This window comes from Paraburkholderia terricola (assembly GCF_900142195.1).
In the GTDB taxonomy this organism is placed as follows: Bacteria; Pseudomonadota; Gammaproteobacteria; order Burkholderiales; family Burkholderiaceae; genus Paraburkholderia; species Paraburkholderia terricola.
The window spans coordinates 1-40693 of sequence record NZ_FRAB01000052.1 but is presented as its reverse complement, the minus strand read 5'-3'; the positions used below and the strand labels follow the sequence as shown (position 1 = coordinate 40693).

Annotated in this window: 40 protein-coding genes; 13 read left to right on the top strand and 27 right to left on the bottom strand. The window is 63.7% G+C overall.

The annotated features are described in order from the left end of the window. A partial coding sequence (locus tag BUE39_RS29320; RefSeq protein ID WP_200799526.1) for a transposase occupies nt 1–296 on the top strand: 296 nt, incomplete at its 5' end. A 63-nt stretch (nt 297–359) separates the two neighbouring features. On the opposite strand, the gene BUE39_RS29315 is transcribed toward BUE39_RS29320, so the two are convergent. Both BUE39_RS29315 and BUE39_RS29310 read right to left on the bottom strand, forming a co-directional pair. Beyond that, nucleotides 360–983 (bottom strand): hypothetical protein, encoded by a 624-nt coding sequence (locus BUE39_RS29315; protein ID WP_143032015.1) that lies wholly within the window; start codon nt 981–983, stop codon nt 360–362. A gap of 573 nt (nt 984–1556) precedes the next feature. Then, nucleotides 1557–1949 carry a VOC family protein gene (locus tag BUE39_RS29310; protein ID WP_073432163.1) on the bottom strand — a complete coding sequence of 131 codons (393 nt, stop codon included), beginning with the start codon at nt 1947–1949 and terminating at the stop codon, nt 1557–1559. Nucleotides 1950–2127: 178 nt separating this feature from the next. Here BUE39_RS29310 and BUE39_RS29305 point away from each other — a divergent pair, with 178 nt between their 5' ends. Continuing rightward, on the top strand, nt 2128–3174 hold the full coding sequence (locus BUE39_RS29305; RefSeq protein ID WP_073432162.1) for a S1C family serine protease: 1047 nt from the start codon (nt 2128–2130) through the stop codon (nt 3172–3174). 136 nt (nt 3175–3310) lie between these two features. Here the strand turns inward: BUE39_RS29305 and ggt are convergent, their stop codons facing one another. From ggt to ehuR, 9 genes are all read right to left on the bottom strand, one after another. Continuing rightward, entirely contained in the window at nt 3311–5044 is a 1734-nt protein-coding gene (gene ggt / locus BUE39_RS29300) for a gamma-glutamyltransferase (protein ID WP_073432161.1), read from the bottom strand. A 192-nt stretch (nt 5045–5236) separates the two neighbouring features. After that, nucleotides 5237–6634, bottom strand: coding sequence for an aspartate aminotransferase family protein (locus tag BUE39_RS29295; RefSeq protein ID WP_073432160.1), 1398 nt, complete (start codon nt 6632–6634; stop codon nt 5237–5239). A gap of 41 nt (nt 6635–6675) precedes the next feature. Then, nucleotides 6676–8196: an NAD-dependent succinate-semialdehyde dehydrogenase gene (locus BUE39_RS29290; protein ID WP_073432159.1), complete on the bottom strand. Its 1521-nt coding sequence runs from the start codon at nt 8194–8196 to the stop codon at nt 6676–6678. Between the two features lie 144 nt (nt 8197–8340). Beyond that, on the bottom strand, nt 8341–8832 hold the full coding sequence (locus tag BUE39_RS29285; RefSeq protein WP_073432158.1) for an Lrp/AsnC family transcriptional regulator: 492 nt from the start codon (nt 8830–8832) through the stop codon (nt 8341–8343). Between the two features lie 7 nt (nt 8833–8839). Next, complete coding sequence (doeB, locus tag BUE39_RS29280) at nt 8840–9868, bottom strand: N(2)-acetyl-L-2,4-diaminobutanoate deacetylase DoeB (protein ID WP_073432157.1); 1029 nt, start codon at nt 9866–9868, stop codon at nt 8840–8842. Nucleotides 9869–9873: 5 nt separating this feature from the next. Then, nucleotides 9874–11106: an ectoine hydrolase DoeA gene (gene doeA, locus BUE39_RS29275; protein WP_073432156.1), complete on the bottom strand. Its 1233-nt coding sequence runs from the start codon at nt 11104–11106 to the stop codon at nt 9874–9876. A 9-nt stretch (nt 11107–11115) separates the two neighbouring features. After that, a complete protein-coding gene (locus BUE39_RS29270; protein ID WP_073432155.1) occupies nt 11116–12117 on the bottom strand; it encodes a cyclodeaminase in 1002 nt (333 codons plus the stop codon). Further along, nucleotides 12114–13118, bottom strand: coding sequence for a hydroxyectoine utilization dehydratase EutB (gene eutB, locus BUE39_RS29265; protein ID WP_073432168.1), 1005 nt, complete (start codon nt 13116–13118; stop codon nt 12114–12116). Before eutB ends, BUE39_RS29270 begins: the two co-directional genes overlap by 4 nt. 153 nt (nt 13119–13271) lie before the next feature. Further along, a complete protein-coding gene (ehuR, locus tag BUE39_RS29260) occupies nt 13272–14669 on the bottom strand; it encodes a MocR-like ectoine utilization transcription factor EhuR (RefSeq protein ID WP_073432167.1) in 1398 nt (465 codons plus the stop codon). A gap of 232 nt (nt 14670–14901) precedes the next feature. On the opposite strand from ehuR, the gene ehuB reads away from it, so the two are divergent. The 4 genes from ehuB (at nt 14902) to ehuA (ending at nt 18093) form a co-directional block, all read left to right on the top strand. Continuing rightward, the gene (gene ehuB / locus BUE39_RS29255; protein ID WP_073432154.1) at nt 14902–15756 is read left to right on the top strand and encodes an ectoine/hydroxyectoine ABC transporter substrate-binding protein EhuB; all 855 of its coding nucleotides are present in this window, start codon (nt 14902–14904) and stop codon (nt 15754–15756) included. A gap of 134 nt (nt 15757–15890) precedes the next feature. After that, nucleotides 15891–16550, top strand: coding sequence for an ectoine/hydroxyectoine ABC transporter permease subunit EhuC (gene ehuC, locus BUE39_RS29250; protein ID WP_073432153.1), 660 nt, complete (start codon nt 15891–15893; stop codon nt 16548–16550). Next, a complete protein-coding gene (gene ehuD, locus BUE39_RS29245) occupies nt 16547–17206 on the top strand; it encodes an ectoine/hydroxyectoine ABC transporter permease subunit EhuD (RefSeq protein WP_073432152.1) in 660 nt (219 codons plus the stop codon). The genes ehuC and ehuD overlap by 4 nt, the downstream gene beginning before the upstream one ends. Nucleotides 17207–17268: 62 nt before the next feature. Continuing rightward, entirely contained in the window at nt 17269–18093 is an 825-nt protein-coding gene (gene ehuA / locus BUE39_RS29240) for an ectoine/hydroxyectoine ABC transporter ATP-binding protein EhuA (protein WP_073432166.1), read from the top strand. Nucleotides 18094–18151: 58 nt separating this feature from the next. On the opposite strand, the gene BUE39_RS29235 is transcribed toward ehuA, so the two are convergent. The 5 genes from BUE39_RS29235 to BUE39_RS29215 form a co-directional block, all read right to left on the bottom strand. Then, a complete protein-coding gene (locus BUE39_RS29235; RefSeq protein WP_073432151.1) occupies nt 18152–19555 on the bottom strand; it encodes an MFS transporter in 1404 nt (467 codons plus the stop codon). A 218-nt stretch (nt 19556–19773) separates the two neighbouring features. Beyond that, nucleotides 19774–20538 (bottom strand): phosphocholine cytidylyltransferase family protein, encoded by a 765-nt coding sequence (locus tag BUE39_RS29230; RefSeq protein WP_073432150.1) that lies wholly within the window; start codon nt 20536–20538, stop codon nt 19774–19776. Between the two features lie 25 nt (nt 20539–20563). Then, nucleotides 20564–21583 (bottom strand): flippase-like domain-containing protein, encoded by a 1020-nt coding sequence (locus tag BUE39_RS29225; RefSeq protein ID WP_073432149.1) that lies wholly within the window; start codon nt 21581–21583, stop codon nt 20564–20566. Further along, a complete protein-coding gene (locus BUE39_RS29220) occupies nt 21580–22401 on the bottom strand; it encodes a HalD/BesD family halogenase (protein WP_073432148.1) in 822 nt (273 codons plus the stop codon). Before BUE39_RS29220 ends, BUE39_RS29225 begins: the two co-directional genes overlap by 4 nt. A gap of 4 nt (nt 22402–22405) precedes the next feature. Further along, on the bottom strand, nt 22406–23098 hold the full coding sequence (locus BUE39_RS29215; RefSeq protein WP_073432147.1) for a CDP-alcohol phosphatidyltransferase family protein: 693 nt from the start codon (nt 23096–23098) through the stop codon (nt 22406–22408). 240 nt (nt 23099–23338) lie between these two features. Here BUE39_RS29215 and BUE39_RS29210 point away from each other — a divergent pair, with 240 nt between their 5' ends. Continuing rightward, nucleotides 23339–23767 (top strand): hypothetical protein, encoded by a 429-nt coding sequence (locus tag BUE39_RS29210; RefSeq protein WP_073432146.1) that lies wholly within the window; start codon nt 23339–23341, stop codon nt 23765–23767. A 272-nt stretch (nt 23768–24039) separates the two neighbouring features. On the opposite strand, the gene BUE39_RS29205 is transcribed toward BUE39_RS29210, so the two are convergent. Beyond that, nucleotides 24040–25992, bottom strand: a complete 1953-nt coding sequence (locus BUE39_RS29205) for a PhoX family protein (RefSeq protein ID WP_073432145.1) — start codon at nt 25990–25992, stop codon at nt 24040–24042. A gap of 217 nt (nt 25993–26209) precedes the next feature. Next, the gene (locus BUE39_RS29200) at nt 26210–26740 is read right to left on the bottom strand and encodes a hypothetical protein (protein WP_073432144.1); all 531 of its coding nucleotides are present in this window, start codon (nt 26738–26740) and stop codon (nt 26210–26212) included. Between the two features lie 627 nt (nt 26741–27367). Here BUE39_RS29200 and BUE39_RS29195 point away from each other — a divergent pair. The 3 genes from BUE39_RS29195 (at nt 27368) to BUE39_RS29185 (ending at nt 29822) form a co-directional block, all read left to right on the top strand. Next, nucleotides 27368–28519 carry a porin gene (locus tag BUE39_RS29195; protein ID WP_073432143.1) on the top strand — a complete coding sequence of 384 codons (1152 nt, stop codon included), beginning with the start codon at nt 27368–27370 and terminating at the stop codon, nt 28517–28519. A 289-nt stretch (nt 28520–28808) separates the two neighbouring features. Further along, complete coding sequence (locus BUE39_RS29190) at nt 28809–29165, top strand: sugar ABC transporter ATPase (protein ID WP_084561516.1); 357 nt, start codon at nt 28809–28811, stop codon at nt 29163–29165. Between the two features lie 141 nt (nt 29166–29306). Then, nucleotides 29307–29822, top strand: a complete 516-nt coding sequence (locus BUE39_RS29185) for a metal-dependent hydrolase (RefSeq protein WP_073432141.1) — start codon at nt 29307–29309, stop codon at nt 29820–29822. A 3-nt stretch (nt 29823–29825) separates the two neighbouring features. On the opposite strand, the gene BUE39_RS29180 is transcribed toward BUE39_RS29185, so the two are convergent. The 3 genes from BUE39_RS29180 to BUE39_RS29170 all read right to left on the bottom strand — a co-directional run bounded on the left by BUE39_RS29180 (nt 29826) and on the right by BUE39_RS29170 (nt 31947). After that, nucleotides 29826–30626 carry an AraC family transcriptional regulator gene (locus tag BUE39_RS29180; protein ID WP_235004993.1) on the bottom strand — a complete coding sequence of 267 codons (801 nt, stop codon included), beginning with the start codon at nt 30624–30626 and terminating at the stop codon, nt 29826–29828. 29 nt (nt 30627–30655) lie between these two features. Then, a complete protein-coding gene (epsC, locus tag BUE39_RS29175) occupies nt 30656–31582 on the bottom strand; it encodes a serine O-acetyltransferase EpsC (protein WP_073432139.1) in 927 nt (308 codons plus the stop codon). A gap of 131 nt (nt 31583–31713) precedes the next feature. Further along, on the bottom strand, nt 31714–31947 hold the full coding sequence (locus BUE39_RS29170) for a hypothetical protein (RefSeq protein ID WP_073432138.1): 234 nt from the start codon (nt 31945–31947) through the stop codon (nt 31714–31716). A gap of 345 nt (nt 31948–32292) precedes the next feature. On the opposite strand from BUE39_RS29170, the gene BUE39_RS29165 reads away from it, so the two are divergent. Beyond that, entirely contained in the window at nt 32293–32742 is a 450-nt protein-coding gene (locus BUE39_RS29165; RefSeq protein WP_073432165.1) for a DUF3005 domain-containing protein, read from the top strand. 216 nt (nt 32743–32958) lie between these two features. Further along, a complete protein-coding gene (locus BUE39_RS29160) occupies nt 32959–33564 on the top strand; it encodes a short chain dehydrogenase (RefSeq protein WP_073432137.1) in 606 nt (201 codons plus the stop codon). Nucleotides 33565–33598: 34 nt separating this feature from the next. Here the strand turns inward: BUE39_RS29160 and BUE39_RS29155 are convergent, their stop codons facing one another. The 6 genes from BUE39_RS29155 to BUE39_RS29130 all read right to left on the bottom strand — a co-directional run bounded on the left by BUE39_RS29155 (nt 33599) and on the right by BUE39_RS29130 (nt 39992). Beyond that, on the bottom strand, nt 33599–34528 hold the full coding sequence (locus BUE39_RS29155; protein WP_073432136.1) for an ABC transporter permease: 930 nt from the start codon (nt 34526–34528) through the stop codon (nt 33599–33601). Next, on the bottom strand, nt 34528–35406 hold the full coding sequence (locus tag BUE39_RS29150; RefSeq protein WP_073432135.1) for an ABC transporter permease: 879 nt from the start codon (nt 35404–35406) through the stop codon (nt 34528–34530). Before BUE39_RS29150 ends, BUE39_RS29155 begins: the two co-directional genes overlap by 1 nt. Continuing rightward, nucleotides 35403–36482 (bottom strand): ABC transporter ATP-binding protein, encoded by a 1080-nt coding sequence (locus tag BUE39_RS29145; protein ID WP_073432134.1) that lies wholly within the window; start codon nt 36480–36482, stop codon nt 35403–35405. Before BUE39_RS29145 ends, BUE39_RS29150 begins: the two co-directional genes overlap by 4 nt. Nucleotides 36483–36608: 126 nt before the next feature. Next, nucleotides 36609–37778, bottom strand: coding sequence for an ABC transporter substrate-binding protein (locus BUE39_RS29140; RefSeq protein ID WP_073432133.1), 1170 nt, complete (start codon nt 37776–37778; stop codon nt 36609–36611). A gap of 276 nt (nt 37779–38054) precedes the next feature. After that, nucleotides 38055–38993, bottom strand: a complete 939-nt coding sequence (locus tag BUE39_RS29135; RefSeq protein WP_073432132.1) for an SMP-30/gluconolactonase/LRE family protein — start codon at nt 38991–38993, stop codon at nt 38055–38057. Nucleotides 38994–39056: 63 nt separating this feature from the next. After that, nucleotides 39057–39992, bottom strand: coding sequence for a dihydrodipicolinate synthase family protein (locus BUE39_RS29130; protein ID WP_073432131.1), 936 nt, complete (start codon nt 39990–39992; stop codon nt 39057–39059). A 247-nt stretch (nt 39993–40239) separates the two neighbouring features. Here BUE39_RS29130 and BUE39_RS34985 point away from each other — a divergent pair, with 247 nt between their 5' ends. Beyond that, nucleotides 40240–40407 (top strand): hypothetical protein, encoded by a 168-nt coding sequence (locus tag BUE39_RS34985; RefSeq protein ID WP_159442605.1) that lies wholly within the window; start codon nt 40240–40242, stop codon nt 40405–40407. Nucleotides 40408–40693: the final 286 nt, after the last annotated feature.

Genomic DNA, 40693 nt, shown 5'->3' with positions numbered 1-40693 from the left:
CACACAAGCATCCGAGGGTCAGGGCGTGGCTCGCCAGGCATACGCGCTACCACATGCATTTCACGCCGACCTACTCGAGCTGGCTGAATCAGGTTGAACGCTGGTTTGGCCTGATTACGCAACAGGCGATCCGTCGCGGGTCATTCAGAAACGTGCGCCAGCTCATTGCCAGCATCGAACGTTATACCGAGCAGTACAACCAGCACAAGCGGCCGTTCGTATGGACCGCGACAGCCGATTCCATTCTCCGGAAAGTGGCCCGGCTATGCAAAGTTATTTCTGGGACGGAACACTAGGTGCGCCGAGTGGCGAGTGACAGATTCAGCACGGGTCTACGGTTCGGTTCGAGAAATGAAATATTACTTGCACTTTGCCTTATTGCACTTGAAGAAGGATTTCACGGCGCCTGCAGTCTTATAGGGAAACAAGGTTTGCTCTCCCTCTTGATAGCCATCCATTCCGGTCATTGCGCTGTTGTCGACCACCCTCTTATTTTCGATCAGTCGGCCTTGTTCGTCCGTGGTATATGCATATATTTGGTAGTATTTTCCGTATGTACCGATTCCGCGAGAATTTACATCCCAATGAACAATGGTGAAAATATTTGGCTTGCCATCGAGATTCATGAAAAACAGGGAGTCGACATTCGGCGCTCCGCCTTCTATAGAGTATTTCGCGAAGACAGTCTTTTCGCAGTCGTTCGAATTCGGTCGGTAAATCGATAAGTTTATCGTGTGATCTGTATCGTTCTTTTCGATCCAAACGACCGAGTTTTTGTATATTTTCTCTGCGGAAAATACACCCATGGATGGCGATACAGCGGGGCAGACAGCACGTTCGTCTCCGTTGGCATTAGCCAACGAGGCGGACGAAAGCAAAAGGCAGCAAGCAAGGCATTCCAAAAAACGTTTAATTCGTTTCTTGCGGAAGCCCCAAAATCGGTGCAACTCTGTTGTACGCAATGAGTCTTTCGGCATGTCCATTTTGTCCTCCGTTGATCTGTTGAGTCACAGCTGCAACATCTCCCGTATCTGCTACCGGATTCACGCTGCGATTTATGGCCCAATGATTGCATACCCTTTCGCGTATTTGTTGGCAGGATCTGCCGGTGATATTCGACTGATCCGGCCGGATCCACGGCATTCAGCATCTCGAGCGTAATCAACTCCGCTGCCACCTTAAAATTTCCTACCAATCCAAGCGGATGAATGTGGGAAACAGTGGCGCTCGACGGGAAACCTTCAACCGGTGCGACTTCGTGCCAAAACCGCAGCCCGTCGATACGCGCCTTTTCCGCTTGCCAGACAGTCAGGCCCGCCAGAAAACCGTTTTGCAACTCGCTGCCCGAACCGAGACAACTGATAGTGGTGATAGTGGTGACGGCGGCTGAACATTTGCGTCCCCTCGGTTTGCTTGTGCCCGCCGTGATCCTGCTCGCCGCCGGTACCGCGCTTTCGGCCCCGGATAAGCGTGCATGGAATTGCGCCATGACATGCGCACCGACCCAAACGAGAGGTGTTCGTCCCCACGCACACCGGAATGCGAGTGCCCGAGCGCTAGCGCAGCGGTCTCGCGAAGCTGAGTTCGTGGCCGTCAGGATCGGTGATGTGGAAATAGCGCTCGCCCCACGACGCATCGGAGGGTTCGAGCGAGGGCTTCAATCCCGCCGCGAGCGCCTTGCGGTAGAGCGCGTCGACGTCCGACACGTGGACGATCACGCGGCCCCACCAGGCGACCGGCGCGCGTGTGTCGAGAATCAGGTTCAGATACGAACCGCCGAACGCGAACGATGTAAACGCCGCCTGCGGCCCACCGTAGTTCATCGGAAAGCCGAGCGCCTGATAAAACAGCACGGCGCGCGGCATGTCGGCGGTGGCGAGCGTGATCGCGCTGAGCGATTCGATCCGTGGTTCGGCCGGCGCGCTCGATGGCGTCGAAGGTGAGTTCATGGCGGCTTGTCTCCTTGGGTTCGCGGCGCGGCTCGTGACTGCGACCTGCGGGCAGGGTGTCCGGCGTGTGCCTTGGGGAAAGTGTCTCATAGCCACGCCGGCACGCGCCGCCTCGCGCCGCACTTGAAAACCCTGGCCCCGCCCCGCATCTGCATGCCTGTTTATCCGGAGCATCGCCATGGGAAGCCGTCCACGCTTCATCGATGACCTGTCGCGCGCCGCATCCGACGCCCCCGGGCCGAATCCACTCAACCCCTTATCCGACGACGCGCTGCTCGACGCCTATTCCCGCACCGTGATCGGCGCGCTGGAACGCGTGCAGCAGGCGGTCGCCTTCATTGCCGTCGAACGCCGGCTGCCCGGCGAGCCGTCCGCGCGCGACAGACGCGGCGCGCGCGGCGGCACCGGCTCGGGCTTTCTGTTCACGCCCGACGGCTATCTGCTCACCAACAGCCACGTCGTGCACGGCGCGACGCACATTCAGGTGACGCTCGCGGACGGCGCGAAATTCGACGCCGATCTGGTCGGCGACGACCCCGGCAGCGATCTGGCCGTGTTGCGCATCGGCTCGCCGGAACCGTTGCCGCACGTCGAACTGGGCGAATCGTCGAAGCTGCGCGTGGGGCAAATAGCGATCGCCGTCGGCAATCCGCTCGGCCTCGCGCAAACGGTGACGACCGGCGTGGTCTCGGCGCTCGGGCGCTCGCTGCGCTCGAACTCGGGCCGCATGATCTATGACGTGATCCAGACCGACGCGGCGCTCAATCCCGGCAATTCGGGGGGTCCGCTGATCAATTCGGCGGGGCAAGTGATCGGCGTGAATACCGCGATCATTCCGGGCGCGCAGGCGATCTGCTTCGCCACCGCGATCGATACCGCCAAGTGGGTCATCATGCAGATCTTCGCGCACGGCCGCGTGCGGCGCGCCTATATCGGCGTGGCCGGCACCACGACGCCGCTGTCGCGCCGCGTGCAGCGCTATTTCGGCTTGAGCCTGGAAAGCGGCGTACACGTCATGGAGATCGTCAAGGGCAGTCCGGCCGCGCTCGGCGGCCTGCGCACCGACGATACGATCGTCGCGATCGACACGCTTGCCGTGCCCGACGTGGACAGCCTGCAACGCGCGCTCGACGCGTCGCGTATCGACAAGCCCGTCAACGTGACGGTGCTGCGCGGCGCGCAGCGGGTCGAATTGACGTTGACGCCGGTCGAACAGGTGAGTTGACGCGATGGGCTTCCCGTAGACGAAAAAAAGCCCGGCGCTCGATCGGTTCGGGCGCCAGGCCAGGCTTTTTCGTCTACGTCTTCGTCTTGATACGGCGCGTCCATCGAGACGCGCCGCCCGCCATGCGCGAGCCCGCTTACTGAATCACCCGCGTCACGCCACGGCCGCGCGGATCGGCCGCCGCTTCCGGCGTGTCGCCGTCGATTCTGATCGCCTGAATATCGCCGTTGAAACCCTGCTGCTTCAGCGTATAGCCCTTGGCTTCGACCTCCTTGGCAAGGTCGCCGTCGATCGGCTTATACGACTCCGTGAAAATCGTGTTCGGCGGCAGCAACTGGTGATGGAAACGCATCGCGCCAACCGCTTCCTTCAACGGCATATTGAAGTCGTAGACGTTGTTGATCACCTGGAAGATCGACGTGAAGATGCGCGAGCCGCCCGGCGTGCCGATCACGAGCGACACCTTGCCGTCCTTCGTCAGAATCGTCGGGCTCATCGAGGAAAGCGGGCGCTTCTTCGGTTCGATCGAATTCGCGTCGCTGCCCACCACGCCGAACATGTTGGCGACGCCCGGCTTCGCGGAGAAGTCGTCCATTTCGTCGTTCAGCACGATGCCGGTGCGATCCGCCACCACGCCCGAGCCGAAATAGCCGTTGATGGTGTACGTGTTCGCCACCGCATTACCCCACTTGTCGACCACCGAGAAATGCGTGGTTTCCGCCTTCTCCGGCATCGAGGTGCCCAGACCCGGCTGCACGCTCTTCGTGTCCGACGGCTCCTTCGGATTGACTTCGGCGGCGCGTTTGGCGATATACGCCTCGTCGGTCAATTGCGCGACCGGCACCTTGTAGAAGTCGGGATCGCCGAGATATTGCGCGCGGTCGGCGAACACGCGCTTTTCGATTTCCGCGATCAGATGGATGTATTGCGCGGAATTGTGCGGCACGTCCTTGAAGTCGGATGCGAGGTCGGCCTTCATCTTCAGCAGTTGCACGAGCCCGATGCCGCCCGAGCTCGGCGGCGGCGCGGTGTACACGCGATAGCCCTTCCAGTCGGCCTGGATCGGTTGACGCCACACGGCCTTGTACTGTTGCAGATCGGCCTTCGTGATCAGGCCGTGGCCGCGCATGGACTCCGCGATCAGATCCGCCGTCTTGCCTTGATAGAAGTCTTTCGCGCCCTGATCGGAAATGCGCTGCAGCACGGCGGCGAGATCGGGTTGCTTGAAGTTGACGCCCTCTTTCAGATTGCCGAAGTAGGTGTCGAAGTTGGTCTTGCCGGCGAACTCTTTAGCCGCGTCGTCGCGGCGTTTCTGCAATTGCTGGCTCACCTCGAAACCGTCGCGCGCATAGTGGATGGCCGGCGCCAGCACCTGCTTCCATTTGAGCTTGCCGAAGCGGCGCTGCGCCTGCCACATGCCGTCGACCGTGCCCGGCACGCCCACCGCGCGATAGCCGTACAGGCTCATGCCCTTGATGACCTCGCCCTTGTCGTCGAGATACATGTTCTTGGTCGCGGCCAGCGGTGCGCGCTCGCGATAGTCGAGGAAGTACGGCTTGCCGTCGACATAAAGCGTCATGAAGCCGCCGCCGCCGATGTTGCCGGCTTCGGGATACGTCACGGCCAGCGTGAAGGCGATGGCAACCGCCGCGTCCACGGCATTGCCGCCTTCCTTGAAAATCTGCTCGGCGGCGTCGGCGCTATATTTGTCCGCGACCGCAATGGCGGACGCGGTGAGTACGGCGGGCTGGGCTTTCGCGGGCGGCTTCGCGACGGCCGGCGTGGCCTCGAGAAAGCCGGTGGAAAGGGAAACGAGTGCGACCAGCGCGAATGCACTGGCGGACGATTTGGCGTTGCCGAACAACTTCATTGCATATCCCCCCAAGACTCTTTCATCGGACGGTCACGAAAGCTGTCTTGGGCTTATAACATGCGAAGCGCCCGTTTGCGAAGCCGTGCATTCCGTAGTTGCAATGCGCGGTACACAAACGGGCGTGCTGTTAGCCGGGTTCAGGGGCCCGCCTCGGTTAGCCGCCGCCAGGCTGCCAACCGGGCATGCCGCTTAAGCCGAAGCCGCCGGCGTGAGCACCTGCGCAGCGACTTCATCCACCGCCGCGCGCGCGAGCTTCACGATCTCATCCACCTCGCTGCGCGAGGTGACGAGCGGCGGCGCGAAGCCGAGGATGTCGCCGTGCGGCATCGCGCGCGCAATCAAGCCGCGCTCCAACGCGGCGGCCGAGACGCGCGGACCCACCTTCAACGCCGCGGCGAAAGGCCGACGCCCGTCCTTGTCGGCCATGAATTCGAGCGCGGCCAGCATGCCCGCGCCGCGCACTTCGCCGACGAGCGGATGCGAGTCGAATGCGGCATGCAGTTGTTCGAGCAGATACGCGCCCGTTTGCGCCGCGTTCTGCGTGAGGTTCTCGCGTTCGAGAATATCGAGGTTCGCCAGCGCCGCGGCCGCGCAAATCGGATGACCCGAATAGGTCCAGCCGTGACCCATCGCGCCGAATTCCTGCGAAGCCTTGTCGATCACGTCCCACACCCCTTCGCTGACGATCACGCCCGACAGCGGCGCATAAGCACTGGTCAAGCCCTTCGCCACCGTGATCAGATCCGGCGTGATGCCGTAGTGCTGCGCGCCCATCTTCGAACCGAGCCGGCCGAAACCGCACACCACTTCATCGCAGATCAGCAGAATGTCGTGCTTCTTCAAGACCTGCTGGACCGCCGCCCAGTAACCGGCCGGCGGCGGCAGGATGCCGCCCGTGCCCATCACCGGTTCGGCGATGAAGGCGGCGATCGTATCGGCGCCCTCCTGCGCGATCAGCTTCTCCAGTTCCTCGACGCAATACGCGACGAACTGCGCCTCGTTCATGCCGGCGGGCGCATGCCGATACCAATGCGGGCACACCGTATGTTTGACGCGCTCGATCGGCAAGTCGAAACATTGATGAAAACTCGGCAAGCCGGTCAGGCTGCCCGTGACGATGCCCGAGCCGTGATAGCCGCGCTGGCGCGAGATGACCTTCTTCTTGTTCGGCCGGCCCTTGACGTTGTTGTAGTACCAGACGAGCTTGATCTGCGTTTCGTTGGCGTCCGAACCGGACAGGCCGTAGTACACCTTCTTCATGCCCTGCGGCGCCCAGTCGATGATGCGCGACGACAGTTCGATGATCGTGTCGGTCGAATGGCCGACATAGGTGTGATAGTAGGCAAGCTTCTTCGCCTGCTCGTAGATCGCTTCGGCGACTTCGGTGCGGCCGTAGCCGATGTTCACGCAATACAGGCCCGCGAACGCGTCGATATACGACTTGCCCTGGTGGTCTTCGATGCGGACGCCTTTCGCGCCCGTCACGATGCGGCCCGGCAGCGCGCCGCTCGCATGGTCGTGAGCGTGCGTGGAAGGGTGCATGAAATGCGCGCGGTCGGCGTCGAAGAGTTGGTCGAGTTGGGTCATGGAAAGCTCCTTCGTTGAATCGTTGAATGCGTTGTGCGGGTTCAGGCCGCTGCCGCGTGCGGCGCGGTGTTCGTGCGGTGAGCGGGCATGCTGTCGGTCACCGGCAAGCCGAGTTGGCCGAGGCAGAAATAGCGCGTCTCGACGAACGGCTCGAAGCCCTCGGCCCCGCCCTCGCGGCCGAGGCCGGATGCCTTCATGCCGCCGAACGGAATCGGCGCGCCGGTAAACTTCACGCCGTTCACGGAGACCATCGCGAAGTCGAGGCGGCGAATCAGTTGAAACACCGTGTTGAGGTCTCTCGCGCACACGTAGGCGGCGAGCCCGTATTCGGTATCGTTCGCGCGTTCGATCACTTCATCGAGCGAATCGAACGGCGAGACGGCCGAGATCGGCGCGAAGTTTTCCTCGTCGTAGATGCGCATGCCGGGCGCGGCGTCGGCGACCACGGTCGGCTGGAAGAACCAGCCGCCGCGTTCATGCGCGGCGCCGCCCACGGTGATGCGCGCGCCCTTCGCGCTGGCGTCCGCCACGCGCGCCGCGGTGGCGTCGAAAGCGGCCTGATGCATGAGCGGGCCGACGTCCACGTTGGCTTCGAATGCCGCGCCCACGTTGAGTTTTTTCACGGCGTCGCTGTATTGCGTGACGAATGCTTCATACACCGCACGCGCGACGAAAATGCGATTCGCCGCGCAGCAGTCCTGCCCCGAGGTTTGAAACTTCGCGGCGATCGCCACGCGCACAGCCTGGTCTAGGTCGGCGTCTTCGGTCACGATGAAGGGCGCGTTGCCGCCCAGCTCCAGCGCTGTTTTCTTGATGCCCGCTTTCGCCGCCGTCTGCATGACCAGCGAACCGACGCGCGTCGAACCGGTGAAGCTCACCGAACGCACCCGCGTATCGCTCACCAGCGTTTCCATCGCCATGTGCGGCTCGCCGAGCACGACGTTGAAGACGCCTGCCGGAAAGCCCGCTTCTTCCGCGAGTTGCGCAAGCGCCAATGCCGAGAACGGCGTTTCGTGCGCGGGCTTCACGACGACGGTGCAACCCGCCGCCAGCGCGGCGGCCGCCTTGCGCGTAATCATCGCGCAGGGGAAATTCCACGGCGTGATCAACGCGGCCACGCCGACCGGTTCGATCATGGTGCCGAGTTGCGCGCCGTCGATATGCGTGGGAATCGTGCGGCCGTTCAAACGCCGCACTTCATGCGCGAACCACTCGACGAAACTCGCGCCATAAGCGATTTCACCGCGTGCTTCCGCCAGCGGCTTGCCCTGTTCGAGCGACAGAATCGCGGCCAGATCATGCTGATGCCGCAGGATCAGTTCATGCCAGCGCAGCAGCAGCGCGGACCGTTTTGCGACCGGCAGCCAGCGCCACGTCGAGAACGCGCGTTGCGCGGCGTCGACGGCTTCGGTGATCTGCGACGCGTCGAGCATCGGCACGTGGCCGAGTATCCGCTGATCGGCGGGATTGAGCACGGCGACGCTGGTGGCGCTGGCGCTGTGCACCCAGCGTCCGTCGACGTAGCACAGCGACTTGAAGAGAACCGGATGACCCAGCAACATGACGACCTCCTGTGTGCGATGTATGTCTGTCACTGTACGTTCCGCAGCGAGGCGGTTTTTTTGGTTCCGGCGTCCACAGGTGCGGGTTTTTTCTGGATTTCGCCGTGGCGTGTGGTGAATTTCGGGCCATGCCGCCGCGCTGCTTCAACCGCTTTCGCCAACGGCTTCGTCCGCCCAATCCGGCAAGCCTTCCGGCATGCTCTTCACCACCTTGGTGACGATATACGTGAAGTACTTTTCGATGCCTAGCTCGTCGGTCAGCAGCGAATCGATGAAGCGCTGATAGTGATCGATGTCGCGCGACATCACGTGCATCACATAATCGACGCCGCCGCCCGTCGCATGGCATTGCACGACTTCGGACGCCGCGCTCACGCGTTCCTCGAAGCGCCGCATGTCCTGCGCGGTATGCCGCGCGAGCGTCACTTCAACCACCACGCGGCTGCCCTTGAACGCGCGCACCCAATCGATATCCGCGCGGTAGCCGCGAATCACGCCGCTCTCTTCAAGACGTTTGACGCGCTCCCACGCCGGCGAAATCGACAGATTGATTTCCTCGGCGAGACGCGACTTGGTGATGCGTCCGTCGCGCGCGAGGATGCGCAGAATCGCGAGGTCGTAGCGGTCGAGTTTCATCGCGCGATCAAACGTTCACCGGTATGCCGCGCTCGACGACATCCGCCACCACCGCCACCGTATCGCCGATCCGCACGAGCCCGGGAAAATGCCGCGCCGCGAGCAGGCCGCTGCGGCGCGCGCGATATTCAACGGGCGCGACGCCCGTGCGCGACGCGTCGTAAATCCGCGCGATCAGTTCGCCGCTTTCGACCATGTCACCGAGGTCCTTGCACATCTCCAGCAGGCCGTCATGTTCGCTGGTCGTATAGCACGAGCCGTCGGGCATATCGAGCAGCGTGGTGGTGCGAGGAGTGTGCCGGTCCGCTGCCTTACGCCGATCGAGAATGCCCGCATTCAGCAGAAAGCCTTGCACGCCGCGCGAGGCCACCGCCACGCTTTGCGCCGTCGCGGTTCCGCCGCCGCCGAGTTCGGTCGACACGAACACCTTGCCCGCCTCTTCCACCGCCGTATCGAACAGGCCCACGCTATCGAGTTCGAGCATCCGCATCGAATACGGCGCGCCGAACGCGCGCATCGCCGCCTCGCACTGCGCCTGCTGGCGTGCGTCGGCCAGCACGTGAATCGCGGCGAACGGCACGAAGTCGAGCGTGCGGCCGCCCGCGTGCAGATCGAGCACGTAGTCCGCGAGCGGCAACAGGTAGCGCTGGAAATAGTCCGCGATTTTCTCGGTGACCGTGCCGTCCGGCTTGCCCGGAAAACTGCGATTCAGATTGCCGCGGTCGATCGGCGACGTGCGGCTGCCCGCGCGAAACGCCGGGTAGTTCATGAACGGCACGATGATCACGCGGCCCTTCACGTCAGCCGCCTTCAGCGTCGCGGCGAGCTTCGACAACGCGATCGGCCCTTCGTACTCGTCGCCGTGATTGCCGCCGGTGAGCAGCGCCGTGGGGCCCGCGCCATTGCGAATCACGCTGATCGGGATCATTACCGCGCCCCATGCGGACGCATCGTGCGAATACGGCAGCTTCAGAAAACCGTGCTGTTCGCCGTCGGCATCGAAATCGACCGTCGGCTGAATGGGTGATGCCCGCATGTGCGCTACTCCTTCACGAACAGCTTGCGCGGCGTGTTGCAAAACGTCTCGACGCCGGTCTCGGTAATCAGGATGCTTTCGGTGATTTCGAGTCCCCAATCGTCGAGCCACAGGCCCGGCATGAAGTGGAACGTCATGCCGGGTTCGAGGACGGTCTTGTCCCCGGGGCGCAGGCTCATCGTGCGCTCGCCCCAGTCCGGCGGATAGCTCGCGCCGATCGGATAGCCGCAACGGCTGTTCTTTTCGATGCCGTATTTGTGCAGCATCGCGAAGAAGGCGTTGGCGATGTCCTCGCAGGTATTGCCGGGTTTGGCCGCGGCAAGCCCGGCTTCGATGCCCTCGATTACCGCGCGTTCGCCTTCGATGAAATGCTTCGGCGGCTTGCCGAGATACACGGTGCGCGACTGCGGGCAGTGGTAGCGCTTGAAGCAGCCGGCGATTTCGAAGAAGGTGCCGGCGTTCCTCGCGAACGGCGTGTCGTCCCACGTCAGATGCGGGGCGGCGGCGTCCGCGCCGGTCGGCAGCAAGGGCACGATGGCCGGATAGTCGCCGCCATGTTCGTCCACACCCGTAATCCCCGCCGAGTAGATCTCGGCCACCAGATCGTTCTTGCGCATGCCGGGCTCGATACGCTGGACGATATGCGCGTGCATCTTCTCGACGATGCGGGCGGCGACCCGCATGTATTCGATCTCGCGCGGCGACTTCACCGCGCGCTGCCAGTTGACCAGCGCGGTCGCATCGCGCCATTGCGCCTTCGGCAAATGATTGACGAGCGAGCGATAGGCGGCGGCGCTGAAATAGTAGTTGTCCATTTCCACGCCGATCTTCAACGCGCCCCAGCCGCGCGACTCGATCACCTCACGCGCCAGATAGTCCATCGGGTGACGCTCGGCGGACTGCACGTAATGATCCGGGTAACCGATGATCTGCTCGTGCTGCATGAACACCGTGCGCTTCGCGCCATTGGCGTCCTGGCCGCGGCCGAACCAGACCGGCTCGCCGTCGAGCGCCAGCAGCACGCATTGATGCACATAGAACGACCAGCCGTCGTAACCGGTCAGCCACGCCATGTTGGTCGGGTCCGACACGATCAGCAATTCGATCCCCGCAGCCTGCATCGCCTTGCGCGTCTTGCCGATACGCGTGGCGTATTCGGCCCGCTCGAACGGCAAACGCACGACCGGCGCTTGTGCGCTCACGCCCGCCTTTCGTTCCAGTTGTGTTGTCTCAGCCATCGTGCCCTCTCAGCCCTTCACGTCGTTGCGAAAAATCGTTCCCACGCCCGCGCTGCGCGCTCGCTGCAGCGCGAGCGCCGCGATCGCGGTGTCCTGCGCGCCGGTGCCGGTCAGGTCGCAGATCGTCACGTCCGAATCGTCGACGCGGCCCGCGGCCTGTTCGGCGATCACCTGGCCCAGTTCGGTCACGGCGGCGTCGGCGTGCATCGTGCCCGCATTCAGCGCGTGATGCAGTTCGCCGAGCACGCGCGTCTGCTGCGCGCGGTCGCAGATATAGCGCGCCGCCGCCAACGCATCGGGCGCGATCTCGTTCTTGTGTTCGGCGTCCGAGCCCATTGCCGTGATGTGCAAACCCGGATGCAGATGCGCCGCTTCGATCAACGGCGTGCGGCTCGGCGTGGTGGTGATGGCTACGTCCGCCTCGGCCAACGCGTGATGAACGTCGCGCGCGACCTCGCAGGGCACGCCCAGCGATGCGCTCATCTCTTCGGCGAAACGCCGCGCATTGGCGGGATTGCGCGCCCACACGCGCACGTGTTCGACGCGGCGCACGAGCGTCAACGCCTGCAACTGCAAACGCGCCTGTTCGCCGGCGCCGAGCACCGCGACTTGCGGCGTGTGCTGCCTCGCGAGCCAGCGCGCGGCGACCGCGCCCGCGGCCGCGGTGCGTACGGCGGTCAGATAGCCGTTGTCGAGCAGCACCGCCTCGGTCAAACCCGTCTTGGCGGAAAGCACCAGCATCAGCCCGTTGAGGCTCGGCAAACCGAGCGCCGGGTTATTGAAAAAGCCGGGGCTCACCTTGATGGCGAAACTGTCGAAGCGCGGCAGGTACGCGGTTTTCACGTCCACTTCGCCGTTGTGTTCGGGCAGATCGAGCCGCAGGATCGGCGGCATTGCGACGGCCTCGGTGGCGAGGGCGAGAAAGGCCGCTTCCACCTGGTCGATCGCGGCGCGATCGAGCGGCACGAGTTCGCGAAGCTGCGCTTCGCCAAGGAGCGTGATCGAGGTCATAGAGGATTGAGCGGGTCGGATTGCACCGGCGTGGATTCGACGATGCGGTGATGCAGCTTCATATCGATGTTGGCGCCCGTGACGATCAGCACGAGCGGGCCGCGTTGAATGCGTTCGGCCGGCAATGCGCCGTCGAGCAGCGCGGCGATTCCGACCGCCGCCGCGCCTTCCACGACGAGCCGCTCGTGCCGGTAAGCGTGAACGATGCCGCGCGCGATCGACGCCTCGTCGAGCAATACCGTCTCGTCGATCAGATCGCGCGTGAGCGCATACGTATAGCGGTTTTCGAGGCCGATGCCGCCGCCGAGCGAATCCGCGAGCGTTTCGACTTCGTCCACGAGGACGGGCCGGCCGGCCGTGAGGCTCGCGTGCATCGCGGCGCCGCGCGCCATCGTCACGCCGGTCAGACCGATCGCGCGATTCGCATTTTTAGCGGCGAATGCAACGCCCGCAAAGAGGCCGCCGCCCGATAGCGGCACGACGATATTCGCGACGTCCGGCAATGCTTCGACGATTTCGAGTCCGATCGTCGCCTGGCCCGCGATCACGTGCAGATCGTCGAACGGCGGCACGTAGGCGAAGCCTTCCTCGCGGACGAGCCGCAGCGCTTCGTGTTCCGCGTCATCCTGGCTGTTGCCGACAATGCGCACTTGCGCGCCGAGCGAGCGCACTGCCTCCACCTTGTTGCCGGGCACGAGCGCCGACATGCACACCGTTGCCTCGATACCCAGCGCGCGCGCCGCATGCGCGACAGCGCGGCCATGATTGCCCGTGGATGCGGTGACGACCTGGCGGCAGCCTTGCTCAGCGAGCCGCGCGAGCGCGTTGGTCGCGCCGCGCAGTTTGAAACTGCCGATGGGTTGCACCGTTTCCAGCTTGAGAAAGACCTGCGTACCGGCTGCGGCCGACAGCGTCTGCGATTCGATCAGCGGCGTGCGAACGACGCGCCCCTCGATACGGCGACGCGCGCGATAGACATCGGCTAGCGACAGTACGGACATGAACTCGGCCTTGCACGAAAGGATTCGGTGCCGATGCCGCCGCGCCTGCATGAGTGGGCTGATTGCGGCCGCATCGTCTTCAATGCAGCCCAGTCTAATGTTCTAAAAAACGATTTCTATTGTCCTAGTTCATTTCGTTTATGTCGCTCGCTCTCACGTGAAATCGTGCACCTGCGGGTACTGCTCGAACACGTCGCGCATGATTTCCAGCGCGCCTTTATAGGTCTCTTCATTCACTTCGGCGCCCACGCAAACGCGCACCGCGTTCGGCCGGTCCGCGCCGCGCACGAGAAAAGGATCGGGCGAAGTCACGGCGATATCGCGGTTGCGCAACTCCCTCACCAGCCTGTCCGCCTGCCAGTGATCCGGCACGCGCAGCCACGCCGACAACGCCTGCGGATGCGCGCCGAGCACGTAGCTGCCGAGCGTCTGCTGCAATTGCGCCTGACGCCGTCCCAGCCGCTCGCGTTGTATCTGCACGAGACGTTCGGCCGTGCCGTCGACGATCCAGCGTGTCGCCACTTCGGCCATCGGCGAGGTCGCCATCCAGCTACTCACGCGCAGCACGCTTTCGGCGCGCAGCGCGAGCCGCCGCGGCGTGGTCAGATAGCCGATGCGCAAACCGGTCAGCACCGATTTCGTCATGCTGGTGCAATAGAACGACAACTCCGGGATCAGGCTCGATATGGGCGTGGCGGCCTTGGCGGGCAAAGGGCCGTAGACGTCGTCCTCGATCACGTACACGCCGTAGCGCTCGGCAATGCGCGCAATCGCGCGGCGCCGCGAATCCGGCATCAGCGCGACGGTGGGATTGTTCAGCGTGGGCGTGCAGACGAGCGCGGTGATGCGCTCGCTGTCGCACATCTCCTCGAAGTGTTCGGGATGAATGCCGTACTCGTCGATCTCGAGACCCTTCAGCGTGAATCCCAGTACGTTCGCGGAGCCGATCACGCCGTGGTCGGTGAGGCTTTCGCACAGCACCGTGTCGCCGGGGCCGACGAGCGATGCCAGCGCGAGGAAGATGCCGTGCGCCGCGCCGTTCGTCACGAGCAGCGTGTCGGGCGAGGCGGGCATGCCCAGCGACGCGAGCCACGCCATCCCCGCCTGCCGATGGTGCTCGAAGCCGGCAATCGGCCGGAACGCGCGAATCCACGGTTGATCGTCGAGCGTGGAGAGCGTCGCGCATACCTTGCGCCACATGGCGTCGTGCTCCGGCGTATGCACGATGCGCGCGATCGAAAAGTCGACCACCGAGCGCTCGGCCGTATCGAGCATGTAGCTCGACATGGTTTCGGTCACGCGCGCCGCCACGAAGCTGCCGCGCCCCACTTCGCAGCGGATCAGCCCCTGGCGCTCCAGTTCCTTATAAGCGTTGGTGACCGTCTGCACGCTGATCGCCAGTTCCGCGGCCACGTCGCGCTGCGGCGGCAGGCGCGCGCCCGCTGGCAACGACGCGCTCTCGATGTCGCCGGCAATCGCCTTCACCAGCCGTTTATATTTCGATTCCACGCCATGCACCGCGCGCACGGCCTCCCGCCACTGCTCGATCAACGCTGCCTCCACGGTTCCAGGCCCCCGCCCTTGTCTGCTTCGACTTCCATAGTGCGGCCAAACGATACGGGAAAATTATTGTCCTAGAGCAATCGCAAACAAAAAAATGGCTTTGTATGCTGCGTTCACGGGTTCGACGCGATGCAAGCGGATCGCGGGCAACGCAAGCCCTTTCGGCTGCCGCACCGCATGATGCGGCGCGGCATTCACCACGCCACACAATGGGATCGATATGAAAGCGAAGCGCACTTCACGACTGCTGGGAGCCCTCTGCGTCGCGGCAGCGGCTCTGGCGACGCAGGCGCAACATGCGTCGGCGGAAACGACGTTGCAGCGCATCCAGCGCACCGGGGAAGTGCGCATCGGCTATGCGAACGAATCGCCGTTTGCCTACACGACGCCTGACGGCAAGGTGACCGGCGAATCGCCGGAGATCGCCCGCAAGATATTCACCAAGATGGGCGTGAAGAAAGTGGACGGCGTGCTGACCGAATGGGGCTCGCTGATTCCCGGCCTGCGCGCGGGCCGCTTCGACGTGATCGCGGCCGGCATGTACATCACGCCGGAACGCTGCAAGCAGGTCGCGTTCGCCAATCCGCAATACCAGATTCAGGACACGCTGCTGGTGCTGAAGGGCAATCCGAAGAATCTGCATTCCTACGCCGATATCGGCAAACAGTCCGACGTGAAGCTCGCCGTCATGGCCGGCGCGGTGGAACTCGCCAATTCGCGCGATGCGGGCGTGAAGGATGCGCAGCTCATGCAGGTGCCCGACACCACCGCGCAATTGCAGGCGGTGCGCGCACGCCGCGCCGACGCGGCGGCCGGCACCGCGCTGACGATGAAGGGCCTCGCCGCGAAAGCCTCCGACCAGGTCGAGGCGGTCGCCAAGTTCACGGACGATCCGAAGCACATCGGCTACGGCGCGCTCGCGTTCCGTCCCGAGGACGCCGATCTGCGCGACGCGGTCAATCAGCAATTGCAGGCATGGCTCGGCACGCCGGATCATCTGCAAACCGTGGCGCCCTTCGGTTTCGACAAGACGAATCTGACCACGCGCACCGCCGCCGAGATTTGCGGCAAGTAATCCTCAACCGAGCGCAACGGGTCGCCCACCGAGCGCGCATTCACCCGAAGTCCGCACGCGCCGGCATGCGCCGGCCGTGAAGTTCCCCCAGGCGCGTGCAACCGCACGCGCCGTCATGCAAGCGAGGAACCGCCATGCGTGAACTGTTTCCCCTGTTGCTCCAGGGCACGCTCGTGACGATCGAGATCGCCGCCTGCGCCACCTTGCTCGCCATCGTCATGGCGTTTGTCGCGACCGCCGCGAAGCTCGCGCCTTGGACGCCGCTGCGCTGGCTCGGCAATGCCTACGTCGAAATCTTTCGCGGCACCTCGTTGCTCGTGCAGCTTTTCTGGTTTTTCTTCGTGCTGCCGCTGCCGCCGTTTCGCATCGAGATGACGCCGTTTACCGTGGCGATCGTCGGCCTCGGTTTGCACTATGGCGCCTACGGTTCGGAAATCCTGCGCGGCGCATTGCGCTCGGTGCCGGGCGGCCAGTTCGAGGCGGCGCTCGCGCTCAACATGTCGCCGCTTTCCAGAATGCGCCGCATCATCCTGCCGCAAGCGATGATCAACGCGCTGCCGCCCGCCACCAACCTGATGATCGAATTGCTCAAGGGCACCTCGCTGGTGTCGCTGATCACGCTGTCGGACCTGACGTTTCGCGCCCGCCAACTCGACGAGGCGACCTTCAAGACCGCGGAGATTTTCGTGCTCACGCTGGTCATCTACTTCGTGCTCGCGCAAATCCTCGTCGCGCTGATGCGGCATTTCGAGCGCCGCGTGAGTCACGGCATCATTCAGAGGGCCGTCCGATGAACAGCTTCTTCGACCTGCATTACGCGGAACAGATTCTGCCGGCGCTGCTGCGCGCGTCGATGTACACGATCTTCATCACGCTGATCGGTTTTGCAATCGCGCTGGTGCTGGGGCTCGTGCTGGCGGTGCTGCGGCGCAGCCCGATCAAGCCGCTCGCGCGGACGGTCGGCTTCATCGTCGAATTCATTCGCAGCACGCCGCTGCTGATCCAGGTGTATGTGCTGTTCTATGTGCTGCCGGTGTACGGCATCACGATGTCGGCGCTGACCGCGGGCACGGTCGGGATCGCGCTGCACTATGCGTGCTACACGTCGGAGGTGTATCGCGCCGGCTTGAACGGCGTGGCGCGCGGCCAGTGGGAAGCGGCGTGCGCTCTGTCGTTGTCGCCGTGGCGCACCTATAGCGGCGTGATTCTGCCGCAGGCGATTCGTCCCGTGATTCCGGCGCTCGGCAATTATCTGGTGGCGATGTTCAAGGACACGCCGGTGCTCTCCGCGATCACCGTGGTCGAATTGATGCAGCAGGCGAAGAACATCGGTTCGGAAACGTTTCGCTACCTTGAACCGATCACGCTTGCAGGCATTTTCTTCCTGCTCATCAGCGTGAGTTTCGCGCACCTCGTGCGGCGGCTCGAATACAGCTTGAGGCTGCCATGACCGTGAAAACCGACCTCGACATCCCTACCCCGCCGCATTCGGACCTACCCGTGGAGAAACCGATGAAACGAGACGATCCCGCCTCAGTACTTGTCCCGCAGGCCGGCACCCAGGAGGAGCCGATGGTGCGCTTTGCCGGCGTGACGAAGCGCTACGGCGCGCTCACGGTGCTCGACGCGCTCGATCTGGAAATCGGCCGCAACGAGAAGGTCGCGATCATCGGCCCGAGCGGCTCCGGCAAATCGACGCTGCTGCGCGTGCTGATGACGCTCGACCCGCTGACCGACGGCATGATCGAAGTGGACGGCGAACCGCTCACGCACATGCGCAAGAACGGCGTGCTGGTGCCCGCCTCGCTCAAGCATTTGCGGCGCGTGCGCAGCAAGATCGGCATGGTGTTTCAGAGCTTCAACCTGTTCCCGCACATGACCGCGCTCGCCAATACGATCGAAGCGCCGATGCAGGTGTTGGGGCTCTCGCGCAAGGAAGCGACCGAGCGTGCGCGCGATCTGCTGTCGCTGGTCGGGCTGGAGGACAAATGCAATCACTATCCGTCGCAGTTGTCGGGCGGTCAGCAGCAGCGGGTGGCGATTGCCCGCGCGCTCGCCATGCGTCCGAAAGTGATGCTGTTCGACGAGGTCACCTCAGCGCTCGATCCCGAGCTGTGCGGCGAGGTGCTGAACGTGATCCGGCGACTCGGCAGCGAGCACAATCTGACGATGCTGATGGTCACGCATCAAATGGGTTTCGCGCGCGAATTCGCGGACCGTGTGTGCTTTTTCTCGCAAGGCAAGATCATCGAGCAGGGGCCGCCGCAGCAGTTCTTCTCCGCGCCCCGGCATGAACGCACGCAGCAGTTCCTGAGAGCGGTGAAGGAAGCGGTTTGATCGAGGTTCCCACCGGGGGCGTCGAGGCTGACAAAAAAACAAAGGCGCCGCTCACGATTCACGCGGTGCCACGGTTGCCGCGCGCGAGTTCATCGCCGGTGCCGTGCGGCAAGCGCGCGGTCACCGGAATCGACATGAACGAGAACAGGCCGACCACGAGAAACGCGGGCCAGAAGTCGGAAAACACGATGGTCGAATGACCCTGCACGTCGTGTGAAATCTGCAGCACGATGCCCGCGATCGTCACGCCGAGTCCCAGCGAAATCTGCTGGATCACGCTCGCGACGCTCGTAGCGCGGCCGATGTCGCGGCTCGGAATGTCCGCATACGCCAGCGAATTCAGCGACGTGAATTGCAGCGACGGGAAGAAGCCGCCGAACAGCACGACGCACCAGATCAGCCAATGCGGCGTACCGGGGAAGAACAATCCATAGACCGCGATGACGAGACCCGCGCAAGCCGCGTTGAACATCAGCACCGTGCGAAAACCGAAGCGCCAGAGAATGCGCGAGGCCGCCGCCTTCATGAAGATCGACCCGAACGCGGACGCGCAGGTGATCGACCCCGACACGAACGCGCTCATGCCCAAGCCTTCCTGCAACGCGAGCGGCAACAGAAACGGCACGGCGCCGAGGCCGATGCGAAACAGCGAACCGCCCGCCACGCTCGCGTGAAAACTCGGAATGCGCAGCAGGCGCAGATCGAGCACCGGCAATTCGACGCGGCTCGCGTAGAGCGCGTAAATCGCCAACAGCAGCACGCCGATCACACACATGCTGACCGATAGGCTGTTCGACACGAGACCGCTGCCGACCAGCGAAAGCCCCAGCATGAACAGCGACGCGCCGCTCGCGGATAACACGAAGCCGGTCCAGTCGAGCCGGCCGGGATGCGCTTCGCGCACGTTGGCGATGTGCCGGTTCGCGAGCCAGATGCCGAGCAGGCCAATCGGAATGTTGATGAAGAAGATCAGACGCCAGTGCAGATACGTCGTGATGAAGCCGCCGAGCGGCGGCCCCATCACCGGCCCGAGCAAGGCCGGCACCGTCAGATAGTTGACCGCGCGGATGAAGTCGGACTTCGGCACCGAACGGAAAATGATGATGCGCCCCACCGGCACCATCATCGCGCCGCCGATGCCCTGCACGAAGCGCGCGGCCACGAACATGCCGAGCGAGGTGGAGGCCGCGCACATCAGCGAGCCGGCCATGAAAATGCCGATGGCCGTGCGAAACACCGTGCGTGAACCGAAGCGGTCGGCAACCCAGCCGCAGATCGGAATGAAGACGCCGAGGCCGATCACATACGCGGTGACGGCCAGCTTGAGGGTGATGGGATCCTGGCCGAGGTCGCGCGCCAGAACCGGCAGCGACGTCACGATGATCGTGCCGTCCACGTTTTCCATGAACATCGCGCACGCGACGATCAGCGGAACGATGAAAGTGCCTAAAGCGAGAGGCATTGGCATGACGACGGGATGCGAGGCCGTCGGTGTAAAGCCGCGATTATCGCATCGCATCCGCGATATATGCTGCCGAACGCGGCTTCTGAACACGGGTTTTATGCCGCGCGTCGATGCCGCGCGCGAGAGTCAAGCGCGCAAGGAAACCTGAAAGACGAGGTGAGCAGCGAAGCGAGGTGAGCCGGCACGCAGCCGACTCACTCTGCCATGCGGAAGATTTAGCGCGACGTGCTGACCAGCGGTTGCAACTGCGGCAGGATCTCGACGTTCGCACGCGCGACGTCGTTCGGGAAGTCGATTTCGATCCACGGCGCGCCGGTCACGTCGGCGGTGTCGAACACCTGGCTGCGTTCCAGCAGCAGGTCGCGCACCGCTTCTTCGTGCGGCAGGTTCGCGCGGCCACTATCTACATAGCCGGCCACGATCTGCGCAAAACGCCGCGCGGTTTCCTCGCGGAAGCGGAAGAACCCAACCGATTCACCGATGGTGTCGTACTCGAGATTGACGGCAAGCTGCTTGCGCAATTCGACCGGCACGCCGTCTTTCAGGCACAGCTTGACGGGCTCGTCGCCGGCTTCGAAATCACGGTCGATCAACAGGCGGTTAACGGTTTCGCCCGCCACCAGCGCGTGCAGAATGCGCTCGTCGTAGAGCACGTCGGCGTCCATCAGCAGCGCGTCGCCGCCGCGCGTCAGCGCTTCGGCCACCGTGTGCACCGTCAGCACGCTGCCCAGATCGAAACGCGTGTTCAGCACGGTTTCCACCGCGTGCGGCCAGTTGATGCGCTTCAACTCACCCTGCACCGATTCCGGCTGAAAACCCAGCGCCAGCACGACGTCCGTCACGCCGGCGGTTTCGAGCATGTGCAGATGCCGTTCGAGCAGGCTCATGCCGTCGAACTGCAAGAGGCACTTCGGGAACTGGGCTTCAGGCGGTTGCTGGAGACGCAGGCCGAGGCCCGCCGCGAGGATGATGGCACGCATGCGCGGTCCTTTGAAAAGAAACGGATTAATCGGCAACGGGCACGCGCCGCATGGCACGCCGCCGTTGCCAGCTTCGTTCGCTGAAGTGCAAGACCAGCAGACCCGGCAAGCCTAGCAGGATTTCACGCGCGCGCTTGCTGAGCGACAAGGCCAGCGCCGCGTCCGACGGCAAGCCGACCAGCGGCGCGAGCAGCAGATAGCCGCCCTCCTGGACGCCGAGCGAGCCGGGAATCATGAACGCCGCGCCGCGAATCGCTTGCCCGAGACTTTCGAGCAGCAGCGCGTCGACCCAGTCGACCGGATGGCCGAGCAGGCGCAGCGCGAGCCACACCTCCACCGTGCCGACGATCCAGCCCGCGAGACTCAACGCGAAGCTGACCGCCACGCGGCCGCGCTCGCGGTACATGGCCTGCACGGCGGCGTCGACGGCTTCGGCGCGCGTCATCAGCGCGGACCAGTCGCGCTTGCCGAACAGCTTGGAGACCACGCCGAGCAGCCGGCCGAACATGCCGCGCCGCTGCGCGAAGTAGAAGCCGACGATCATCGCGCCCAGCACGCCGGTGGCGATCAGCGTCGCGGTTTGCAGGTCGTGCAGCGCGCCGTGCGCCGTGTAGGCGCCGAACAGCAGCAAGCCGAGCAACGCGAAGATGATTTGCGCGAGCGCTTGCGCGGTCGTGCTGACGGTGATCGCGGCGGCCGCGTCGCGCATGGGCATGCCGCGCTGCGAGAGTTGCCGCACCATCACCACGGGCCCGCCGATCTGGCCGGCCGGCAACAGACTGTTCACCGATTCGCCGACCCAGCGCGCGAACAACGCGTCGCGCAGCGACAAATGATGATGCGCGCGCTCGGGATGCCGATGCAGCAGCACTGAGATCGCGCCAGCGTCGAGCGCGAGCGGCACGAGATGGAACGCCGCGACGAGCGCGAGCCCCCAGCCCGCCGCGAGCAGCGTCGAGGCGACCGAACCGAAACCCTGCCACGCGAGCAGCCCGACGAACAGCGCCGTCCCGATCGACAACAGAATCAGAGCCGCGCGAGTCATGCGCGGTCCTTGCGGCGGTGAGTCATTTGACGGAAAACCTGGCGAAAACCGAAGTACGCGATCGCGTCCTTCATGTTCGAGATCAAGCGGCGCCACGGGCGCATGTTCGCGTCGGTGACGTATTCGAAAGTGAGCGACACGCGCATTTCATTCGCGCCGGCCGGCGTGATGCGATGGCGCAGCTTGTCGCCGTCGAAAAACACGAGGCCGCCCGGCGGGATTTGCACCGAGCCCGGTTGGTCGGGCACGTCAGGATTGCGCGTGTGCAGTTCGTAGTCGAGGCGGCACGACGATTCGTCGATCACGCCGAGCAGCAGCGTATAGCGGCGGCCGTCATAGTACGAAGTATCGTAGTGCCAGCCGATGTGATCGCCTGCCCGCGTGTAGTAGTAGAGCGCATACGCGTGCGGGTCGTCGGCGGGCGAGAGTTGCAGCTTGTCGCCGCTTAGTTGCTCCAGCCAGCCGATCAGTTCCTTCGAGCGATACAGCTCCGCGATGAACGGCGCGAGGCGGTCGATCGTATGGCGGCTCACGCTGCCGCCCTGCTTGTGGCCCGGCAGATAGTTGCGGTTCACTTCATCGAGCAGGCCGTGCGCGCTTTGAATCAACTGGGCGGTGACCTCGGGCGCGAGGAAGTCTTCCAGATAGAGGAAGGCGCCCTGATCGGCGAACTGCCTTGCGAGGCGCGGCGTATCGAACGCGCGCGTGCGGCTTGCGACCGCGCGGTCGGCATTGGGCGCCGGCGCAACCGGCGACGAGGCCGGGGAATCTTCAACTGAAATTGGCGCGATCACGTCGTCTTCGGCGTGCGTACTCATTCACTTAGCCCACATTTGACTGTTTTGGAAAGCCGCTGGCGGCCTCGGCCGGGCGCGCGGCGCGGCGCGTCACGCGCCAGTACTCGACCACCACCCAGATTGCGAACAGCGGCGCGCCGATCGACGCGGCCACGACGAAGGGCATCACCACGCTCGTCAGCGTGACGAGGGGCAGCAGATACAGCACGTCTTCGGTTTCGAAGCCGCCGACCGATGCCTGCTTCGTGCCCGCCTTGCCGGCCATTTCCTCGATACGCATGCGCAGGAAGAAAATCACCGCGACGGCAATACCGGCCACGGCGCCGAGCCAGCCCGACGATACCGGCAAGCCGCCGATCCGCGTGGCGCCTACACCGATACCCATGCCGACAAACAACAGGATGGTGACGATCGCATCGCTGGCAAGGTCGTAAAAATGACCGATACGGCTCGACTTGCCGCCGATGCGCGCGAGTTCGCCGTCGGTATGGTCGACGAAATTGGACAGTACGATCAGCAACGCGCCCGCATTGGCCCATTCGAATCCGCCACGCGCAAGACACAGCGCGCCAGCCACACCGATCATCAAACGCAGCGTGGTCAGATGATTGGGCGTGATGCGCGTGTTGACGAGCGGCGTGACGAGCCGGCGGGCAAGCCGCGCGTCCCATGTTCTGGGCGGCGGAACGTTCGTTGGAGGCAGGGGGCTCGAATTCATAACCCGGAAATATATACGGGATCGTGAAATATTGCTTTCTTCCCGTAGGTTTCTTTGAGGTGCGTTCATTACCGCTTCATGTCCGTCGTGAAGCAGGATTTGCCGAACCGGGATAAAGTGCGGGTCGAGTTGCGCCCGCCACGCTGATCGCCTAGATGCGCAACGCTCCCGCGGGTCCAGGCATCCATGCGCTACCCGTTGTGAATACACTACATCGAATAGGGGTCGCCGTTCACGCTCATGAAACGTTTTTTTTCCGTGCTTCTCGCACTCGCCGCCGCGCTGCCGCTCATCGCTTATGCCACCGTCCTCGATGCGCCGCTCGCCTGCAATGAGAGCGGCCATCAGTTCATCGCGGATCTTGCCGAGCAACGTGCCATCGATCCCAAGCCGTGGCGCGTGGAAAGCAATTCGATCAACGCATTTACGCCGGCGTCGGGCGCCGATCTGAGCGCGTTCGGTTTTCATGTGTTCGCGGTGGTCGGCTACGAAAAAGACGACCCGATGTTCCGGGTCGGCGATGGCGAACCGGTCGCCAGTTCGGCCTACGGCGTCGTGGTGTTCGGCAGCGAATCCAAGGTGCGCAACGCCGTGGCCGGCACCGGCAGCACGGCGATCGTGCATCGTGTCGCGCCGCTCGTGACGGCGATTTTTTGCAAGCGGAGTTGAGGGGAGCGGTGGTCGCGACGTGGCACGAATGGCCGGTTGGCTAGTGTTGCCGCGATCTGCCGGGAAGGCATGGTCGCGGCGGATGGATTTTTCGCGGCCTGCAAGGGCGTCCATCTGCCTCGTGCATTTACCTCATGGTCAGCAGGATCCAGCCGTGCTGGTTGAAGTCGAGTCGGTTCACACCGACCAGGCGCAACCGCGAAGTTATGAGGCCCCGACGCGGGGCCTCACCTCTTTCGTTTCTGCCAGCGCGGGTTTCGCGCCATTCGCCCTTACAACTTGATCCCCGTCGGATCCGCCGTCAGATATCCCACGGTCGCGCCGAAGCGGTCCTTGTAGTTCGCCCGCACCAGCGGATCGAGCGTCGCCTGGACCTTGTCGTGCAGCGGACTTTCCCAGTCGCCGACGTGCTGGAAGTTGCTCATCACGTAGGTCCAGCCGTTGATTTCGTCGACCGCGTGCAAGCCCGTCGATTCCGCGCCCGCCGGGCACGACAGCACGCGCGAGAGCGTCTTCGTGTCGACGTTGTACGCCCACAGGAAGTTGTTCACGTGCATGCCGCTGTCCTCGCCGATGAACAGCGTACGCAGTTTTTCCGAGAACTTGAGGTTGTCCGGGTTCGCAATGCGGTCCGGGTTCGCGGTGTTGCCGAGCGCGTCGGCGGCGGCGAGATCCTGGCCCACCAGCGCCGCGGGCGGCGCCATGTCCACCGGCACCCACTCGCTGTTGATCGCGCCGCCGCTGCGATCGAGCTGGCCGCCCTTCATGTTCAGCGCGTACACCGCGCCCGCGCTGATCGCCTTGTCGACGGCGACATCGGTCGACGCGACGTTGCCGCGCACCATCGATTTCTCGACGCGCGACATCGCCGAATACAGCACCTTGTCCTTGATGTCGACCGTCGTGCCCTCGAGTTTCGTGAAACCCATGCTGCCGCCGGCGAGCGCCGCGTAGCGGTGCGTCTCGAGGAAGGTCGCCGCCTTGGTCATGCCCGGCTTGATGCGCACCCAGTTGAAGGTGCCGTTGTAGTTGATCTTCGTGTAGCTCGTATCGAGCGGGTCCTTGGTCGCGACGTCCAGAATGTCGGCCGCGGTGAGCTGATTGGCGAGCGTTTCGATCTCGGCGCTGGTCGCGTGGCCCAGGTTGATCCACGAAAGCGTTGCCGCGCCCGCGCCGCTCGAGGACACCTGCGTCCACTTCGCGACATACAGCGTGCCCGCGGACAAATCGGCTTCGCGATCCGCGATGAACATGAACAGACCGCCGTTGGTCGCGTCGTCGCCCATCAGTACGGTGCGCTTGTCCGGCATCACCTGAATCAGTTCGTGCGAGATGCGGCCGAGGCAATAGTGCTTCCTGATCGTGCCGGTGCCGTCGGGATTCACGGTCACTTCCGGCAAATGCCCGTAGTGGTACGGATTCGCGGTCGTTTCGTTGCCGAAGAGGCTGCGGCTGAAGCCCTTGAACTGGCTATTGGCCGCGATCGTCGTCGCGTCGGGTTCGTACTCTTCGCTCGACAGATGCGTGTTCCACGGCGACAGGCTCGCGCCGCAGGTGATCCACAAGCCGTGCGCCGGCGACGTATCGACGTTGTGATAGCCCACCAGCGTGAGCTTGCCGGTAGCCGGGTCCTGATCGAGCGTCAGCACCGCGATCGGCGACGGCAGTTGGCCGTACATCGACTTGAGGCTTTGATCGCGCGTCGCGTACTCGAACTGCACCACGGCGAACACCGCGTTGCCCTTGAGGCCCTTCACCGTCGGATTGTCGAGTCGAATCAGCGAACTGCCGTCCGGGCAGTCCGAATAGAACTGACGCTCCTTACCCGCGACCGAGGTGTCGATGATCGGCTGATTGTTGATGTCGAAATAGCCGCCCGCCAGGATCGTGCCGCCCTTGATGTTCGGCACGCTGTCGCCCGTGATGAAGAACGGCTGATAGGCGAGCTTGAAGGTGCGGCTGCTGCCGTCGCTCAGTTGCACGGTGAGAGTCGAGCCGACCGTGGTTTTCGCCATCGCGGCGGGGTCGGCCAGCGTGGGCGCGGCCATGCTGTTGAAGGCGGCCGAGACGAAGTTGGCCACGGGTTTGACCGGCGTCGCCAGGTCGTCGCTGCCGCCGCACGCGGTGAGCATCGACGCCGTGGCGAGACCGCCCAACGGCAGCATCGGTACACCGGCAAGTAGTTTCAGGGCTTTACGGCGGGAAAGATCGAGCGGCTCTGCCATGTTGTCGTGATCCAGGGTTTCGGTAGCGTGGGGAAATGCACAGTCGGCACGCACTCAAAACCGCATGGTTCACGCTCGCGCCGCTATGACGCGAGGATTCTATGAAGCGAATGTGAAAGTATATTGACAGCTTGCGGTAATACCTTGATTCGCCTTTCGTCGGCGATCGGTTGGCTGAACCGGACCACGTCGCCTTTAACCAGGACTTAACCCGGACTCAACCCGGACGGCGAAATCCGTTTTCGACCCAAGCCGCCGCGCTCGCCTTGCTGAGCTTGAAGTTGGGCGCGACCTGCACTTGCGCGAGTTGCTCGCCGAACGTGTCGAGCGCGGTCAGCAGCGCATACGGCTCGTCTTCATCCGGCACGATGTCGAGCGTGACGTCGAGTTCGTCGTTGCCGTCGGCGGTCGCCACCCGCACTTCCTTATGCAGTTGCGCGCGCAGTTGCTGCTCATGGCGGCGCAGCACTTCGGAGGCGGTCTTCACCAGCGTGTTGAACGCCGACGTGTCGAGCGGCTTCGGGTCCTTCTTGTTGCGGCCCATCGTCCACGGCCCGACGAGCGCCGGTTCGGCCTCGCCGTCCTTGATCATCTCGACGGCCCAGCCTTCGTCGTCTTCGTTCTTGATGACGCGCGCGGTCCAGCCGTCGTCGCGCCACAGACGCGCTTCATGCAGCGGTTCGTCCATCGCGGGCGCGCCTTCCGTGATATCAGCGGCGTCGGACGATGGAAGGGGGGTATCGGTCATTGCAGGTTCACTCACGTTCGCGGGGCGGAGACATATTTCGAACCTGCGATTCTACCCGTGCCGCAAGCGCCCGACGCGCTCCCCTGACGAACGGACAAGCCAGGACGGGCATTTCGCCCATCGACATATTCCATTTCGCTATGCGCGGGAACTTATAAACCGGTTATAAAAAAGACGCAAAAAAACGCGGCCCGAAAGCCGCGCGTAAAAATGAAAAAGGCAACCCTTGGTTAGAGGGCAAGCCATTGTAGAACTGCAATTAGCCGCAATAGACCATGCGAATGGGAACACTGCATTGCGCGAAACACAGTGAATGACCCACGCCGCGGCGACATGCGCGACAACCTGCCGCATAAGCACGCCACGTGCGGCGTCGCGAGTCAGCAACACCGCATGCATTGACAAACTCAGCCTCGAATCCACACATGATCGGATTGTTCTTTATTTACTCGCACTTACACAATTCAAATTCGCCATTACCGATTCGAGAATTCATTGTTGCGTCATATGCGATTAAACATCGGAATAGCAGGCATACACTTCGCAGCGGATCGTCAGGCACCCGACGAAGTCGGCGATAAGCACTGGAATGCGATTCTCTATGCACTGTCCCGGAGTTATCTCAACATGAAAAAAACCCTCATCGCAGCAAGCCTCATGGGCGCGTTTGCCATCACCGCTCATGCACAAAGCAGCGTCACGCTGTACGGCACGTTGGACGCCGGTCTCGTGTACTCGAACAACCAGGGCGGCCACAGCAATTGGCAACAAGGTAGCGGTTCGGTGTCGAACACCTACTTCGGCCTGCGCGGCAGCGAAGATCTCGGCGGCGGTCTGCACGCGATCTTCACGTTGGAAAGCGGCTTCAACCTGAACAACGGCCAGTTTTCGGAAAACAGCACGATGTTCAATCGCCAGGCTTACGTCGGCCTGAAGAGCGATCAGTACGGCGCGTTGACGCTCGGCCGTCAATACGATTCGGTGGTCGATTACCTCGCGCCGTTGTCGGAAGCGGGCGCGGGCTACGGCAACAACCTGGCCGCTCATCCGTTCGACAACGACAATCTGGACAACTCGTTCTCGATCAAGAACGCCGTGAAGTACACGAGCGCGAACTACGCGGGCCTCAAGTTCGGTGGCCTGTACGGCTTCAGCAATTCGGCCGGCCAGTTCTCCAATAACCGCGCGTGGAGCGCCGGCGCCTCGTACGATAACGGCCCGTTGAGCTTCGCCGCGGCTTACCTGCAACTGAACAAGTCCGGCAGTTCGAACCTGAGCGGCGCCGTCTCGCAAGGCGACGGCACCGCGGCGATCGCAGCGGATCTGCAACGCACGTACGGCGCGGGCATCAACTACACGTACGGCCCGGCAACGGCAGGTTTCGTGTACACGCATACGCAACTCGACGGCATCAGCGGCGTGAACGTCGGCGGCACGACGCTGCCTGGCATCGCGGGCACGAACCTGCACCTGGACAACTACGAAGTGAACGGCCGTTATGCGCTGACGCCGGCATTGAGCCTCGCTGCTGCTTACACGTTCACCGACGGCAAGCTGTCCGGTTCGAACGGCTCGGGCGATCCGAAGTGGCACACGGTGTCGCTGCAAGGCGACTACTCGCTGAGCAAGCGTACCGACGTGTATGTGGAAGGCGTGTATCAGCATGCATCCGGCGAACTCGGCAACTTCGGTTCGAACGTGGCGGCAATCAATACGCTGGCGCCCTCCTCGACCGGCAATCAGGTTGCCGCGGCTGTGGGCCTGCGTCACCGCTTCTAAGGTCTTTTCGTTTGGCAAGTGCGAGGCGGATATCCATCCGCTTGGCAATCAAAAACCCGCGCGCGACATAATCGCGCGCGGGTTTTTTTCATGGGACCGCGTTTCGACGCGGCAAGGGTGACGCCGCAAGCGTGCGATCGGTATACTGGGTCCGGCTGCCTTCCTTGCCGCGAGTTCGTTGCGGCGGAACGGCGGCTTCGTCGCGAAGCATGGCGTTGTTTCAAATCGCGTCGCGCTTCGCCCGCGCACCAGGTTCCCACGCACCACCGGGGACGCCGACGACCGAACCATGAAAAGACTTCTTCTGCCTGTTGCCGCTGCCGCCGTGATCGCTTCGCTCGCTGCCTGCGGTTCTTCCAGCGGCCCCACCGCTCACGATGCGTCGCAACCGATGATCTACGTATCCTCGCCGCGCGCCCCGGCCTATATCGCCAATTGCCTTGAAAGCCGTTTGTCGCGTGTGCGTATGTCGCGCGTAGGCGGAGCAACCGAGATCGCGGTCGGCTCCGATTCGAACAACTCGTACTTCGTCACGTTGACGCCGTTGAACGCCGGTTCGGTCGTCAAGGTGACGCATCCCGCGAATGCGCCGGATGATCCGCCGGAACCGGAAATGCGCTTCAGCATCGCGCGCTGCGCCACCTGACGTTTGCACCACAGCGCGATGTTTTGAAGGCCACGCCGATACGCCAATTTATATCTGGCGTGTCGGCTATTTTTTTATCCGCTCATCTGCGAACATAGCCGCCCCTGGTCTTTTATGCGGCGGCGCCGTGCCGCGAGTTCGATGGCATCCAGCAAAGCACATCATGCAACCGGTTTTGCAGCCGGCGTCATCGCGGCGGCCATTGTCACGCGCATCGGCGGCGGCGGTTCGTTTCATATCGGCGTGTTGCTGAGCTTTATCGCCGGGATGGCGGGAAGCACGGCGCCGGATTGGCTGGAAGTGGCGTGGTGGTCGCGGGCGCGGCGGCTGTGGATCACGCATCGCACGTTGACGCATTGGGGCCTCGGATGGCTCGCGCTGCTCGCGGTTTCCTATCACTGGCTCGGGCATTCGCTCTATGCCGCGCCGGCGTTCGGCTTCGCTTGCGGCGGGTTGATGCATTTGCTCGCGGATTGGCCGAATCCCCTCGGCGTGCCGTGGATTGCCGGGCGGCATTCGCTCAATCTGTGGAATAGCGGTCGCTGCGATTTGATCGTGGTGGGCGCTTCGTGGGTCGCGGCATGGTTTGTCGGCGCGCACGCCTGGTTGCCTGGCGCACAGGCGGCGGCCTTGCTGCGGCATCTGAGAATCGGCTAGGCGTTACCGCATGGCGGCCGCATAGTTGGCGGGCGTCACGCCCAACAGCCTCACGAACGCCCTCGTCATGTGACTCTGATCGGCGAAACCCGCCGAAGCCGCCGCGTCGGCAAGGGTCGCGCCGCGCGCGATCAACTGCCTCGCCAGCACCACTCGCCGCTGCATCCGGTACGTGTGCGGCGGCAATCCCATCTCATGCGCGAAGGCTCGCAGCAACTGAAAGCGGCTCATGCCGGTATCGGCGGCGAGATCGGCAAGCGTGAGCGGTGACGACGGGTCGTCGTCGATGCGCGCTTTTGCTCGCGCGACCGGCCCGAGCGAACAGGTCGACACCGAACCTGCCGGATGCGTCGCATGCGCTCGCACCAGATGCCCGAGCAGTCCGAGCAACGCTTCCTCGCGCACCAGATCGTCGGGCACTTGCGGCGCTTCCACGGCAACGGCGAACAGCCGCTCGAACAGACGTTTCAGCAACGGATCATGCGCCACCGGCTGCGTGAGTTCGATCTCGCGCGCCGCCGCGCCGGTCAGCTCACGAGCGACGCCGGCCAGCAGCGACGGCTCGAAGTACAACATGCGCCATGCGCGGCCACGCTCGTCGAGCGGACTGCCGTCGTGCACCTCGCCGGGGTTGACCATGATCGCGTCGTTCGCGCGCGCTTCCACCATGCCGCGCCCGCTCGCCGACCGATGCCCGCCGCTGACGATCACGCCCACGCCGAAACGGTCGTGCGAATGGCGCGGAAACGCGTGCGCCGTTTGCGCCACGGTCGCCTCGACGCCGCTAATCGCGCAGCGAGGCATGTGAACGCGGCCGCGCGCCGGGCCCTGCATCACTGACGCCCCTCGTCGGTCCGCTCGCCTTCGCGGACCTTGCCTTGCGACACGCTGCTGCCCGGCGGCACGCTGTGCGTGAGCCACACGTTGCCGCCGATCACCGAGCCGCGCCCGATCGTCACGCGGCCAAGTATCGTGGCGCCTGCATAAATCACCACGTCGTCCTCGACGATCGGATGACGCGCGTTGCCCTTGATCAGCGCGCCGTCGAGATCCGCGGCGAAGCTCTTCGCGCCGAGCGTCACCGCCTGGTACACCCGCACGCGCTCGCCGATGATCGCCGTTTCGCCGATCACCACGCCCGTGCCGTGGTCGATGAAAAAGCTCGGCCCGATGGTTGCGCCGGGGTGAATGTCGATGCCGGTTGCCGAATGCGCGATCTCGTTGATGAAACGCGCCAGCAAGGGCACGCCGAGGCGATGCAGCGCGTGCGCGAGGCGGTGGTGCGTCATCGCCCACACGCCGGGGTAGCACAGCAGAATTTCGGTGATGTGCTGCGCGGCCGGGTCGCCGGTGAAGGCCGCCTGAATGTCGCTGACCAGCAGCGCGCGGATGCCCGGCAACTGCGTGGCGAATTCACGCGCGACGTTGAATGCGCGCTCCTTCAGTTCGGCGTCGGGCGTTCCGGCGAACTCCGGCAGGAATCGCAGGGCGCGCCGGATCTGCTCGGCGAGCAGGCGCAAGGTGCTCTCGAGCGTGTGGCCGACGTAGTAGTCGACGGTTTCGTCAGTCAGATCGGGGGCGCCGTAGTGCGTGGGGAACAGCGCCGCGCGCAGGCCGGTGACGATGCTGACCACCGCTTCGCGCGACGGCAGTTCGCGAATGCCGAGCGGATGCCGCGTGCGATGCAATTCCTCACGCGACGCGCGCAGGTCGGCGACGATCTGTTCGAGACCCCAGTCATGGGAAGGCACGTTAGGCATAGAAGGACAGCGCCGTGCGAAGGCACGGTTCGGAGTGATTGTCCCGAGAGATTACCGCGTTTTAGGGCGGCTCGCGCGGCCCCGCATGCGCACTGCCACCCGCCTTGCGAGTGTTCGCCTGCCGGAGGCGCTCAGATCGTCACGCTGCTCGCGTCGATCCAGCGCACGGCCCAATCGCGAGCGTGGGCGATGGCGGCGGCTTCGTCAGGAAAACGCAAGTCTTGAGGAAAGAAACGGTTGGCGACCAGTTCGCCGTCGCTCGACCGGGAGATGACCACATACGGTTGCCACGTGCCATCGACCGCGCGCGCCGGCGCGCAATTCAGCAAATAGCCGCGATGTGTGAATGCAGCATCGAAGTGCATGTGTCACCCGCCCTGACGGCCCCGTAAATGTTTGAGTAGCGCTGCGCTTTCGCCGGTGTTTGCCGCTTGTTCCGTTCATGCACATCCGTGCCGATGATGTGGAACGTACCGGAAAAAATATAGCCAATGCGACCGCGCTTCGCTCGTCGGAGTAAGATCATACTCTGTAGAAAATACGCGTCCATTAAAAAAAACGAAAAGAATCCCGGACGCAATCGCCATGTGAAATGCCCATCACATGGAGTCGCGACGAACGCCGCGATGCGACTTCAGCGTTAAAGCATTGCGCCAACCGGAATGGGTTTTGCTGTGCTTCGACCATGTCCTCTTCAAGGAGAATGCATGATGAACAGCGATATCGACAAACCAGCGGAGACGACCAGGCAACCGCACGTCGGTCCGCGCACGGCGGAACTGCACAACGACCGCACGCACGACAGCACGGTGGACACCGACGGCAAGAACTACGAAGCCGCCCGCCTCGCGGGCTATGGCCCGATCGCGGCCGATGAAATCACCATGAGCAACGCGACGCTCACCAACAGCGTGCCCGAGGCGCACGACGGCATGGCCGGCTTCGACAGCCGCGTCGGCGGCAATCATCTGCTGCTCGCGCTCGAACCGGGCTATACGGTCATCGACAAAGGCATGGTCGAGCCGCAGGGTCCCCATTCGGCCGATCCCCGGTTCGACGAGCCGCGCGAGGCCGGCAGCCGCGACGAACGCGGCCGCATTCATTACGCTCTTAATCATCTGCGCCCCACGCGAGTGATCGAGTTACACCGGGTGAAATGAGTGTTCGCGTTTCAACGGCGCGTTTGAATTCCGGCGCACGCGCCCGTTAATCAGCGAATCGTCAGCGCGCATCGTTGGCGCGCATCGTTTGAATCATGGCGCGCGCCTGGCCCGATTAGAAACCGGGGGTTGCAAGACCTGCGCATGCACGCGGCTTTTTCTTGCGAGCGGCTGCCCGCACAATCGACCCCACGTTAACCCTCAGCGGAGCAGTCAATGAAAAAGATCGTCGTGATCGGCGCCACCGGCACGCTTGGCCAGGCAGTGAGCGCGGAACTCAAGGCGCGCCACGAAGTCATCGAAGCGGGCGCGACGCGCGGCACGCACCGCGTGGACAGCACCGATCCGGCGAGCATCGAGCGGCTCTTTCGCGAGATCGGCAAGGTGGACGGCGTGGTCACCACCACCGGCAAGCTGCATTTCGGTCCCTTACCGGAAATGAGCATCGAACAGTTCTGGATCGGCCTGCGCGACAAGCTGATGGGCCAGATCAACGTGGTGCTGGCCGCCCAGCAATACGTGAACGACGGCGGCTCGTTCACGCTGACGAGCGGCATTGTCGGCGACGAGCCAATTCGCCTGGGTGCGAACGCCACCACCGTCAACCTGGCGCTCGAAGGCTTCGTGCGCGGCGCGGCGATCGAACTGCCGCGCGGCATTCGCATCAACGTGGTCAGCCCGACCGTGCTGACCGAATCGCTCAACGCTTACGCGCCCTACTTTCGCGGCTTCGAACCGGTGACGGCGCAACGCGCGGCGCTGGCCTATCTGCGCAGCGTGGAAGGCGCGCAGACGGGCCGGGTGTATCGCGTGGGCTATTGAATGCGAGTGCGTGCCGCGTGAAGCGTTGAGCGTTTCAGTGCTTCTGCTCCTTCACGCGCGAGACGATTTGCGTCGGGCTCACGAATTGCAGGGCGATCAGCACCCAGATCAACGTGATCGCCATGTAGATCATCGCCATCGCGTCGATCGATTGCGGCGCTCGCACCCCGGTTGAAAACACCGCGTAGTACAACGCGACCACGAGTGTTTGCGTCGCCGGACCCGCCGTGAAGAACGTCAGTTCGAACATGCCGATGGTGCGCACCAATACCAGCAGCGCCGCCGCGAGCATGCCGGGCACCAGCAGCGGCAGCAGCACGTAGCGGAAATAGCGGAACGTGTTGGCCCCGAAAATACGCGCCGCCGCTTCGAGATTGGGATCGATCTGTTCGATGAACGGCGTCATCACCAGAATCACGAACGGCAGCGCCGGCACGAGGTTCGCAAGAATCACACCGGAGAGCGTGCCGGCCAGGCCGATCTTGTACATCACCGTCGCCATCGGAATGCCGTAGGTGACGGGCGGCACCATCAACGGCAGCAGGAAGATCAGCATCGCCGTGCGCTTGCCCGGAAATTGCACGCGAGCCAGCGCGTAGGCCGCGGGCACGCCGAGCAGCACCGAGAGCAGCACCACCGCGCCGACCACTTCGACCGTGACCCACAACACGCTCGCCAACTGAAAATCGCTCCACGCCTGCGCATACCAATGCAAGGTGAAGCCTTGCGGCAACAGGGTGCCGAACCAGCGCGTCGCCACCGAGTTCACCGCGACGGTTGCGATCAGCAACACCACGTTGACGAGGAAGAACAGCATCGCGCCCCACACCAGCACGCGCCACACACGCCCCGGCACGCTGGCGCGCTGCTTCGCGCGTTTGCCGGGCTGGCGGGCGCCGTCGTCGTGTTCCTTCGATGCGGACGTGGACCAGGAAGGGTGCGCCGCTTGGCGATCGGTCGTCATCAGCCCTTGCCTCCCGTTACCGGACCGCTGTAGAAGAAGCGGCGCGCGCCGAGCATCGCGACGACCACCAGCAATTGCACGAAGCCCATCACCATCGCGATCGCGGAGGCGAGCGAATAGTCGTAGCTTTCGAATGCGGCTTCGGCCGCGGCGATCGACATCACGCGCGTCGGGCCGGCGGGCGCGCCGAGCAGCACCGCCGACGGAAACACCGAGAACGCCTGCACGAACGACAGGCACGCGGCCATCGTCAAGCCCGGCACGAGCAGCGGCAAATAGATGCGGCGAAACTGCTGCCACGGACTTGCGCCGAGCGTCGCCGCCGCGCTCGCGAGCGTGGGGTCGATGCCGGTCACGTAAGACAGCGTCAGCAGAAACGCGAATGGGAACCCCGACACGATCAGCGAGATCAGCACGCCCCAGAAGTTATGCGTGAGCCGCACTTCGCTCGTATAGAGATGCAGGCCCTGCAACGCCTGCGGAAACCAGCCGTTCGGACCGAAGTACGTGAGCATGCCGTCGGCGATCAGCACGGTGCCGAGCGTCACCGGAATCACCAGCAAGGTGGTGATGAACTTCTGATAACGGGAGTGGCGGCGCAGCGCGAACGCGACGGGAACCGACACGCCGACGTTGATGAGCGTGGCGGGCACGGCGAGCTTGAGCGTGACGATGATCGTCGGCCACATCGACGTGTCGGTAAAGAACGTCAGATAGTTGGCCCACGGTCCGCTGCCGTTCATCGGCTGGAACGACAGGATCAGCCCATATGCGAACGGGTAAATGAACAATGCGACGATGAAGATCAGCGCCGGCGCGACGAGCCACGCCTTGGCGTCGCGCGGCGCGAGCGGCGGCGACAGCGTGGGCGTGTTCATGCAGCCTCTCCTTCGTAGACGAGCGTGCGCGACGGCGGCACGCGCAGGCTGATTCGCTCGCCCTCCTGGAATTCACCGCCAACGCGCGCCCACAAATCGCCGAACGCGGTTTTCACGCGCAGCAGCGAATCGCGGCCGCCGTATTCGACGGTGGTCACGAGCGCATCGAAAGCGTTTTCCGCGCCGGGCGCCGCGCGCTCCATATCCTCGGGACGCAGCGCGACGCTCACGCGCTTGCTGTCGAAGCCGGCCATCGGCGTGCCGATCAGGCGCACGCCGTTCGCGCTCACCGCGACGCCCTCGCCTTGCGTGCCTTCGAGCATGAAGTCCGCCACGTTGCGATAGCCCATGAAACGCGCGACATGCAGATTCTGCGGGCGCGTATAGACCTCTTTCGGCGTGGCGATCTGCTGCACCACGCCCTCTTTCATCACGACGATGCGATCGGCCATGGAAAGCGCTTCGTCCTGATCGTGCGTCACGTAGAGCGTCGCGCGTTCGAGCTGACTGTGGATGCGGCGAATCTCGGCGCGCATTTCGATGCGCAGTTTGGTGTCGAGATTCGACAGCGGTTCGTCCATCAGAATGAGCGGCGGCTCGATCACGATCGCGCGCGCAATCGCCACGCGCTGCTGCTGGCCGCCGGACAATTGACCGGGCAGCTTGCGTTCATGCCCGACCAGTTGCACGAGTTGCAACGCTTCGCGCGCGCGGCGCATGGTTTCGCTCCTGCCGACGCCGCGCATTTTCAAACCGAAGCCGACGTTATCGAGCACGCTCATATGCGGAAACAACGCGTAGTTCTGAAACACCATGCCGAAGCCGCGCTTTTCCGGCGGCAAGACGTCGATGCGTTTGTCGTCGAGCCAGATGCCGCCGCCGCTCAAGGGCTGCAAGCCGGCGATGCAGTTGAGCGCCGTCGACTTGCCGCAACCGGAGGGCCCCAGCAACGCGATGAATTCGCCACGCCGGATGTCGAGGTCGAGCCCTTGCAGCGCCGCGACGGCCTGGCCTTCCGCGTTCGTGAAACTGCGGCTCACGGCGTCGAGCCGCAACTGCTCAAAGTGATGCTTCATGGCGAATTTCCTGGCGGTTCCCTGGCGATGTCGTGATGCGCGTCAGACGCGCGATACGCGCGATACGCGCGCGCTGCGCGGATCGCATCGGCGCAAACACATAGAAGCGCTGACTCCCGGCGCGAACTACTTGGTCTTCTGCGCGCCGACTTCGGTGTCCCACTTCCTGAATGCCGCGACCATCGCGCTCGCATTCAGCGGCAACACGTGCGGGCGTTCCGCCAGCAGCTTCGCGTACTCCGGCCGGCCGTACTTCTTCAGCACGTCCTGGCTGCGCGCGGGCGCCTGTTCGACCGTCACGCCCTTGATCGCCGGGCCCGGATAGAAGTAACCATCGTCATAGGTCATGGCCTGCTGCGCGGGTTCGAGCATGAAGTTCATCAGCTTGTAGAGCACCTCGATCTTTTCCTTCGGCACGCCCTTCGGAATCACCATGAAGTGCGCGTCGTTCACCCACGTCATGTTGTCGAACGCCTGCACCCTGAATTCAGCCGGCACGATGCCGAGCGCGCGAGGATTGATGTCCCAGCCGGTTACCGTGACGGTCATGTCGCGCGTGCCCTCGCCGAGTTCCTTCATGACCGCCGAGGTGCCGCCCGGATAGTAGGGAATGCATTCGTTCAGTTGCTTGAGGAACGCCCACGTCTTGTCCCAGCCGTGAATCGGGTCTTGCGGATCCTTGTCGCCGAGCACGTAGGGCAGCCCCATCAAAAACGTGCGGCCGGGCCCGGAGTTGGCCGGCCGCGCATAGATGAGCTTGTCGGGATGCGCCTTGCACCATTGCAGCAGTTGCTCCGGCGTTTTCGGTGGATCGCTGACTTTCGCGGGGTTGTATTCGAGCAGCGGACCGGCCGGCATGTACGCGACCTCGAGCCCGTAGCCTTGCGCGAGATCCTGCATCTTGCGCGGACCGGGCGCGTATTTGTCGAGCACGCCGGGGAAAGCCGCCGCATTGTCCGGCAGCAGTTTCGTCCAGAGACCCTGTTCGATGCCGGCCGCCAGCGCGTCGGTGCCGGTGAGCACGAGATCGATATCGGAGCGGCCCGCGGCCTGCATCGCCTTGATCTTGCCGGGCAACTGCGGCGCGGGCGCGTTCGTGAACGTGATGTTGGCGACGAGGTTCGGGTACTTCGCCTTGAAGGCCTCGAAACCCTTTTGCGTGAGTTGAAGATCGCCCGCCACGTCGACGATATTGAGCGTGACCGGATCGGCCGCGTGCGCGGCGGAGGCGAAAGCGGCGCTCGCCGCGAGACATACGGACACCAGCTTGAGCGACAACCTGCGTGAAACAGTCATTGCGTCTCCTCGCTTCTTGGTATGGAAGTCCGCCGGTCAGATGCGCTGCGGGCGGTGATCTACCAGAGGAACATAGCGAAGCGGGACTGCCGATGTCAAGCAAATACTCACGGCGGCGATTTGCTCACGAAATCGCGGGATTTTGGCTGGAATCCTTTTAGCTCAATGGTTTGCGCGCGTCATCCGAGGGCAAACCCGAAGCCCGCGGCCGGCGTTGACGAGCACTTGTCAGGCAAGTCGTCGATGCGCGCCGATGCGCGCGGACGCGCGCCGAACTCAGCCGCCTTGCACGCCCTGCGTGTTGACGTAGAGCGAATAGAGCCCGTGGCTTGCCGCCATGAAGAGCCGGTTGCGATGGCGGCCGCCGAAGCACACATTCGCGCAGCGTTCCGGCAACGCAATGTGGCCGATGGGCTCGCCTTGCGGCGTGAAAACGCGCACGCCGTCGAGTTCGTCGGTGCCCATGCCCCAGCCGCACCACAGATTGCCGTGCACGTCGACGCGAAAGCCGTCGGGCGTGCCGGGGCCGGCGTCGATCAGCACGCGATTGTTCGACAGCGCCAGGCCGTTGCCGTCGACGTCGAACGCGCGGATCTTGCGGGGCTCGCCGCGCGACTCGACGATGTACAGCACGGACTCGTCCGGCGAAAACGCGAGGCCGTTGGGTCCGAGCACGCCGTCGGCGACCACGCTGACTTCGCCGGATTGGCCGTCGATGCGATACACGCATGCCGGCAGTTCCGAGTCCTGCCGCTCGCCCTCGTAAAAGCTGTCGATGCCGAAGGTCGGATCGGTGAACCAGATCGAGCCGTCCGACTTCACGATGACGTCGTTCGGCGAATTGAAGCGCTTGCCGCGATAACGGTCGGCGAGCACGGTGATCGAGCCGTCGTATTCGGTGCGCGTGACGCGGCGCGTCAGATGCTCGCAACTGACGAGTCGGCCCTGGCGATCGCGCGTATGGCCGTTCGCATTGTTCGACGACTGGCGATAGGTCGTGACCGTGCCGCTGGGTTCGTCCCAGCGCAGGATGCGGTCGTTCGGAATGTCGCTCCACAGCAGATAGCGGCCGTCGCCGAACCAGACCGGCCCCTCGGACCAGCGCGTGCCTTGATACAGACACTCGACGGAAGCGGAGGCAAGGATCAGCGACTTGAAGCGCGGATCGAGCACGCGGACGGAGGGATCGGGATAGCGTCGGCTGTTGTCGGTCATGCTGGTGCTTTCTGGTTTCGGGTTGATGGTGTGGTAGGCATGGGCGGGCGTGGCGAGGCGCCGTCATGCATCGGCTTGTGCGAACCGCCGTTCCAACGCAAGCAGTTCCCGCGCGGCGTGCTCGATCTTCGCATGATGTTCGGGCGGCGTCGAACTGAGCAGCGGCAAAATCGGCCCCATGTCGGCGATCTTCGAGAACGTGACCGCGTCGTGCAGCACGCGGATCAACGAGATGTCGTCGCGCAAGGTTTCGAGCGGCAGGAAGGCATCGTGGAGACGCTGCGCCGTGTCCCGATCGCCGGACTTGACGGCGTGCAGCAACGCCGTGACCATGCGCGGCGCGATGCATCCCGAACCCGTGGTCCATGCGGCGAGACCGAACTCGCGCACGTGCACGAGCGCCGGCCGCTCGCCCATGCCGGACACCACTTTGGCGGCCGGCACCTGTTGCAGCAGGCGGCGCAGATAAGGATCGTTCGCGGGATCGGCGCGCACGATCGCGTATTTCACGGCCAGCAGCGTGCCACGGTCGACCAGGCGCGCCAGCGTGTCGACCTCGACGTAGTCTTCGTTCTTGATGTACAGCGTGAGGGGAATGCCTGCCGTGTCGACGATGCGCGTCAGCCCCGCCTCGACGCCCCCGGAGGTCGTGAAACCGCCGAGCGGCAGCACCATCGCCGTCCGATAACGGCTTTGCGCAAGGATGCGCGCCTGGTCCAGCATTTTTCCGTAGTCGGGACCGATTGCCGGGATCACGCGCGTGCCCGGGCTCGCGGCGTCGGCGAGCAGATCGAGCAAGTCGCGGTATTCGCTGACGGCGACGTGATAAAGATTCGCGTTGCCGCCATACAGCAAGGTGCGCACGCCGCCGGCTTCGATGTGGCGAATCAGCGCCAGGTTTGCGGCGGGATCGAGCGCGTAGTCGGCGCGGCGCGCCAGCGGCGGCACGGCCATGACCGAAGCGGCGAATTCACTGTCGAGTATGGGAGATTCGTTCATGGCGGCCTCAAACCCGGTGAACAGGTAGGGGCATTGAAGTTAGCATTGGGCCCGCAAATTTGTCAAACAACTTGCAGGAATCTGAGAATGGTCAGCGACAAAGCCGGAAACGCGTCGTTATATGACAATGAGCGGCCAAAGACACGGAGCCCCGCAAACCGGCAACGAAATCCGACATGTCGAGTGGGCAGGTATCGCCCGATTATGAAGAGGGTTATTAGCCTGAATTAGCTAATAATGCAGGCCGATGAAAAAACAGACCGGTTGCCGCGAAGAGTTTCACCACTTTTATCGGCTGGGAATCGTCGTGGCGTTCAGGGAATTTCGCATGGGCTGCGTTTCATTCGCTCCCTGGCCGCCCAATGCTCTCAACTTAAGCCTCAAAGAGCTTGTAAACGAGGCATTGCCCCTGTAAACTTCATCGCATAACTCACTGATAAATCAACGATATGAACTCAAATACCAGCGTCCTCGCGGCTTCTGGCTGAGTTCTCCGATTTCCTGCTCGATCCGGCGCTCGCCGATCGCGTGCGTCGTTCTCCCACTGCCTTTACCCGCAATCGCACACTGACCTTGCCGCGCATGGCCGCGCTGATGATGTCCGGCATGTGCGCCAGTGTGCAGGCCGAACTTGACGCGCTATTCGGCGCACTGGGAAGCAGCGGCGGGCGCACCCGCGCTGTCAGCGCACAGGCCTTCAG

Excerpts from the sequence above, each read along its gene's own strand:
- BUE39_RS29230 (WP_073432150.1), bottom strand. The coding sequence starts at position 20,538 with ATGCGTGCCATCATCCTCGCGGCGGGCCTCGGCCTGCGTCTCCAGCAA.
- ggt (WP_073432161.1), bottom strand. The coding sequence starts at position 5,044 with ATGAAGTTGTTCGGCAACGCCAAATCGTCCGCCAGTGCATTCGCGCTG.
- BUE39_RS29235 (WP_073432151.1), bottom strand. The coding sequence starts at position 19,555 with ATGCCTCTCGCTTTAGGCACTTTCATCGTTCCGCTGATCGTCGCGTGC.
- BUE39_RS29205 (WP_073432145.1), bottom strand. The coding sequence starts at position 25,992 with ATGGCAGAGCCGCTCGATCTTTCCCGCCGTAAAGCCCTGAAACTACTT.
- BUE39_RS29295 (WP_073432160.1), bottom strand. The coding sequence starts at position 6,634 with ATGACCCAACTCGACCAACTCTTCGACGCCGACCGCGCGCATTTCATG.
- ehuB (WP_073432154.1), top strand. The coding sequence starts at position 14,902 with ATGAAAGCGAAGCGCACTTCACGACTGCTGGGAGCCCTCTGCGTCGCG.
- BUE39_RS29215 (WP_073432147.1), bottom strand. The coding sequence starts at position 23,098 with ATGAATTCGAGCCCCCTGCCTCCAACGAACGTTCCGCCGCCCAGAACA.
- BUE39_RS29305 (WP_073432162.1), top strand. The coding sequence starts at position 2,128 with ATGGGAAGCCGTCCACGCTTCATCGATGACCTGTCGCGCGCCGCATCC.
- BUE39_RS29165 (WP_073432165.1), top strand. The coding sequence starts at position 32,293 with ATGAACAGCGATATCGACAAACCAGCGGAGACGACCAGGCAACCGCAC.
- BUE39_RS29315 (WP_143032015.1), bottom strand. The coding sequence starts at position 983 with ATGGACATGCCGAAAGACTCATTGCGTACAACAGAGTTGCACCGATTT.
- BUE39_RS29210 (WP_073432146.1), top strand. The coding sequence starts at position 23,339 with ATGAAACGTTTTTTTTCCGTGCTTCTCGCACTCGCCGCCGCGCTGCCG.
- BUE39_RS29145 (WP_073432134.1), bottom strand. The coding sequence starts at position 36,482 with ATGAAGCATCACTTTGAGCAGTTGCGGCTCGACGCCGTGAGCCGCAGT.
- doeA (WP_073432156.1), bottom strand. The coding sequence starts at position 11,106 with ATGGCTGAGACAACACAACTGGAACGAAAGGCGGGCGTGAGCGCACAA.
- epsC (WP_073432139.1), bottom strand. The coding sequence starts at position 31,582 with ATGCCTAACGTGCCTTCCCATGACTGGGGTCTCGAACAGATCGTCGCC.
- BUE39_RS29155 (WP_073432136.1), bottom strand. The coding sequence starts at position 34,528 with ATGACGACCGATCGCCAAGCGGCGCACCCTTCCTGGTCCACGTCCGCA.
- BUE39_RS29200 (WP_073432144.1), bottom strand. The coding sequence starts at position 26,740 with ATGACCGATACCCCCCTTCCATCGTCCGACGCCGCTGATATCACGGAA.
- BUE39_RS29220 (WP_073432148.1), bottom strand. The coding sequence starts at position 22,401 with ATGAGTACGCACGCCGAAGACGACGTGATCGCGCCAATTTCAGTTGAA.
- BUE39_RS29190 (WP_084561516.1), top strand. The coding sequence starts at position 28,809 with ATGAAAAGACTTCTTCTGCCTGTTGCCGCTGCCGCCGTGATCGCTTCG.
- BUE39_RS29185 (WP_073432141.1), top strand. The coding sequence starts at position 29,307 with ATGGCATCCAGCAAAGCACATCATGCAACCGGTTTTGCAGCCGGCGTC.
- BUE39_RS29285 (WP_073432158.1), bottom strand. The coding sequence starts at position 8,832 with ATGAAACTCGACCGCTACGACCTCGCGATTCTGCGCATCCTCGCGCGC.
- BUE39_RS29310 (WP_073432163.1), bottom strand. The coding sequence starts at position 1,949 with ATGAACTCACCTTCGACGCCATCGAGCGCGCCGGCCGAACCACGGATC.
- ehuA (WP_073432166.1), top strand. The coding sequence starts at position 17,269 with ATGAAACGAGACGATCCCGCCTCAGTACTTGTCCCGCAGGCCGGCACC.
- BUE39_RS29140 (WP_073432133.1), bottom strand. The coding sequence starts at position 37,778 with ATGACTGTTTCACGCAGGTTGTCGCTCAAGCTGGTGTCCGTATGTCTC.
- ehuC (WP_073432153.1), top strand. The coding sequence starts at position 15,891 with ATGCGTGAACTGTTTCCCCTGTTGCTCCAGGGCACGCTCGTGACGATC.
- doeB (WP_073432157.1), bottom strand. The coding sequence starts at position 9,868 with ATGCGGGCATCACCCATTCAGCCGACGGTCGATTTCGATGCCGACGGC.
- BUE39_RS29270 (WP_073432155.1), bottom strand. The coding sequence starts at position 12,117 with ATGACCTCGATCACGCTCCTTGGCGAAGCGCAGCTTCGCGAACTCGTG.
- BUE39_RS34985 (WP_159442605.1), top strand. The coding sequence starts at position 40,240 with ATGAAAAAACAGACCGGTTGCCGCGAAGAGTTTCACCACTTTTATCGG.
- BUE39_RS29130 (WP_073432131.1), bottom strand. The coding sequence starts at position 39,992 with ATGAACGAATCTCCCATACTCGACAGTGAATTCGCCGCTTCGGTCATG.
- ehuD (WP_073432152.1), top strand. The coding sequence starts at position 16,547 with ATGAACAGCTTCTTCGACCTGCATTACGCGGAACAGATTCTGCCGGCG.
- BUE39_RS29290 (WP_073432159.1), bottom strand. The coding sequence starts at position 8,196 with ATGTTGCTGGGTCATCCGGTTCTCTTCAAGTCGCTGTGCTACGTCGAC.
- BUE39_RS29195 (WP_073432143.1), top strand. The coding sequence starts at position 27,368 with ATGAAAAAAACCCTCATCGCAGCAAGCCTCATGGGCGCGTTTGCCATC.
- BUE39_RS29170 (WP_073432138.1), bottom strand. The coding sequence starts at position 31,947 with ATGCACTTCGATGCTGCATTCACACATCGCGGCTATTTGCTGAATTGC.
- BUE39_RS29160 (WP_073432137.1), top strand. The coding sequence starts at position 32,959 with ATGAAAAAGATCGTCGTGATCGGCGCCACCGGCACGCTTGGCCAGGCA.
- eutB (WP_073432168.1), bottom strand. The coding sequence starts at position 13,118 with ATGTCCGTACTGTCGCTAGCCGATGTCTATCGCGCGCGTCGCCGTATC.
- BUE39_RS29180 (WP_235004993.1), bottom strand. The coding sequence starts at position 30,626 with ATGCCTCGCTGCGCGATTAGCGGCGTCGAGGCGACCGTGGCGCAAACG.
- BUE39_RS29225 (WP_073432149.1), bottom strand. The coding sequence starts at position 21,583 with ATGACTCGCGCGGCTCTGATTCTGTTGTCGATCGGGACGGCGCTGTTC.
- BUE39_RS29150 (WP_073432135.1), bottom strand. The coding sequence starts at position 35,406 with ATGAACACGCCCACGCTGTCGCCGCCGCTCGCGCCGCGCGACGCCAAG.
- BUE39_RS29135 (WP_073432132.1), bottom strand. The coding sequence starts at position 38,993 with ATGACCGACAACAGCCGACGCTATCCCGATCCCTCCGTCCGCGTGCTC.